General features: G+C 69.5%; 53 protein-coding genes and 1 riboswitch (2 of these 54 running past the window's edge). Of the genes, 36 read left to right on the forward strand and 17 right to left on the reverse strand.

Annotation, left to right across the window (positions count from 1 at the left end):
• The 7 genes from NNI01S_RS18460 to tsaD all read left to right on the forward strand — a co-directional run.
• On the forward strand, positions 1–31 hold the 3' end of the coding sequence (locus NNI01S_RS18460) for an NAD(P)H-hydrate dehydratase (RefSeq protein WP_063021361.1). It extends 1415 nt beyond the left edge of the window; the window shows 31 of its 1446 coding nt (coding positions 1416–1446); its start codon lies beyond the left edge, outside the window; the stop codon is at positions 29–31.
• Between the two features lie 403 nt (positions 32–434).
• The gene (gene alr, locus NNI01S_RS18465) at positions 435–1655 is read left to right on the forward strand and encodes an alanine racemase (RefSeq protein ID WP_084488962.1); all 1221 of its coding nucleotides are present in this window, start codon (positions 435–437) and stop codon (positions 1653–1655) included.
• Entirely contained in the window at positions 1652–2737 is a 1086-nt protein-coding gene (locus NNI01S_RS18470) for an alpha/beta fold hydrolase (protein WP_063021423.1), read from the forward strand. Before alr ends, NNI01S_RS18470 begins: the two co-directional genes overlap by 4 nt.
• A complete protein-coding gene (gene tsaE / locus NNI01S_RS18475) occupies positions 2730–3185 on the forward strand; it encodes a tRNA (adenosine(37)-N6)-threonylcarbamoyltransferase complex ATPase subunit type 1 TsaE (RefSeq protein WP_063021363.1) in 456 nt (151 codons plus the stop codon). The genes NNI01S_RS18470 and tsaE overlap by 8 nt, the downstream gene beginning before the upstream one ends.
• A gap of 55 nt (positions 3186–3240) precedes the next feature.
• Complete coding sequence (gene tsaB / locus NNI01S_RS18480; RefSeq protein ID WP_063021364.1) at positions 3241–3957, forward strand: tRNA (adenosine(37)-N6)-threonylcarbamoyltransferase complex dimerization subunit type 1 TsaB; 717 nt, start codon at positions 3241–3243, stop codon at positions 3955–3957.
• Complete coding sequence (rimI, locus tag NNI01S_RS18485; RefSeq protein ID WP_084488964.1) at positions 3954–4466, forward strand: ribosomal protein S18-alanine N-acetyltransferase; 513 nt, start codon at positions 3954–3956, stop codon at positions 4464–4466. Before tsaB ends, rimI begins: the two co-directional genes overlap by 4 nt.
• Complete coding sequence (gene tsaD, locus NNI01S_RS18490; protein ID WP_063021365.1) at positions 4463–5506, forward strand: tRNA (adenosine(37)-N6)-threonylcarbamoyltransferase complex transferase subunit TsaD; 1044 nt, start codon at positions 4463–4465, stop codon at positions 5504–5506. Before rimI ends, tsaD begins: the two co-directional genes overlap by 4 nt.
• Before the next feature lie 76 nt (positions 5507–5582).
• Here the strand turns inward: tsaD and NNI01S_RS18495 are convergent, their stop codons facing one another.
• Positions 5583–7121 (reverse strand): DUF7159 family protein, encoded by a 1539-nt coding sequence (locus NNI01S_RS18495; protein ID WP_063021366.1) that lies wholly within the window; start codon positions 7119–7121, stop codon positions 5583–5585.
• A gap of 585 nt (positions 7122–7706) precedes the next feature.
• Between NNI01S_RS18495 and groES the strand changes: the two genes are divergently transcribed.
• Positions 7707–8009 (forward strand): co-chaperone GroES, encoded by a 303-nt coding sequence (groES, locus tag NNI01S_RS18500; RefSeq protein WP_028479292.1) that lies wholly within the window; start codon positions 7707–7709, stop codon positions 8007–8009.
• A 223-nt stretch (positions 8010–8232) separates the two neighbouring features.
• Complete coding sequence (groL, locus tag NNI01S_RS18505) at positions 8233–9843, forward strand: chaperonin GroEL (protein WP_063021367.1); 1611 nt, start codon at positions 8233–8235, stop codon at positions 9841–9843.
• Positions 9844–10060: 217 nt separating this feature from the next.
• Here groL and NNI01S_RS18510 read toward each other — a convergent pair whose 3' ends face one another.
• The 3 genes from NNI01S_RS18510 to NNI01S_RS18520 all read right to left on the reverse strand — a co-directional run bounded on the left by NNI01S_RS18510 (position 10061) and on the right by NNI01S_RS18520 (position 11614).
• Positions 10061–10312 (reverse strand): RskA family anti-sigma factor, encoded by a 252-nt coding sequence (locus NNI01S_RS18510; RefSeq protein WP_063021368.1) that lies wholly within the window; start codon positions 10310–10312, stop codon positions 10061–10063.
• 1 nt (position 10313) lies between these two features.
• Complete coding sequence (locus NNI01S_RS18515; protein WP_063021369.1) at positions 10314–10889, reverse strand: sigma-70 family RNA polymerase sigma factor; 576 nt, start codon at positions 10887–10889, stop codon at positions 10314–10316.
• A 431-nt stretch (positions 10890–11320) separates the two neighbouring features.
• Positions 11321–11614, reverse strand: a complete 294-nt coding sequence (locus tag NNI01S_RS18520) for a WhiB family transcriptional regulator (protein WP_063021425.1) — start codon at positions 11612–11614, stop codon at positions 11321–11323.
• Positions 11615–12239: 625 nt separating this feature from the next.
• On the opposite strand from NNI01S_RS18520, the gene NNI01S_RS18525 reads away from it, so the two are divergent.
• From NNI01S_RS18525 to NNI01S_RS18535, 3 genes are all read left to right on the forward strand, one after another.
• The gene (locus NNI01S_RS18525) at positions 12240–13124 is read left to right on the forward strand and encodes a hypothetical protein (RefSeq protein WP_063021370.1); all 885 of its coding nucleotides are present in this window, start codon (positions 12240–12242) and stop codon (positions 13122–13124) included.
• Between the two features lie 130 nt (positions 13125–13254).
• Positions 13255–13833, forward strand: coding sequence for a sigma-70 family RNA polymerase sigma factor (locus tag NNI01S_RS18530; protein ID WP_039795737.1), 579 nt, complete (start codon positions 13255–13257; stop codon positions 13831–13833).
• Positions 13826–15010: an anti-sigma-D factor RsdA gene (locus NNI01S_RS18535; protein ID WP_063021371.1), complete on the forward strand. Its 1185-nt coding sequence runs from the start codon at positions 13826–13828 to the stop codon at positions 15008–15010. The genes NNI01S_RS18530 and NNI01S_RS18535 overlap by 8 nt, the downstream gene beginning before the upstream one ends.
• A 227-nt stretch (positions 15011–15237) precedes the next feature.
• On the opposite strand, the gene NNI01S_RS18540 is transcribed toward NNI01S_RS18535, so the two are convergent.
• Positions 15238–15651 carry a DUF5319 domain-containing protein gene (locus NNI01S_RS18540; RefSeq protein WP_039795739.1) on the reverse strand — a complete coding sequence of 138 codons (414 nt, stop codon included), beginning with the start codon at positions 15649–15651 and terminating at the stop codon, positions 15238–15240.
• Between the two features lie 224 nt (positions 15652–15875).
• Between NNI01S_RS18540 and guaB the strand changes: the two genes are divergently transcribed.
• Both guaB and NNI01S_RS18550 read left to right on the forward strand, forming a co-directional pair.
• Positions 15876–17420, forward strand: a complete 1545-nt coding sequence (gene guaB, locus NNI01S_RS18545) for an IMP dehydrogenase (RefSeq protein WP_084488966.1) — start codon at positions 15876–15878, stop codon at positions 17418–17420.
• Positions 17421–17710: 290 nt separating this feature from the next.
• Positions 17711–18874 carry a GuaB3 family IMP dehydrogenase-related protein gene (locus tag NNI01S_RS18550; protein ID WP_063021372.1) on the forward strand — a complete coding sequence of 388 codons (1164 nt, stop codon included), beginning with the start codon at positions 17711–17713 and terminating at the stop codon, positions 18872–18874.
• A gap of 334 nt (positions 18875–19208) precedes the next feature.
• On the opposite strand, the gene NNI01S_RS18555 is transcribed toward NNI01S_RS18550, so the two are convergent.
• Positions 19209–20009: an alpha/beta fold hydrolase gene (locus NNI01S_RS18555; protein WP_063021373.1), complete on the reverse strand. Its 801-nt coding sequence runs from the start codon at positions 20007–20009 to the stop codon at positions 19209–19211.
• A 118-nt stretch (positions 20010–20127) separates the two neighbouring features.
• Here NNI01S_RS18555 and guaA point away from each other — a divergent pair, with 118 nt between their 5' ends.
• Positions 20128–21702 (forward strand): glutamine-hydrolyzing GMP synthase, encoded by a 1575-nt coding sequence (gene guaA, locus NNI01S_RS18560; protein WP_063021374.1) that lies wholly within the window; start codon positions 20128–20130, stop codon positions 21700–21702.
• A 315-nt stretch (positions 21703–22017) separates the two neighbouring features.
• Here guaA and NNI01S_RS18565 read toward each other — a convergent pair whose 3' ends face one another.
• Positions 22018–22236 carry a hypothetical protein gene (locus NNI01S_RS18565; protein ID WP_063021375.1) on the reverse strand — a complete coding sequence of 73 codons (219 nt, stop codon included), beginning with the start codon at positions 22234–22236 and terminating at the stop codon, positions 22018–22020.
• Positions 22229–23893 (reverse strand): PspC domain-containing protein, encoded by a 1665-nt coding sequence (locus NNI01S_RS18570; protein ID WP_063021376.1) that lies wholly within the window; start codon positions 23891–23893, stop codon positions 22229–22231. Before NNI01S_RS18570 ends, NNI01S_RS18565 begins: the two co-directional genes overlap by 8 nt.
• A 308-nt stretch (positions 23894–24201) precedes the next feature.
• On the opposite strand from NNI01S_RS18570, the gene NNI01S_RS18575 reads away from it, so the two are divergent.
• Both NNI01S_RS18575 and NNI01S_RS18580 read left to right on the forward strand, forming a co-directional pair.
• On the forward strand, positions 24202–25431 hold the full coding sequence (locus NNI01S_RS18575) for an ATP-binding protein (protein WP_063021377.1): 1230 nt from the start codon (positions 24202–24204) through the stop codon (positions 25429–25431).
• 129 nt (positions 25432–25560) lie between these two features.
• The gene (locus tag NNI01S_RS18580; RefSeq protein ID WP_157114857.1) at positions 25561–26196 is read left to right on the forward strand and encodes a response regulator; all 636 of its coding nucleotides are present in this window, start codon (positions 25561–25563) and stop codon (positions 26194–26196) included.
• A 43-nt stretch (positions 26197–26239) separates the two neighbouring features.
• Here NNI01S_RS18580 and NNI01S_RS18585 read toward each other — a convergent pair whose 3' ends face one another.
• Positions 26240–27361, reverse strand: a complete 1122-nt coding sequence (locus NNI01S_RS18585) for a serine/threonine-protein kinase (protein WP_063021379.1) — start codon at positions 27359–27361, stop codon at positions 26240–26242.
• A 511-nt stretch (positions 27362–27872) separates the two neighbouring features.
• Here NNI01S_RS18585 and imuA' point away from each other — a divergent pair.
• A complete protein-coding gene (imuA', locus tag NNI01S_RS18590) occupies positions 27873–28661 on the forward strand; it encodes a DnaE2-dependent mutagenesis accessory factor ImuA' (protein WP_063021380.1) in 789 nt (262 codons plus the stop codon).
• Between the two features lie 76 nt (positions 28662–28737).
• A complete protein-coding gene (locus NNI01S_RS18595; protein WP_063021427.1) occupies positions 28738–30321 on the forward strand; it encodes a DNA polymerase Y family protein in 1584 nt (527 codons plus the stop codon).
• 169 nt (positions 30322–30490) lie between these two features.
• Here NNI01S_RS18595 and NNI01S_RS18600 read toward each other — a convergent pair whose 3' ends face one another.
• On the reverse strand, positions 30491–31189 hold the full coding sequence (locus NNI01S_RS18600) for a class I SAM-dependent DNA methyltransferase (protein ID WP_063021381.1): 699 nt from the start codon (positions 31187–31189) through the stop codon (positions 30491–30493).
• 195 nt (positions 31190–31384) lie between these two features.
• On the opposite strand from NNI01S_RS18600, the gene NNI01S_RS18605 reads away from it, so the two are divergent.
• Positions 31385–32140, forward strand: a complete 756-nt coding sequence (locus NNI01S_RS18605) for an alpha/beta fold hydrolase (protein WP_063021382.1) — start codon at positions 31385–31387, stop codon at positions 32138–32140.
• Between the two features lie 73 nt (positions 32141–32213).
• Here NNI01S_RS18605 and NNI01S_RS18610 read toward each other — a convergent pair whose 3' ends face one another.
• On the reverse strand, positions 32214–33173 hold the full coding sequence (locus NNI01S_RS18610) for an SDR family NAD(P)-dependent oxidoreductase (RefSeq protein ID WP_063021383.1): 960 nt from the start codon (positions 33171–33173) through the stop codon (positions 32214–32216).
• 207 nt (positions 33174–33380) lie between these two features.
• Between NNI01S_RS18610 and NNI01S_RS18615 the strand changes: the two genes are divergently transcribed.
• The 4 genes from NNI01S_RS18615 to NNI01S_RS18630 all read left to right on the forward strand — a co-directional run bounded on the left by NNI01S_RS18615 (position 33381) and on the right by NNI01S_RS18630 (position 38524).
• The gene (locus tag NNI01S_RS18615; RefSeq protein WP_063917554.1) at positions 33381–33836 is read left to right on the forward strand and encodes a hypothetical protein; all 456 of its coding nucleotides are present in this window, start codon (positions 33381–33383) and stop codon (positions 33834–33836) included.
• A 54-nt stretch (positions 33837–33890) separates the two neighbouring features.
• Positions 33891–37253, forward strand: a complete 3363-nt coding sequence (locus NNI01S_RS18620) for an error-prone DNA polymerase (RefSeq protein ID WP_063021384.1) — start codon at positions 33891–33893, stop codon at positions 37251–37253.
• A gap of 88 nt (positions 37254–37341) precedes the next feature.
• On the forward strand, positions 37342–38334 hold the full coding sequence (locus NNI01S_RS18625; protein WP_063021385.1) for a DUF4349 domain-containing protein: 993 nt from the start codon (positions 37342–37344) through the stop codon (positions 38332–38334).
• Positions 38291–38524, forward strand: a complete 234-nt coding sequence (locus tag NNI01S_RS18630; protein ID WP_063021429.1) for a DUF167 domain-containing protein — start codon at positions 38291–38293, stop codon at positions 38522–38524. Before NNI01S_RS18625 ends, NNI01S_RS18630 begins: the two co-directional genes overlap by 44 nt.
• Positions 38525–38533: 9 nt before the next feature.
• Here the strand turns inward: NNI01S_RS18630 and NNI01S_RS18635 are convergent, their stop codons facing one another.
• Entirely contained in the window at positions 38534–38998 is a 465-nt protein-coding gene (locus tag NNI01S_RS18635) for a tRNA (cytidine(34)-2'-O)-methyltransferase (protein WP_063021386.1), read from the reverse strand.
• Positions 38999–39309: 311 nt separating this feature from the next.
• On the opposite strand from NNI01S_RS18635, the gene NNI01S_RS18640 reads away from it, so the two are divergent.
• Positions 39310–39555, forward strand: a complete 246-nt coding sequence (locus NNI01S_RS18640; RefSeq protein WP_084488970.1) for a DUF3017 domain-containing protein — start codon at positions 39310–39312, stop codon at positions 39553–39555.
• A gap of 38 nt (positions 39556–39593) precedes the next feature.
• On the opposite strand, the gene NNI01S_RS18645 is transcribed toward NNI01S_RS18640, so the two are convergent.
• Positions 39594–40241 carry a nitroreductase family protein gene (locus NNI01S_RS18645; protein WP_063021388.1) on the reverse strand — a complete coding sequence of 216 codons (648 nt, stop codon included), beginning with the start codon at positions 40239–40241 and terminating at the stop codon, positions 39594–39596.
• 69 nt (positions 40242–40310) lie between these two features.
• Between NNI01S_RS18645 and NNI01S_RS18650 the strand changes: the two genes are divergently transcribed.
• Positions 40311–40688 (forward strand): winged helix-turn-helix transcriptional regulator, encoded by a 378-nt coding sequence (locus NNI01S_RS18650; protein ID WP_063021389.1) that lies wholly within the window; start codon positions 40311–40313, stop codon positions 40686–40688.
• 43 nt (positions 40689–40731) lie between these two features.
• Here the strand turns inward: NNI01S_RS18650 and metX are convergent, their stop codons facing one another.
• Both metX and NNI01S_RS18660 read right to left on the reverse strand, forming a co-directional pair.
• Positions 40732–41889, reverse strand: a complete 1158-nt coding sequence (gene metX, locus NNI01S_RS18655) for a homoserine O-acetyltransferase MetX (protein WP_063021390.1) — start codon at positions 41887–41889, stop codon at positions 40732–40734.
• A gap of 190 nt (positions 41890–42079) precedes the next feature.
• A riboswitch (SAM riboswitch) is annotated at positions 42080–42190 on the reverse strand.
• Between the two features lie 52 nt (positions 42191–42242).
• A complete protein-coding gene (locus NNI01S_RS18660) occupies positions 42243–42956 on the reverse strand; it encodes a TetR/AcrR family transcriptional regulator (protein WP_084488972.1) in 714 nt (237 codons plus the stop codon).
• 125 nt (positions 42957–43081) lie between these two features.
• Between NNI01S_RS18660 and NNI01S_RS18665 the strand changes: the two genes are divergently transcribed.
• From NNI01S_RS18665 to NNI01S_RS18675, 3 genes are all read left to right on the forward strand, one after another.
• Entirely contained in the window at positions 43082–44581 is a 1500-nt protein-coding gene (locus NNI01S_RS18665) for an MFS transporter (RefSeq protein WP_063021392.1), read from the forward strand.
• A 350-nt stretch (positions 44582–44931) separates the two neighbouring features.
• Positions 44932–46149: an NADP-dependent isocitrate dehydrogenase gene (locus NNI01S_RS18670; RefSeq protein WP_040864988.1), complete on the forward strand. Its 1218-nt coding sequence runs from the start codon at positions 44932–44934 to the stop codon at positions 46147–46149.
• A 198-nt stretch (positions 46150–46347) separates the two neighbouring features.
• Complete coding sequence (locus tag NNI01S_RS18675; protein ID WP_435825089.1) at positions 46348–47640, forward strand: MFS transporter; 1293 nt, start codon at positions 46348–46350, stop codon at positions 47638–47640.
• 44 nt (positions 47641–47684) lie between these two features.
• Here the strand turns inward: NNI01S_RS18675 and NNI01S_RS18680 are convergent, their stop codons facing one another.
• Positions 47685–48368, reverse strand: a complete 684-nt coding sequence (locus NNI01S_RS18680) for a TetR/AcrR family transcriptional regulator (protein ID WP_084488974.1) — start codon at positions 48366–48368, stop codon at positions 47685–47687.
• 362 nt (positions 48369–48730) lie between these two features.
• Here NNI01S_RS18680 and NNI01S_RS18685 point away from each other — a divergent pair, with 362 nt between their 5' ends.
• The 5 genes from NNI01S_RS18685 (at position 48731) to NNI01S_RS18710 (ending at position 53761) form a co-directional block, all read left to right on the forward strand.
• Positions 48731–49948: a lipid-transfer protein gene (locus tag NNI01S_RS18685; protein WP_063021393.1), complete on the forward strand. Its 1218-nt coding sequence runs from the start codon at positions 48731–48733 to the stop codon at positions 49946–49948.
• Positions 49949–49989: 41 nt separating this feature from the next.
• Positions 49990–50424, forward strand: a complete 435-nt coding sequence (locus NNI01S_RS18690; protein ID WP_063021394.1) for a type II toxin-antitoxin system Rv0910 family toxin — start codon at positions 49990–49992, stop codon at positions 50422–50424.
• A gap of 220 nt (positions 50425–50644) precedes the next feature.
• Complete coding sequence (locus NNI01S_RS18700; protein ID WP_063021396.1) at positions 50645–51520, forward strand: MaoC/PaaZ C-terminal domain-containing protein; 876 nt, start codon at positions 50645–50647, stop codon at positions 51518–51520.
• Positions 51521–51593: 73 nt separating this feature from the next.
• Positions 51594–52469 (forward strand): SDR family oxidoreductase, encoded by an 876-nt coding sequence (locus NNI01S_RS18705; RefSeq protein ID WP_063021397.1) that lies wholly within the window; start codon positions 51594–51596, stop codon positions 52467–52469.
• A gap of 26 nt (positions 52470–52495) precedes the next feature.
• Positions 52496–53761, forward strand: a complete 1266-nt coding sequence (locus NNI01S_RS18710; protein ID WP_063021398.1) for an acyl-CoA dehydrogenase family protein — start codon at positions 52496–52498, stop codon at positions 53759–53761.
• Between the two features lie 312 nt (positions 53762–54073).
• Here the strand turns inward: NNI01S_RS18710 and ephH are convergent, their stop codons facing one another.
• Positions 54074–54964, reverse strand: a complete 891-nt coding sequence (ephH, locus tag NNI01S_RS18715) for an epoxide hydrolase EphH (RefSeq protein WP_063021399.1) — start codon at positions 54962–54964, stop codon at positions 54074–54076.
• 62 nt (positions 54965–55026) lie between these two features.
• Here ephH and NNI01S_RS18720 point away from each other — a divergent pair, with 62 nt between their 5' ends.
• Together NNI01S_RS18720 and NNI01S_RS18725 are read left to right on the forward strand one after the other, a co-directional pair.
• A complete protein-coding gene (locus NNI01S_RS18720) occupies positions 55027–55803 on the forward strand; it encodes an exodeoxyribonuclease III (RefSeq protein WP_063021400.1) in 777 nt (258 codons plus the stop codon).
• Positions 55800–56221, forward strand: the 5' portion of a protein-coding gene (locus NNI01S_RS18725) for a guanyl-specific ribonuclease (protein WP_063021401.1). It continues 64 nt past the right edge of the window; only the first 422 of its 486 coding nucleotides appear in the window; it begins with the start codon at positions 55800–55802; the stop codon falls past the right edge of the window. Before NNI01S_RS18720 ends, NNI01S_RS18725 begins: the two co-directional genes overlap by 4 nt.

Raw genomic sequence — 56221 nt, forward strand, 5'->3', positions numbered from 1 at the left:
CGTACTCCGCGGCCTGGCGCACCCGTTCTGACCGGTCCGCCGCTCGCCGAGAGAACCGTGCCGAGCCCGAAGGCCGCACCCGTTGCCGTCGCGCATGTCGATGTGCAGCAGCGCGGTGCGGGCGGGCCGGCGTGCTGGCACGACTGGATCCGAAGTCGGCGGCCGTCCACCGCTCGTCTCGTCGAGCGGTACGCGAGCCGCTAGCCGTTCCCCGCGCTACGGCTGCCGTGCGGAAGTACGGCATGCCTGACCGGCCCGGCCGGTTCCGGCGAGCACGATGGCCGCCGCAAGGTGCCGGGCGCCACCGGCGTCGGCGTAATCGGCGCCGGTCGTGGCGCTCGGCACACCGGGCCCGATCCCAACCGATTGGAGCCGGAACCGGGCGCGCCAATAGACTCGACCGGAAATAACGCACCGACCGATTTCGAGAGCACATGGGTAACTCGCCGGATACGCCCACCATCCAGGCGGCACCGAACACAGGACCTGAACGCGAATCCAGCGCGGCCGACGGGTGCGGCCCGAGCAGGCGGAGAGGCGGCACAGCGCAAGTGGAAACGGTCATCGACCTGGACGCCATCGCGCACAACGTGCGGGTCCTGCGGGAACACGCGGGCGACGCGGCGGTGATGGCGGTAGTGAAGGCCGACGGCTACAACCACGGCGCGGTCGAGGTGAGCCGGGCCGCCCTCGCGGCGGGCGCGGCGGAACTGGGCGTCACGACCGTGAGCGAGGCCGTCCAGCTGCGCGCGGCCGGGATCACCGCGCCGATCCTGTGCTGGCTGCACAACACGGACACCGACTTCGCGGCCGCGGTGGCCGCCGACGTCGAAATCGGGATCTCCTCGCCGGCCCATCTGCGCGCGGTCGAGGCCGCGGTCCGGGGCACCGGCCGTCCGGCGACAGTCACGCTGAAGGTGGACACCGGCCTCAACCGCAACGGCGTGTCGCCGAGTGACTACCCGCGAGTCCTGACGGCGCTGCGCGCTCTGGTGGACGAGCAGGCGGTGCGCTTCCGGGCGATCTTCTCCCATCTCGCGCACGCCGACGAACCCGAGCACCCCAACAACGACGTGCAACGCGCCCGATTCCTGGACGCGATCGCCACGGCGAAGGAGCACGGCCTGGAGCCGGAGCTGGTGCACATCGCCAACTCCGCCGCCACCCTGACCCGCCCCGACCTGGCCTTCGACCTGGTCCGGCCGGGCATCGCGATGTACGGGCTGTCCCCGATCCCGGACGACGATTTCGGCCTGCGGCCCGCGATGACGTTCCAGGCCCGGGTCGCCCTGGTCAAACGCGTGGCCGCAGGCGAGGGCGTCTCCTACGGGCATCAGTGGATCGCGCCGAACGACACGACCGTCGCGCTGATCCCGGCGGGTTACGCGGATGGCGTGTTCCGCCCCTTGAGCGGACGATTCGACGTCTGGCTCGGCGGGGCGCTGCGCAGGAATGTGGGGCGGGTGTGCATGGACCAATTCGTCGTCGACCTCGGTGCCAACGCGGCGGGCGTCCAGGAAGGCGACACCGCGATTCTCTTCGGTGCGCGACCGCACGCCCAGGACTGGGCGGACCTGCTGGGCACCATTCACTACGAAGTGGTGTGTTCGCCGCGCGGCCGGGTCACCCGGCGCTATACCGGTGGCGACCGGTGAGCCGCTTCCGGGTGAGCCCGCTGCGCGACGGGCTCGCAACGATCGGTGTCGTCGGTGCGCTGGCGGGCGCCCATGCCCTGCGTCGCGCGGGTGCGCGCGTGCTGTGGCCCGCCCGGGGCGACGACTACCGCGACGAGAATTTCGCGCTGATCGATGCCGACCGGGCGGGGACGGTGCTGGCCGACGACGGCGTGCCCTTGGCCACGCGAACCTGCGGCCCCGACGACGCACCGGTGACCGTGATCTTCGTGCACGGTTTCTGCAACAGCATGGCGTCGTTCCATTTTCAGCGGCGTGACCTGGAAAAGCTGTGGGGCCCACAGGTTCGCATGGTGCTGTTCGACCTGCGCGGGCACGGCCGTTCGGGCGTGCCGAGCGCGGCCGGCTGTACCGTCGCGCAGCTCGGCCGCGACCTCGCCGCGGTACTGAACGCCACCGCCCCGGCCGGACCGGTGGTACTGGTGGGGCATTCGCTGGGCGGGATGGCGATCCTGGCCGCGGCCGCGCGCTATCCGGACCTGTTCGCCGCCAGAGTGATCGGGATCGCACTGCTGTCCACCGCGGCCGCAGAGGTCGCCTCGGCCGGTGTCGGGCAGCTCTTGCGCAATCCCGCGATCGACGGCTTCCGGCTGGCGGTGTACACCGCGCCCGCCCTGGTGCAGGCGGGCCGCGTCACCGCGCGGCAAGTGATCGCGCCGATCCTGCACGTCAGCTCGTTTCACGGCCCCGTCAGTCCGACCCTGTCGCGCTTCACGACACTGATGATCGACCAGACGCCGGTGGAGACCATCGTGAAGTTCCTCCAGGCCATCGAGCTGCACGACGAGTCGGCGGCCTTGCCCGCGCTGGCGGACACACCGGTGCTGGTGCTCGGCGGCGGGCACGACCTGGTGATCCCGTTCCGCAATTCGCGGGCGCTGGCCGCCGCCCTGCCGGGCAGCGAACTCATCCGGCTGGAGGGAGCCGCGCACATGCCGCACATGCAGTACCCGGACATCGTCAACGCCGCGCTGGATCGACTGCTCGTGCGCGCGGGCGCGATCGATCCGTCGGCAGACGCCTCGGAGGCAGCCCGTGGCTGATCCGGGGCATCGGGTGTTGCCGACCGTCGCCGACACCGAGGCGCTCGGCCGCGAGCTGGCGACGAATCTGCGCGCCGGGGATCTTGTGGTGCTGGACGGTCCGCTGGGCGCGGGCAAGACCGCGCTCACCCGTGGCATCGCCGCGGGACTCGGCGTGCAGGGGCGGGTCAGCTCGCCCACCTTCATCATCGCTCGCCAGCACCGCGCCGGGCAGCGCGAGGGCGGCGGCCCCGCGGTGCCCATGGTGCACGTGGACGCCTACCGGCTCGGCGGCGACCTGGACGAGCTGGACGCGCTGGATCTGGACACCGACCTGCATCAGGCGGTGGTCGTGGTGGAGTGGGGCCGCGGCGTGGTGGAGCACCTCGCGGAGCGGCACCTGCGCGTGGTGCTGTCGCGCGAGCCGGATTCGGATGTGCGCACCGCGATCTGGGAATGGGTGGGTTAGCTCTCAGGTAGCTCTGCGTCGGCGCCGCCTACCACCCGGTATCGTTGGCCCAATCATGCTTGTACTAGCCGTCGACACCGCGACACCCGCCGTCACAGCGGGACTGGTGGACCTGGAGCAGGGCGCCGGCGCGGCGAGTCCCGTCCGGGTACGCACTGTCGCCTCCCGGGTGCGGGTCGACCCCCGCGCGCACGCCGAGGTGCTCACTCCGCAGATCCTCGAATGCCTCACCGAGGCAGGTCGTTCCAGGACCGACATCGACGCGATCGTGGTCGGCGTCGGCCCGGGCCCGTTCACCGGCCTGCGCGTCGGCATGGCCACCGCGGCCGCCTTCGGTGACGCGCTCGGTATCCCGGTGTACGGCGCGTGCAGCCTCGACGCGATCGCCGCCGACGCGGCCGTCGACCCGGCGGTGCCGCCCCCGGTCGAGTTGTCGCCCGAAGCCGAGCTGCTCGTGGTGACCGACGCGCGGCGGCGCGAGGTGTACTGGGCGCGGTATCGGGCGGGCGCCCGCGTGGCGGGACCAGAGGTGTGCAAGCCCTCGGACCTCGACGCAGGCCAGGCAACGGCGATCGCCGGATCCGCTTCGCACGTCGACTTCTTCGATCTTCCGGTTCTGCCCGCCGAGACGCCATCGCCCGCGGGCCTGGTGCGCGTCGCCGCCGAGTGCCTGCTGTCGCGCAGCGTGCCGGAGCCGCTGGTTCCGCTGTACTTGCGCAGGCCGGACGCGGTCGAGAACGCCTACCGCCGACTCGACCGGATGGGAGCATGAGGACCGTGGCGATCCGGATCGCGCCCATGGTGGCCGCCGACATCACGCGCTGCGTGGAACTGGAGCAGCTGCTGTTCCCGGAGGACGACCCATGGGCCGCCGTGGCATTCCAATCCGAGCTGGCCGGTCGGCACAACCGCTACATCACCGCACACGACGACGACGGGCGAATGGTGGGCTACGCGGGAATCGCCCTGCTTGGTGACGCCGAACACCCCGAAGCGGAAGTGCACACCATCGGCGTCGACCCGGGCCGTCATCGCGCGGGCGTCGGCACCCTCCTGCTGGAGGCGCTGCTCGCCGAGGCGGACCGGCGCGGTGGACCGGTGTTCCTCGAGGTCCGCACCGACAACGCCCCGGCGATCGCGCTGTACGCCAAGCACGGCTTCCACATCATCGGATTGCGCAAGAACTACTACCACCCCAGCGGCGCGGACGCGTACACGATGCGCAGGCCCGCGCTGACCAGCGAGGACCGGTGGCGCACGCCGGACGAGGTGCTGTCGTGATCATCATGGGCATCGAAAGCTCCTGCGACGAGACCGGAGTCGGCATCGTCCGCAGGAATCCGGACGGCACCTGTGAGCTGCTCGCCGACGAGGTCGCCTCCAGCGTCGAACAGCACGCGCGCTTCGGCGGCGTCGTCCCCGAGATCGCCTCGCGCGCGCATCTCGAGGCGATCGTGCCCGCCATGCGCCGCGCGCTGTCGGCCGCGGGCATCGCGAAACCGGACGCGCTGGCGGTGACCATCGGACCCGGCCTGGCCGGAGCGCTGCTGGTCGGTGTCGCCGCGGCGAAAGCCTATGCGGCGGCGTGGGATGTACCGTTCTACGCGCTGAATCATCTCGGCGGGCACGTCGCGGTGGACACCCTGGAACACGGACCGATGCCGCCGTGCGTCGCATTGCTGGTATCCGGCGGCCATACTCACCTGCTGCACGTCACGGATCTGTCCGAGCCGATCGTCGAACTGGGCAGCACCGTCGACGACGCGGCGGGCGAGGCGTTCGACAAGGTGGCACGTCTGCTCGGGTTGGGGTTCCCCGGCGGTCCCGCGCTGGATGCCGCCGCGGGGACCGGTGATCCGCGCGCCATCGCCTTCCCCCGCGGCATGACCGGTCCGCGCGACCCGCGTTACGACTTCTCCTTCTCGGGCCTCAAGACGGCGGTGGCCCGCTACGTGGAGGCGGCCCAGCGCGACGGCGTCGCGGCGGAGGATCTGCCCATCCCCGATATCGCCGCCTCGTTCCAGGAATCCGTCGCCGATGTGCTCACCATGAAGGCGGTTCGCGCGGCTCAGGACGTCGGCGTCGGCACGCTGGTGCTCGGAGGCGGCGCGACGGCCAACTCGCGGATCCGCTCGATGGCCGAGGAGCGTTGCGCGGCGGCCGGTTTGACCCTTCGGGTGCCCAAGCCCCGGCTGTGCACGGACAACGGAGTGATGATCGCCGCGCTCGGCGCCCATGTCATCGCGGGTGGCGCGGCTCCCTCGCCGTTGACGGTCGCCACCGACCCCGGACTGCCGGTGTCGGTCAGCATGGTCCGCTGACCGGCTCGGATCGGGGAACGGCAGAGCGCGAACCAGCGATTTCCGGTGCGATCACGTAGAACAGCGTGCGGCCGGATCAGTTCGGCGCGAGCAGCCCCGGATGCGACGCGGACCCCGAATTCCCCCGCATCGGCAGCGGCAGGATCGCTCCCGCGGGAACCTGAGTGGGCGCGGGACTCGTGCCGGGCGCCGTGGCGCTGGGCGCCGCGGACGGCGATGACCGGTTCGACTGCGGCTCGGGCGAACCGCCCAATGTCGCATTCGGGTTCCCGAACATCGGACCGAACAGCTCGGGGAACGGGATCGGCGGAAGGTTGGGGTCCGGGCGCAGCGTGGGCTGCGTGGGCGTGATCACCTGCGTGCCCGCCGGCCAGCCGGTCGTGCTGTGCGGGCCGTGTTCCGTTGTCGTCTGCGCGCCGCCGGTGCTCTCCGCCGTGCGACCGTTCGGTGTGGTGGCCGCCGGGGTCGGGGGCGGTGCGGAGGTCGGGATCGGCAGCTGGGACGCGCTGCTCGTCGTCCCGGCAGGGGAGACCTCGTCGTCCGAGGTGGGCGCGAACGTCTTGACCCCGTATCCGACGATCAGCCCGACCACCACGATCGCACCGGCGAGGGTGCCGAACACCTTGGTGACCGTCCCCGCGGGCGCGTCGCCGCCGAGCGCGCCCACCGGGAAGACCGAGGGTTGCACGGAATCGGCCACCAGCGCCGCGCCTTTCGCGGTCACCGCCTCGGGGTCAGGCACGGTGAACACCGGCATGTCCAGCGCGGCGGTGAGCGTGTCGAGCACCGCGGGGATGTTGGCCCCGCCGCCGATGACCGCGACCGCCTGCGGTTGCCGCGGCGCTCGGGCGAACGCTGCGGTGACGAATCGCGCCAGGTCGCGCAGCAGGTCGGCGATCAACTCTTCGAAATCGGCCCTGGTCAGTTTCAGCGGACGGCCGGCGACGTGGTCGATGGTGACCGCGGGCGCGATGGACAGATGCTCCTTCGCCGCGCGGCCGCGGTTGGTGAGCATGCCCCGGTTCGGGCGGGTGCCGCGCCGGGCGAAGTGCATGTCCACCAGATGGTGGTAGATCAGCTCGTCGATCGCGTTGCCGCTGACGGTCGCGGTGCGATCGGATCGGAGCAGGGAGCCGTCGGCCCGGTCGGCGACGGTGACACTGAGCCCGGAGGCGCCGAGGTCGATGATGGCGACCGTCTCGTAGCGGTCCAGCAGACCGGTGTGGCGCAGGTAGGTCAGCGCGGCGGTGCCCTCCGGAATCAGCCGCAGCTCACGCTGTTTGCCGGTGGCCGAGCGGATGATCTGCGCCTGCTCCTTGGTGCGGTAGGCGACCGCGACGCTGGTGGGCGGATGTCCGGTGATCGGCTCGAAGTCGCGTGGCCCGCCCGCGAACCGCCCGCCGGCCGGGCGGATGATCTCGCGCGGGTGCTGCGTGGTGGGCAGCTGGGTGGTCATCAGCTCGATCGAGGAGGCCACCAGGTCACCGAGATCGGAGTGGGCCGCGTCGGCCGAGACGACGCGATAGTCGAAGCTCTGCATGCCGTTCGGCGCGGTGGAGACCAACGCCGAGCACACGACCTCGGCCCCGGCCGAGATGCCGAGGGACGTTCGCATGTTCACCTCCCTTCGAGCGGATGGTCATGGTGTCGCCGACCATCTCGAATGGACTGCCGGACCGCCGTGTGGATGACGCGCGACCCGGACCGGGAAACGAACCGGCCCCTCGTCCGGGTGGGTCGCGGGGACCGGCCATGGATCACGTGTGTTTGCTCTCTGGTGAAGCTGGTGGTGCAACGATCGTGCTGCGGCGCTGCGAGTTTCGGCGACGCTGTGGTACCCCTCCGCCGCCGCGCCGCCGCCCGATGAGCGACGAACCCGGCAGCCGGACCGCAGCCGTCGTCAATAGTGTCACAATCCGTTATCCGAACGTTACTGTTTTCCCGAACTTATCGCCAAGCCCGGAGCGTCGCCGGGCGCGCCGCGCAAAGTTGGCACCGCCCAGCCTTGAGCGCTGGCACTCTCATGTATAGAGTGCTAGTCGGCACTGTGTGTAGTGCTTGTGCCAGCAGCTTGACCACTGGGCAGGGGTCCCGGCACCCGCGACGACGGGGCTATGCGCAGGGTCAGCATCGTGACCAACCGACGAGTTCGGAACAACGGTTCCGGACGACCGAATCCCCTGAAAGTGGAGGGCTCAACGTGGCGAGCGTGAACATCAAGCCGCTCGAGGACAAGATCCTCGTCCAGGCCAACGAGGCCGAGACGACGACGGCCTCCGGCCTGGTCATCCCCGACACGGCGAAGGAAAAGCCGCAAGAGGGCACCGTTGTCGCCGTCGGTCCCGGCCGGTGGGACGACGAGGGCGAGAAGCGCATCCCGCTGGATGTCCAGGAGGGTGACACCGTCATCTACAGCAAGTACGGCGGCACCGAGATCAAGTACCAGGGCGAGGAATACCTCATCCTGTCGGCGCGCGACGTGCTGGCCGTCGTCACCAAGTAGCCGATCGGGCACGCATGCGTTCCGCCCCGGTGTCTCGTGACCCGGGGCGGAACGCGTTCGGCGCCGATTCCGGCACTGAATCACGCGGTGCGAGCGACGGGCCCGTAGGCGGCAGCCTGTAACCAAGAAGGGCCCCGGGAGCACCGCTCATCGGACAGAGCGGTGCGAGCGACGGGCCGGTGGGCGGTCCGGAGCGCCGCAATCCACTACAGGAGCGAATTCCATGGCAAAGCAGATCGAGTTCGACGAGAAGGCTCGCCGGGCTCTGGAACGCGGCGTCGACAAGCTCGCCGACGCGGTGAAGGTCACTCTCGGCCCGCGCGGACGGCACGTCGTGCTGGCGAAGTCCTTCGGCGGTCCGACCGTCACCAACGACGGTGTGACCATCGCGCGCGACATCGAGCTCGAGGACCCGTTCGAGAACCTCGGCGCGCAGCTGGTCAAGAGCGTCGCCACGAAGACCAACGATGTCGCGGGCGACGGCACAACCACCGCCACCGTGCTGGCCCAGGCGCTGGTCCGCGCCGGGCTGAAGAACGTTGCCGCGGGCGCCAATCCGATCGCGGTGGGCTCCGGCATCGCCAAGGCCGCCGACGCGGTCTCCGAGGCGCTGCTCGCGCTGGCCACCCCGGTCTCCGGTGAGCAGGCCATCGCGCAGGTCGCGACGGTGTCCTCGCGCGACGAGGAGATCGGCGAGATGGTCGGCAAAGCGCTGACCACCGTCGGCAAGGACGGCGTGGTCACCGTCGAGGAGTCCTCGACGCTGCAGACCGAGCTCGTCGTCACCGAGGGCGTGCAGTTCGACAAGGGTTACCTGTCGCCGTACTTCGTCACCGATCCCGACAGCCAGCAGGCCGTCCTGGAGGACGTATTCGTCCTGCTGCACCGCGAGAAGATCAGCTCGCTGCCGGACTTCCTGCCGCTGCTGGAGAAGATCGCCGAGAGCGGCAAGCCCGTCCTGATCATCGCCGAGGACGTGGAGGGCGAGGCCCTGTCCACCTTGGTGGTCAACGCGATCCGCAAGACGATCAAGGCCGTCGCGGTCAAGGCGCCGTTCTTCGGCGACCGCCGCAAGGCGTTCCTCGATGACCTGGCCGTGGTCACCGGCGGCACCGTGGTGAACCCCGACCTGGGCATCACCCTGCGCGAGGCGGGCCTGGACGCGCTCGGCAAGGCGCGGCGCGTCGTCGTCACCAAGGACGACACCACGATCATCGACGGCGACGGTTCCGCGGCGGACGTGGAGGCGCGCGTCGCGCAGCTGCGCCGCGAGATCGAGTCCACCGATTCGGACTGGGACCGCGAGAAGCTGGAAGAACGGCTGGCCAAGCTGGCCGGCGGTGTCGCGGTGATCCGGGTCGGCGCGGCCACCGAGACCGCGCTCAAGGAGCGCAAGTACCGCGTCGAGGACGCGGTGAGCGCCGCCAAGGCCGCCGTGGAAGAGGGCATCGTCCCCGGCGGCGGCACCGCGCTGGTGCAGGCTGCGGGCAAGCTCGTCGAGCTGCGCGACTCGCTGTCCGGTGACGAAGCCGTCGGCGTCGAGGTGGTCCGCACCGCGCTGCAGGCGCCGCTGTACTGGATCGCCACCAACGCGGGCCTGGACGGCGCGGTGGTGGTCAGCAAGGTGGCCGAAGGCAAGGACGGCTTCAACGCCGCCACCCTCACCTACGGCGACCTGCTCACCGACGGCGTCGTCGACCCGGTGAAGGTGACCCGGTCGGCCGTCGTCAACGCGGCGTCGGTCGCGCGCATGGTGCTCACCACCGAGAGCGCCGTGGTCGACAAGCCCGCCGAGGAGCAGAACGAGCACGGCCACCACGGCCACGCGCACTGAGCCGGGCGTCGGGCAACACCACCGGCAAGGCCCCCGAACCGTATGGTTCGGGGGCCTTGCCCGTTACGGTGGCAAGCCGCAGCCATTATTGCCGGTCAGGCCGAGGAGGATCCGAACTCGACATGCCTGCTGTCGCTGGTCCGGAAGGGGGCGCGGGCCGATCCGGGCCGTTCGGCCCGAACACGCTGAGCGGGAAAGCCTGGCGGGAATGCCGGATTCAGCTGGCGACCGGCGGCTGTTCGGCGGCGATGGCCGCGAGTAGACGAGCACGCAGCGACGGCGGCGGAGTGGCCGCCGTGGCTGCGGCGAGCGCGGAGAGCGCTTCTTTCGTGTCTCTGACTTCCTCGATGAACTCCGCGCGTAGCACGGGGTCCTCGCTGTCGAGCAGTTCCAGCACTTCCTGATGGTCTTCGTCGTCGATCGATCCGAGCGCGACGGTGTGCGCGAGATCGATCTGGCGTTCGTTCATCTCACGTCACCCCCAAACTTTTCTTCAGTCGTGTCAATCCGTCCCGAATCCGGGACTTAACCGTAGGTAACCCTACGTCGAGGTAGGTGGCTACCTCCGCATAGGTGCGCCCACCGTAGTAGGCGAGCGAGATGGCTTCACGCTGGGTTTCGGTGAGGGTCGCGAGACCGGCCAGGACGGCCTGTTGTTCGAACCTGCGCTCGACCTCTTCGGTGACCTCGTCGAATTCGTTGCCGAGCACCCGGATGCCGTACGCGACCTCGCGCTGGGTGTGGGCTTGCTCGGCGCGGACCCGATCGACGGCACGCCGGTGGGCGAGCGTCATCAACCAGGTGACCGCGGAACCCTTCGCCGGGTCGAAAGCCGAGGCCATCCGCCAGATCTGCAGATAGACCTCTTGCGTGGTCTCCTCCGCGTAGCCCGGATCGTGCAGGACGCGCAACACGAGACCGAAGACGCGCGCGCACGTCCGGTCGTACAGTTCGGCGAATGCTTCCTGGTCGGCTCGGCCGCATCGAAGCAAAAGCGCGGCGAGCTCGATACTTTCGGCTGCGCGTGCCGTAACCGCAGAATCCACCGTGGGTGGGAAGGCTTCTCTTCGGAACGAGTCGCCCTCTGCGGCCGACGGCCGCGTTGTCACAACGCTCCATTCTGTGTCATCGGTCACTACCGTAGCGCGCCGCTATGACCTCCCTTCCGCTGGGGTGGCCGCGAGTCCGTCACACCTCGGCGCCGCGTGGCGAAAGGCGTCGAGACGACCGACATCTCGGAGGGAACACGCCGTGACACGCCGGGCGCTATCGCATGTGCCGTGGAAACGGCGGACGCCCGGTTTGCGGCCTTCACTCGGCGGCCGGCCGATCGAGGGTGACGATCGGAACCCACGCGCCGACCTCGGCGAGGAACCGATCACCGTGTCGCGTGAGCGGCCCGGCCGAAGCGTGTTGCAGTGGCCCGTTGTTTGCTAGGAATTCGACGCCCGGTGGCGTGCGGATGGGAGAGATTGATTCAGACGGCCATGCGGCGGCGGTTGCGGCGCGCGTGCATCTCGCGCTCGGTCTCCGACATCCCGCCCCAGATGCCATAGGGTTCGCTGACTTTCAGCGCGTGGGCGCGGCACTGCATGAGCACCGGGCAGCTGCGGCAGATCTCTTTGGCGCGCATCTCGCGCGCAGTGCGGGCTCGGCCACGTTCGCCATCGGGGTGGAAGAACACCGCGGAATCCTGCCCGCGGCACGATCCTCGCATCTGCCAATCCCAGACATCGGCGTTGGGTCCCGGGAGGTGGGTCGGCATGGGCATGGTGAACTCCTCGTGGTGCGAGCTCGTCAGCATTGTCGAGCAGTTGTTCTGCAACAGTTGTGGGCCACGACGCCGGTCGGCGGGGGTGCCCGGGGGGCTCGCCCTTCGCGGTCGCTGCAATTTCGCGCGGCGCCGTCTGTGGCGATGAGCTACGTTAGGTCCAGCCGCGAAATTCCGTCAATAGTTCGGCGCAGCACTTTTCCAAATCTCGCGCTGCGAAATTTAACCTCCGAACTGTTTACTTTTCGCGTCGGTTCCGGCGATACTGTTCGGTTGGCCGGAGGTCCGTGGCTTCCGCACGGGCTGGGCTTGTTCGAGTTTCCGCAGGTAGAAGCGATTCTGGGCCGCACTTCCGCGGTGACGCCGACGTCGCGCGCACGACCGTGGCCGTCGCGGGACCCGACGGCGTTCCCGGTGCATGGTTCCGAAGATGGCGGAAACGGGGCGGGCAGGTTAATTACGCGAAACGCGCATGAATTCCCGGCGCGGCCGCTCGGGGATTGCCGGGCCTAGATTTACCTAATGGAAACATCGGCTCGGCGGCGGAAAACCGAGTGGTTGCCGGTCTGCCGTGGATCACCTTTCGTCGTCCCGGCCCGTGCGCCGCACAGGATAGAGTGCGCCCGTGTTCGCGCCCGCTCCGCTCGGAGATCCTCACGTCGCGGTCCTCGCCGAGGCCGCCTTCGGCGCCGATCCGGGTCGTGCCGCCGCCGATCTGCCGTCCACCTCGGACGCGCTCGCCGGGTGGTATCGAGCGGTGGTCCTCGGCGGCCAGGGCCGTTATGCCGCGGCGCGGGCCGAATTGCGAAGGGTATGCAATCACAGCTCCGACCCCGTCCTCCTCTCACTGGCGGGAAGTACGGAGGGTTCTTTTCTGCGCCAGCTCGGCTGGCACGAGCGTGCGGCCGCATTCGACGGCCGGGCCGCCGCCCTGATCCTCGATGCCGAGGCCGAGACAGAAGCCGCCGCGGGCGGTTCTGCGGAGAACGCGGGGGGTTACCGTCCCAGCCGCGCCGACGCGATCTGCGACGCCCTCACCGGACTCGCCGCCGATGCGCTCGGGACCGGGCGGTTGGCGCTGGCCGACCGGCTGCTACGGCGCAGCGCCGCGGCGGCTCGGCAATACGGGGCCGGCTGGCGCCCCGCGATCCGCCTGGGCTGGGTGTCCGCGGAAACCGCCTTGGCGGCAGGGCATTTCGAGTCGGCGGCCGAGCACGCGGCGGAGGCGCTGGAACTCGCCGAGCGATCCCCGTCGCTGCGGCACCAGGTCAAGTCCCGCCTGCTGGTCGCCGCGGCCGACGTGGCGCGCGGCGCGCCCGGGACATCCGGCGTGTCGGCCGAGGAGGTCGCCGAGCAGTGTCGCGAGTACGGCCTGCTCCCGTTGCGCTGGGCCTGTGCCATGCTCCGCGCCGGATCGGGGGCGGAGCGCGCCGCGGTGGAGGCGGCGGAGTGCGCCGCCGCCATCGTTCGCGCCGGGGGCGCGTTGCGCCCGCTGGGTGGCCGGCAGTGATCACGGAGTGCACCGTGTTGCCCAGCTTCGGCCAACGGGTCGCTATTGTTAGATCCGTTCCGCCCCTTCGGTGGAAGCACTGGTCGTCACCGGACCGTGCCACTTTGTAACGCCAGGAATATCTCTGACGATGACGCACACGGGCGAAGAGTTGGACCTCGCCGTCGCTGCCGCTGCGCAGGGCGACAGATCCGCTTTAGCTCAGGTACTGGAGATGATCCGCCCGCTGGTGGTGCGCTACTGCCGCGCGCGGATCGGAGCCGCGGAGCGTGGGCAGCTCTCCGCGGACGACGTTGCGCAGGAGGTTTGCCTGGCTGTGATGACAGCCTTGCCCAGGTATCAAGACCAGGGCAGGCCCTTCATGGCCTTCGTTTACGGAATCGCTTCGCACAAGGTCGCCGACGCGCATCGCAACGCCGCCCGTAACAAGGCGGAGGCGATGGCCGAAGTACCAGATGTCATATCCACCGACCAGGGACCGGAACAACGAGCTCTCGAATCCGAGACGAGCAGACAGATGAATCGTCTGCTCGCGACGCTTCCCGAGAAGCATCGAGAGATCTTGATCCTGCGCTTGGTCATGGGTTTGTCAGCGGAAGAAACCGCAGTCGCCGTGGGCAGTACGGCGGGTGCGGTACGGGTCGCCCAACACAGGGCACTCGCGAAACTCAAGTCACAAGTGGCGAGGGCAGGTGAAATGTATGGCTAGGGATGGCGAGCGCGGTCGGGGTGACTGGAAGGCGCGGCTTGGATCGCGAAACAGCGGTCCCTACGCCGAGGCGTCCGGTGACACCGGCCCGGTCGACATCGCCGCGGTACGCCGCGACGATGCTCTGATCGATGCCATCGCCAGCGATGGTCCGGTGCACACCGACAGCGCCGAGGAGTATCAGCTCGCGACGTTGCTCGCGGATTGGCGAGCGGAATTGATCGCGCCTCCGATGCCGGCCGAACCGGACCTGGATGCGATCGTGGCCGCGGTGAACCAGGAGATCGGCGCGCGGCAGGTTCGCATCGGAGCGCACAACGGCGGGCGACTGAGGCTGGTCCGCCCGATCATGGGCGCCGCGGCCGCGCTGGCCCTGGTCATCGGCGGCATGACGGCGTTCTCGTACAACGCGGAGCCGGGCGATCCGCTGTGGCGGGTCAAGGAGGTCGTGTTCAGCGAACAGGCCCAGACCACGGTGGTGCAGCGTGCGGGCGACGATCTGAACGAGGCGTCGACACTGGTCACGCAGAACCCGGAGCAGGCCAAGGTGCGCCTGGAGCGCGCCAAGGAGAACGCCGCGCAGGTCAGCGATCCGGACAAGCGCGCCGACCTGATGGCCGAGTGGGAGCGGTTGCTCGCGGAGCTGCGCAAGGTGGACCGCGGACTGGCCGACCAGCTCGAGGCGACGGTGCCCAAGACCACCGATCCGCGCGCCACCCCGGGCACCAGTGCGACCACGAAGCCCAATTCGTCGACCGGTGGGTCCTCGACGATCGTGCAGCAGCCGGGTGCGTCGACCAAGCCGTCGACCACGGTCGATGCCACTGCTCCGAACGGGGGCGGAACACCGAGCGATGGCGGAACCCCGAACGGCGGAACTTCGAACGGCGGTGCGCCGACCACAGTGCCGCCGGTGACCACGGCCCCGCCGGCGACCACCCAGCCGCCGGCGACCGTGGAACCGACGGCTCCGCAGGAGCCACCGGTCACGGAGGTCAAGCCGCCGCCCACAGGCGGACCCACGGGAGACACCGGTAATCCGACGGCGCCGCAGCAGCAGCCACCCACCGCTCCGACGCAGGGCAACACCGGGACCAACAGCAACAACAATCAGCCCCCTACCTTCAGCGTGCCGGTCATCCCCAATCCGGGCTCGTTCGTGCCACCCGGTCGCTGACAGAAGAAGTACCGGATACGGCAAGAACCGATCGCCAGCCAGGCGGTCGGCTTTTTGTCTTTGTGGAGCCGGTCTTCCCGGCGAGAACTGTCGGACCGGGATTCGTCGGCGCGCTCAGGAGCGCCGCCATTCGCTTGTCGAAGTGATCTGTGTGCGTCGAAAATCACAGTGGCAAGCGTCGAGTCGCGCGCCTCGCGAGGCCCGCGTGCGTCTCGGTCGGACCGGTTTCAGCCGTCGAATCCGTCGAACCCGTCGCCGTGGAAGGCCTCGTTCATCGAGGCGTCGGCGTACCCCCGGCAGTAGTCCCAGGTGACGTACGCTTCCGGCGTCGGGTCGTAGGCGGGCTCGTGCGGGCGGACCGTGCCGTCGACCAGCAGCTGCAGCAAGTTGGCGCGCAACATGTCCCAGTCGTGGTAGTGGTCCTGCCTGCAGTCTTCGCAGCTGACCACGAGCCCGCGGATACCGCGGTGGGCCAGCAGCGCCTCGTACACCGCGAGGTCGGCGAGATCCTCCTCGACCGCAAGGCGCTCGTGGGGATCCAGCGGTTCACCGGGCTCGATGGCGTCGAGCGCGGCGGACGGGTCGGAGGGGTCTCCGGCGAACGGATCCGGCGGCAAGCCAGGTGGTAGATGGTCACGCACATCCCCACGGTACGCAGAACAGGGTGGTCTGCGCCAGCTATGCGGCCTGCCAGTTTCGGTGGTGGGCTCACTTCGTCGGCGAGTTCACCGGACAGATACCATGGAGCACAGGCTACGGCGGGTCCCGACCGCACCGCCGCCGCACCCAGTCCATCCCATCAGCCGTCACGGCGCCGGTTACCCCGGCGCCGGTCGCTATCGACGTCCAGGAGGGGTCGATCCGAATGAGTAATCCCGTACCGGGCGAACGAATCGCAGTCCGCCCTCCTACGGGTGGCGACGATCCGAACAAGATCGCCATGCTCGGCCTCACATTCGACGATGTGCTGTTGCTGCCTGCCGCCTCGGATCTCATCCCCAGCTCTGTGGAGACCTCCAGCCGGCTGACGCGGGAGATCCGCCTGCGCACCCCGCTGGTCAGTTCGGCCATGGACACGGTGACCGAGGCGCGGATGGCGATCGCCATGGCCCGCTCGGGCGGTATGGGCGTGTTGCATCGCAACCTCTCGGCCGCCGACCAGGCTTCCCAGGTGGAGACGGTCAAGCGGTCCGAGGCGGGCATGGTCACCGACCCGGTGACCTGCCGTCCGACCGACACCCTCGCCGAAGTCGACGCCATGTGCGCCAGGTTCCGCATCTCCGGTCTCCCGGTGGTGGATGAGACCGGTGCGCTTGTGGGCATCATCACCAACCGCGATATGCGGTTCGAGGTGGACCAGAACCGCCGCGTCGCCGATGTGATGACCAAGGCTCCGCTGATCACCGCGCAGGAGGGCGTGACCGCCGAGGCCGCGCTCGGGTTGCTGCGCAGGCACAAGGTGGAGAAGCTGCCGATCGTCGACGGCAACGGCCGCTTGCGCGGCCTGATCACCGTCAAGGACTTCGTCAAGACCGATCAGTACCCGAACGCCACCAAGGACCGGGACGGCCGGCTGCTGGTCGGCGCCGCGGTCGGCGTCGGCGCGGACGCCTGGTCGCGTGCCATGACGCTGGCCGACGCGGGTGTCGACGTGCTCGTGGTGGACACCGCGCACGGTCATCAGGCGCAGGTGCTGCAGATGGTGACCAAGGTCAAGTCCGAAGTCGGCGACCGCATCCAGGTGGTCGGCGGCAACGTGGCCACCCGCCAGGGCGCGGCCGCCCTGGTCGAAGCGGGCGCGGACGCGGTCAAGGTGGGCGTCGGTCCCGGGTCCATCTGCACCACCCGCGTCGTGGCGGGCGTCGGCGCACCGCAGATCACCGCGATCCTGGAGGCGGTCGCCGCGTGCAAGCCCGCGGGCGTGCCGGTGATCGCCGACGGCGGCATCCAATACTCCGGTGATGTCGCCAAGGCCATCGCCGCGGGCGCCTCGACGGTGATGCTCGGCTCGCTGCTCGCGGGCACCGCGGAGTCGCCGGGCGAGTTGATCCTGGTCGGCGGCAAGCAGTTCAAGAGCTACCGCGGGATGGGTTCGCTGGGCGCCATGCAGGGCCGCGGCCAGGCGAAGTCGTTCTCCAAGGACCGCTACTTCCAGGACGACGTGCTGGCCGAGGACAAGCTGGTGCCCGAGGGCATCGAGGGCAGGGTGCCGTTCCGCGGCCCGGTCAACCAGGTGATCCACCAGTTGGTCGGCGGCCTGCGCGCCGCCATGGGCTACACCGGTTCGCAGTCGATCGCGCATCTGCAGGAAGCGCAGTTCGTGCAGATCACCGCGGCGGGCCTGAAGGAGAGCCATCCGCACGACATCACCATGACTGTCGAGGCCCCTAACTACACCGGACGGGCTTAGCCCCACTAGGTTCGTGTACAGGACCAACCGGTCCGTGCATGATGGAGCTCGCCCACCGGCTGTGGCGGTGAGCGACCTGCGGCGAGTTGGCGGTCTCGTGCTGCCCACCTGCCCCCACAAGTAGCCACTGGAGGCGCGAGTCATACGAGCGCCGTTCGCGGCCCGGCTCGGGTCCCAGCGGTCGAAGCGCATGCGCCGCAGGCGCGAGTCTCGACCGCTGGAACGCGAGCCATAAGGGGCCGCGAACACGCAGCGCCGCAGGCGCTGCAAATCAGACAAGGAGATTTCGCGTGCGCGACATGGTGGAGATCGGCATGGGCCGGACCGCCCGGCGTACCTACGAGCTGGACGACGTCGACATCGTCCCCTCGCGCCGGACCCGCTCGTCGAAGCAGGTCTCGCTGTCCTGGCAGCTGGACGCCTACCGCTTCGAGATCCCGTTCCTCGCGCATCCCACCGACGCGCTGGTGTCGCCGGAGTTCGCCATCGAGCTCGGCCGCCTCGGCGGTCTCGGCGTGATCAACGGCGAGGGCCTGTGGGCGCGGCACGCGGATGTGGGCACGAAGATCGATCAGCTGCTCGAGCTCGTCGGCAAGGGCGGTTACGAGCGTGCCGTGGCGTTGCTGCAGGAGCTGCACGCCGCGCCGATGCAGCCGGATCTGCTCGCCGCAGCGGTCGCGCAGGTCCGCGCCGCCGGTGTCACCGTCGCGGTCCGGGTGAGCCCGCAGAACGCGCGCACGCTCACCCCCGCGCTGCTGCAGGCGGGCATCGACCTGCTCGTGGTGCACGGCACGATCATTTCCGCCGAGCATGTCGGCGACGGTGAGCCGCTGAACCTCAAAACCTTCATCGCCGAGCTGGACGTGCCCGTGGTCGCGGGCGGCGTGAGCGATCACCGCACCGCGCTGCACCTGATGCGCACCGGTGCGGCGGGCGTCATCGTCGGCTACGGCTCCTACCCCGGCGCGACCACCACCGGCGAGGTGCTGGGCATCGGCGTCCCGATGGCCACCGCGATCGCCGACGCCGCGGCCGCGCGCCGCGACTACCTGGACGAGACCGGCGGCCGCTACGTGCACGTCATCGCGGACGGCGACATCGCCACCTCGGGGCAGCTGGCCAAGGCGATCGCATGTGGCGCCGACGCCGCCATGCTCGGAGTGCCGCTGGCCGTGGCCGCGGAGGCGCCTGGCCGTGGCTGGTACTGGCCGTCGGCGGCCGCGCATCCGTCGGTGCCGCGTGGGTCGATGCTGCACGTCGACGATCCGTGGGATCTCGGTGGCGAGCCGGTCGGCGACCCTGTGCGCCCGAGCCTGGAGCGCGTGCTCTTCGGCCCGTCCGACGATCCGTTCGGCTCGTTGAATCTCGTCGGCGGGCTTCGCCGTTCGATGGCCAAGGCCGGTTACTCGGATCTGAAGGAATTCCAGAAGGTCGGCCTGAGCGTGCGCGCTTGAGCTCTGTCTGATTTGCAGCGCCTGCGGCGCTGCGTGTTCGCGGCCCTTTTATGGCTCGCGTTCCAGCGGTCGAGACTCGCGCCTGCGGCGCATGCGCTTCGACCGCTGGAACGCGAGCCGGGCCGCGAACGGCGCTCGTAAGACTCGCTTCTCTGGTGGTCGCCGAGTGGCTCGGAGGGCGCCCAGGGCTGGTCGCCGCTGCGTTCCGCCGCACGCGGATCGGCATGCGTTCGTGCACCGTGAAGCTTGCGGCAGGGTTTCGTGCTACCGATCTCGAGCATGCTTCGTTCGGGATCGGGGTGCCATGGTTTCGATGACTCATCCGTGAGTGATTTCATCGCACGCGGGTGGGCTTTGTTCTGGCGCGCAGGAATTGCTGGATCGCGTGGTTCACCGGCTCGGGGTGGGTCATCGTGACGGCCAGTCGTGCTTCGGCGATTTCGATGAAGGTGGCGCCGGACAGCCCGTAAGCCAGTTCCTGGGCGCGCTCGCGGTCCATGCCGCTGTGCGTGGGGTGGATCACCAAGGCGGGACAGGCGATTTCGCGCAGGCGATCCAGCACCGAATCCCGGCTGAGCAGGCAGCCCGCAGCCACCTCGATGCCGCGGCGGTCGCGCACCAGCCAGCGCTGGGTCCAGATCGAGCGGTACCACTCGTCGTCGCCGATCAGCCAGGAGGCCAGCTGGTGCACGGCTCGTTCGCGGGAGCCGTCGTCGTACCACTCGTCGAGGAATTTCCGAGTGGCGGTGGATTGCTCCGGGGTCGGGCCGTGCGCTTCGGTGCTGATCAGGATGAGCGCGGAGACGCGTTCGGGCGCGATCAACGCCGTGCGCAGCGCCGTGAAGCCGCCTTGCGCGGTGCCGCCGACCACGGCCTGCTCGGCGCCGAGATGATCGAGGACGGTCAGCGCGTCGCGGGCCGCGGTCCAATAGGTGAAGGGTAGGCCCTCGTCCCGAGTGCGGCCGTGGCCGCGGGCATCCCAGGAGACGATCCGGAACTCCGGTGCGAGCGCGGCCATTTGGGCGGCGAACATGGTGCGGTCCATGAAGAACTCGTGCGCCAGCAGTACCACCGGGCCGTCCCCGCCGCTGTCCTCGTAGTGGATGTCGGCATCGATCGCGCGGGCGAAGGGCACGAGCAGAAGGATAACCAGCGAGCCGGGCCGCGGGTGACGATTCGGGCGGTCGGCTCGCCTGCCGCGCCGGCCACTGTGCCGATGATTCGCTCGATTCGCCGCTCACTAAACTGGGTGGGTGGCACAAACCCAGAGACCGGTCCTCGTCGTCGACTTCGGAGCACAGTACGCCCAGCTGATCGCGCGGCGGGTGCGCGAGTCGAGCGTGTTCTCGGAAGTGGTCCCGCACACCACGACGGTGGAGGAGATCGCCGAGAAGCAGCCGCTCGCTGTGATCCTCTCCGGCGGCCCGGCCAGCGTCTACGCCGAAGGCGCGCCGCAGCTGGACCCCCGGTTGTTCGAGCTCGGGCTGCCGGTCTTCGGCATCTGCTACGGCTTCCAGGCGATGGCCCAGGCGCTGGGCGGCACGGTCGCGCACACCGGCACCCGCGAGTACGGGCGCACCGAACTCAACATCGACGGCGGTTTGCTGCACGGCGGCCTGCCCACCATTCAGCCGGTGTGGATGAGCCACGGCGACGCGGTCACCGATGCCCCGGAGGGCTTCGAGGTCACCGGCACCACCGCGGGCGCACCGGTCGCCGCCTTCGAGGATCGCGCGCGCAGGCTGGCCGGTGTGCAGTATCACCCGGAGGTGCTGCACTCGCCGCACGGACAGCAGGTGCTGAGCAGGTTTCTGCACGAACTCGCGGGCATCCCCTCCAGTTGGACGCCGGCGAACATCGCCGATTCGCTCGTCGCCTCGGTGCGTGAGCAGATCGGGGACGGGCACGCGATCTGCGGACTGTCCGGTGGGGTGGACAGCGCCGTCGCCGCCGCTCTGGTGCAGCGTGCCATCGGCGACCGGCTCACCTGCGTGTTCGTCGACCACGGCCTGCTTCGGGCGGGGGAGCGCGAGCAGGTGCAGCAGGATTTCGTCGCCGCGACCGGCGCCAAGCTGGTGACCGTCGACGCGGTGGACAAGTTCCTCGGCGAATTGAAGGGCGTGACCGATCCCGAGGAGAAGCGCAAGATCATCGGGCGGGAGTTCATCCGTTCCTTCGAGGACGCGGTGGGCGAGGTGGTGCTCGAGCACGGCGAGGCCGACGGCGCGACGCCGAAGGTCGAGTACCTGGTGCAGGGCACGCTCTACCCGGACGTCGTGGAGTCCGGCGGCGGCAGCGGCACCGCGAACATCAAGAGCCATCACAATGTCGGCGGCCTGCCCGACGACCTGGAGTTCGACCTGGTGGAACCGCTGCGGTTGCTGTTCAAGGACGAGGTCCGCGCGGTCGGTCGTGAGCTCGGGCTGCCCGAGGAAATCGTTGCCCGCCAACCGTTCCCGGGGCCGGGTCTCGCCATCCGGATCGTCGGCGAGGTCACCGCGGATCGGTTGGAGACGCTGCGCCAAGCCGACGCGATCGCCCGCGAGGAGCTGACCGCTGCCGGTCTGGACGGGCAGATCTGGCAGTGCCCGGTCGTGCTGCTCGCGGAGGTGCGCAGCGTCGGTGTCCAGGGCGACGGCCGCACCTACGGTCATCCGATCGTGCTGCGCCCGGTCTCCAGTGAAGACGCCATGACCGCGGACTGGACCCGGTTGCCCTACGAGGTGCTCGAACGCATCTCGACTCGCATCACCAACGAGGTGGCGGAGGTCAACCGCGTGGTCTTGGACGTGACCAGCAAGCCGCCGGGCACCATCGAGTGGGAGTGACCCTCCGGCTGCGCGCCGGGCGGTAGCCGCTCGTCGTCGTCATCGAGCCGGATGACGAGGTCAGCGAGGGCGGTGGAAGGCGCTGTGCAGGATCAGGTGGCCCAGGAGCGCGCCGGCCGGGGCACCAGGACGGGTATCCGGCGGTGTGCTGCGAGCTGTGGGAAGCGTCTGGTCGGTGGGTTTGTCGGAGTTCATTCGGTTCTCCTGTCGTACGACGGCGAGGGGGAGTGTGGTCCGGCTCGCCTGGTGTGCCGGGGACGCTTCAGGGATGAAAAGAGGAACGGCCCGTCGTCGGTGACGGGCCGTTCGGCGTGATCAGGATCGTTTGCGCGGGGAGATCACCAGCGCTATGCCGATGACGATCGCGGCGAGCACGATGACCCAACCGATCGGGATCATGCTGGTCGCGGGCCAGGACGCCGGGCCGACGAATGCCCAGACGCTGATCGCGAGGGACAGCAGTCCCGCGATGAGCAGCGATGCGGCCGGGCCGCCCCGGGAGTCGGTCGTCTCCTTCTTCTCGGTATCAGCCATGCTGCACCTCCACGTTTCCGGCGCGGACGTCGACGTTCAGCTCGAGGACCGGTGCGCCGGGAGTATTCGGACCGCTGATGCCGTTGACACAGCGGGCTTCGGCCATGGTGGCCGCGCAGTGGGTGCGGACGGTCATGTCCGCGGGCAGCAGGACGCGAGCTTCGCCCATCCGGACGTCGAGGTCGACGGTGCGCGGCTCGGTCAGTTTCACCGATCGCAGGTCCAGCGTGCCGGAACCCATGGTCACCTGGTAGTTCGAGGCCAGGTCGGCGACGGAAGCGGGCGCCCACGTGTGATCGCCCATCGCACTCTGCTCGAACTGGATCGGGCCCACCGCGGAGGCGAACAGCACGAACCCGGCCAGGGGCGCGGTGAGCACCAGCAAGCCGTAGCCGCGCCGCAGGAATGCGCCGAGCACCAGACCGAGGCCGATCACGGCGAGCGCCGCCGCCGCGATCCGGCCGGGTGTCATCCACTCCGCGCCCGAGGCCGCCGCCGCACCCGCGCCCGCCGCCGCGAGAACGGCCAGGCCGATCACCACCGGGGTCAGGCGCGAGCGGGGACGCTTCGGCGGCGGGGCGACGACAGTGTGGGCGGGCGTCGGCTCCGGGAGATCCCAGGCGAGCGGAGCGACGCCGAGGGGATCCCAGGAGGGTGGGGTGGAACCGCCGATTATCGCGGGATGAGCAGCCGGCGGGCGGTGCTGGTTCGCGGCGGACATGGGCGCCGGAAGGTCTTTACCGAGGACGACCGGACCCTCGGATGACGTACTCGCGACCGGTTCGTGTCCGTCGGCCGGATCGGACCCGGCTCGGCCGACCGGACCGGAGGGGTCGGCCGGCCCGCTGCTGGTAGCTGCCGGCCCGTGATCGACCGTGGTAGGCGAATCGGCGTGGCCGCTGCCGGTTTCCCTTTCTTCGGCGGACGGCCTCGTGCCCGGCCCGGCAGGGGGCATGGCTGCGTCCGGAACCGCGGTCGCCTCGTCGGCGGCGGGCTTGTGCAGCGGGACCGTCGTCGCGACGCCGTCCGCGGCGGGCGCAGGCGTCTCCGGAACATAGGCATCCGGGAGCTTCGTGTACGGGGTGTACACCGATGTCGGCGGCATGTACATCTCCCCGACGGTCCGGGGCGCGCCCGGCGGGAAGACCGCGCCGGGGTAGCCGGTGGCGGTGATCCCGCCCTCGGGGACGAATCCGCCGAACGCCTCGGTGGTTCCGGGCGGCGGGTTGGGAGTGCGCAAATGCAGCATCCACCAGCCCGCCAGCATCAGTGCGAGGCTGATCAGGCCGGATCCGCCGAGACCGACACCGACCGGACCCATCGTGCTGACCGCGATGGCCAGCGCCACGATCAGCACGATCGTCTTGGTCTGCGACTGCGAGCTGTGGCCCTTGCCGACCAGCGACTCGGCCGCGGACGCCTGATCGCCCGCCGCGCTCAGCAGCAGCCAGGCCAGCAGGTAGAGCACCATGCCCGCGCCGCCGAAGATCGTCGAGACGACGAACGCGACGCGCACCAGCACCGGGTCGATCTCGTAGCGGCGCGCGAACCCCGCCGCGACGCCCGCGATCGGCCCCTGTCGCGGCAATCGGACCGGCCGGGTCTGCCATATCTGCTGGACCTGGTCGCCGAAGCTCGTTTTCGTCATGTTTCCCATGGTGTGCCGCGCCACGGAATCTGCGCATCGGGGGGAACCCTGAAAAACGGCCTGAACACTTTGGACCGATCCACCGATGTAGCAATCACTCAGCTATGCCTGTGCTCGGCGGGCTCGATCGCTTCCGCCCTGGTCGGGGCGGGTTCGGCCCGCAAGATCAGGGTGAATCCGGATGGCTGGCAGCTCTGTTGTCGTGCAGTATCGAAGACATGTACCCGTCTGTTCCCGCGTTCGACACTCGGGGGTTCGACGCTGCCCGCGGGCCGGGCCCCGCGCCCGCGACGGTTCCTGTGCCGCCCCAGGCGCGGATGGTCCGCCGGTCCGGCGGCCGGATCGTCGGCGGTGTGGCGGGCGGTCTGGCCGACCATCTGGACGTCGACGTGTTCAAGGTGCGGATGGCGTTCGTGCTGCTGTCCGCGCTGGCCGGGGCGGGCATCGTCGCCTACGGGCTGCTGTGGATCTTCTCGCCGGGCGGGTCGGACCAGGCGAAACCCTCCGGGGCGGAGCGGCGGCAGGCGATCGGGCTCGCCATGCTCGGGCTCGGGCTCGCGGTCGCCGTGTCGTGGGTGTTCAGTGGGACGGCGGCGAAGGTGATCGCGCCGATCATCGTGGTCGCGGTCGGTGCGGCGCTGGTGTGGCGGGAGTACGACGTCGACGGGCCCCGTTCACTGCTCGGGTTGCCCGCGCGGCCTTCGGTGGTCACCTGGTCGCGCATCGTCGCCGGTGCGACGCTCATCGTGGCCGGTCTCGGGGTGGTGGTGCTGGCGCGGATCGATCTGAGCTCGCTCGGATCGGCGCTGCTCGCGGTCGCGGTCACGCTGGTCGGCGCCGGGCTGCTGACGGTTCCGCTGTGGCTGCGCATGATGCGCGCGCTGAACGCCGAGCGCGCCGCGCGCATCCGCAACGAGGAACGCGAGGAGATCGCCTCGCATCTGCACGATTCCGTGCTCCAGACGCTCGCGCTCATCCAGCGCCAGGCCGACGACCCGCAGGAGGTGCTGCGACTGGCCCGCAGCCAGGAGCGGGAGCTGCGGAAATGGCTGTTCGAGGATGCCGGTCCCGCGCAGTCGAGCTTGGCCGCGGCCCTGCGGACCATCGCGGGCGAGGTGGAAGACCAGCACGGCGTGAAGGTGGCGCCGGTGACGGTGGGCGACGTATCGATGGACGTCGACGGCTCCGGGTCGGGCCTGCCGAAAGAGCACTTCACGGCGGTGCTCGGGGCGAGCAGGGAAGCGCTGGTCAACGCCGCCAAACACGCGGGCGTCCCGGAGATCGACCTGTTCGCCGAGGTGGAGCCGCATCAGGTGAGCGTCTTCGTCCGTGACCGCGGCTCCGGCTTCGACCTCGCGTCCGTGCCGGAAGACCGCCGCGGCCTGGCCAAGTCCATTCGCGGCCGGATCGAGCGCCGCGGGGGCCAGGTGGACATCCTGTCGACCCCGGGCCGCGGCACCGAGGTTCGGATCATCATGCCGCGCAGCGATTCCGGCTGCCCCACCGCGGACGAAGAGCCCGCTCCCGCCGCGGGTGCCGCCCGCTAGGGTGCGGACCCCTTCGATTCCGCGCAGCCGTCACCGCGTGCGCGCGGACGTGACGTCGGTGCGGAGCGTGTGGGGGCCGAGTGTGGTACGGGTTGGGGGTCATGGGTCGGTTAGGAGAAGTAGGTGACCGTGCGGGTCTTTCTCGTCGATGATCACGCCGTTTTTCGGTCGGGTGTGCGTGCTGAATTGAGCCGGGAGGCGGACATGGAGGTGGTCGGGGAGGCCGGCGGGGTAGCGGACGCGGTGGCCGGTATCAACGCCGAGCGCCCGGACGTCGTCCTGCTCGACGTGCACATGCCCGACGGTGGCGGGGTGGCGGTGCTGGCAGGCATCGAGCCGGGACCGGTGTGCCTGGCGCTGAGCGTGTCCGACGCGGCCGAGGACGTGATCGCGGTGATCCGGGCCGGGGCCAGAGGGTATGTGACCAAGACGATTTCGGGGGCCGAGCTGGCCGACGGCATCCGCAGGGTGGCGGGCGGCGACGCGGTCTTCAGCCCGCGGCTGGCCGGCTTCGTGCTGGACTCCTTCACCGGGAGGTCCCCGGTGCCCGAGCCCCCGCTGGATCCCGAACTCGACTCCCTGACGCCGCGCGAGCTGGAGGTGCTGCGCCTGCTCGCCCGCGGCTACACCTATCGCGAGATCGCCGAAACGCTGTTCATCTCCGTGAAAACCGTGGAGACGCATGCCTCCAACGTGCTGCGCAAGACCCAGCAGTCCAACCGCAACGCCCTGACCCGCTGGGCCCACCGCCGCCGCATCGACTGACCGCCGCGCGGGCCGCTCACCCAACCGCTGGTGCGCGCGGACGTCAGAGGACGGCGACGATGATCGCGATGATGATGATCAGGCCGATCAGGAGGCCTACGGCGATGGCCAAGGGGGCGTTGGTCGGCTGCGGGTTCCTGGCGCGCTGCGGCGCTGGGGCCGCGGTGGCGCCCGCGTGGTTGCGGTGCGGACGGGGAAGCGGCGCGGAGTGGGGGCTGCGGATGCCGGACGCCGAATTGCGGGCGGCCCAGGACGGGATGGTTCCGTCCTCGGTGCGGACGGGCGCCCCGAGAATGTACGGTCCGGTGCCGGGACCGAAAGCGGCGGTGAGGATTTCGTCGCGCGCCTCGGCCATGGTCGGGCGGCGCTGCGGTGCGGGCTCCATCATGTGCAGCAGCGCCTGGGTGAGCGCGCCGCTGCGGGTCGGCGGGATGATCTGCGCCATGGCGGCGCGGTGCACGATGACGTCGCTGTCCTCGTCGAAGCCGTACGGCGGCTGCCCTTCGATCGCGGTGTAGAGCGTGGCGCCCAGGGAGAACACGTCGCTGGCCTTGGTCGGCTGGGCCCCGCGCGCCACCTCGGGCGGCAGGTAGGAGGGGGTGCCGGTGATCACGCCGTCCGGTTCGTCGAACAGATCGCCCGCACCGCGGGAGATGCCGAAGTCGCTGAGTTTGGCCATACCCACTCCGGGGCCGCGGTCGGCGACGAGGATGTTGCCCGGCTTGATATCCCGGTGCACGATGCCGACCGCGTGCGCGGCGGCCAGCGCGTCGGCGACTTGGGCGCCGATCTGCGCGACCTCGACCGGCGGCAGCGTGTCGACCAGCGCGAGCGCCTTCGCGACGCTGCGTGAGGGCAGATGCTCCATCACCAGCCAGGGCTCTCCTGCTTCGAGCACCACGTCGTAGACGGCGATCGCGTGGTCGTGCGAGAGCTTCGCGGCGACCCGGCCCTCGTGCATGATCTGGTTGCGGACGGCGGTCGCTTCTTCCTCGCCCAGCCCGGCTGTGGTGAGCACCTGCTTGATCGCGACGTCCCGGTCGAGCAGCCGGTCGTGCGCCAGCCATACCGCGCCCATACCGCCGCCTCCCAGCTTCGACTGGAGGCGGTAGCGGCCTGCGACGAGATATTGGGGGCCGACAGTGGGACGAGCGCGTTCGGTCACGGGTGCAGGGTAGCGGAAAATGAGGCTAGCTGGCCTGATTCGTGTTCGCGCATAGGCGAGACGGGAGGCGCGGCGGTGCGCGCCGGGGCCGTCTGATGACGCCGGTTCGGATGTGTGCCCCACACCATACCGTCGAACGGGTACCGGGGGCTGTGGCCGGACATACGCCGGATCCGTCCCCATCGAGTGGTTGCCGGAGGGCTTCGCTGCGGGGGCAGCGGTTGAGATCGCGGTTTGCCGACCGGATCGCTTTCGCCGTCGGATTGGACGGTGGTCCGCCGGAGGGGGCCACACGCGCGTCGAGCCGTACGCGCGCCCGGCCAGGGCGAAAACCCGGCCCGACGCAGACACGAGCCCGGAACCCTTGACGAAACCCAGGGGTCGGTTTCTACTGGGTCCGTATCGAACGTATATTCGATACGAATCGATAGCTGGATCGGTGCTGACGCTCGAATCGAGGGTCGCTCCGCATGCTTCGCCTCGGGTCCATCGTGGGAAGTAGGTGGTTGGGATGGGTTCGGATGCGATATCGCAGGGAGGGGTGAATCGGGGCGCGCTGTCGCGCGGTGGGGGGCGGGGTGACGCCCCCTCCCTGGCTGAACTGCGCAGACGCATGGCCGCGGTGCCAGGGCGCGGGGAATCCGCGGCGCAGCGGGCTCCGCTCGGCGTCGGAGCCCGAGGGGCGGCGCTGCCCGTGCCCGCCGCACTCGCGCCGCTGTTGCCCGATGGTGGCCTGGTCAAGGGTTCCGTCGTGGCGTACACGGGCGCGAGTTCGCTGCTGGCCGGTCTGCTCGCCGCGGTGACCGAGGGCGGCGGGCATGCCGCGGTGGTCGGCATGCCCCGGCTCGGTCTGCTCGCCGCGGTGGAGATGGGTGCGCAGCTGCGGCGGCTGGCCGTAATCGCCGATCCCGGCCCCGACCCGGTAGAGGTGGCCGCGGTATTGCTCGACGGGCTCGATCTGGTCGTGCTCGGCCTCGGCGGCGGCGCCGTCGCTCCCGCGCGCAGCCGGGTGATCGCGGCCCGCGCCCGCAACAAGGGCGCCACCCTCGTGGTCGCCGACGGTCGCTGGCCCGGCGCGTCCCTCCGGCTCGACGCCAGGGTCTCGGGTTACACCGGGCTCGGCCGCGGGCGCGGGCGCTTGCGTTCGCTCGGCTTGACGGTCGAGGTGCGTGGCAAGGCGGGCCCGCCGCGGCGCGGACGGCTGGATCTGTGCCCGAATGCCGGGCGCGTGGAATGGGTGCTGCGCGAAAAAGCAGCTCGCACAGTCGAAGCCATCGACACCCAGGAGGCGGTGTCGTGAGCGCGCCTGCTTTCTCCGGTGACTCGATTCCCCCCTGCCGCCGGGAACCGTGGATGGAAGGCCGTGCGGCGCCGTGATCCGGCCTGGGTCGAAGCGGGTGCTGGCCCTGTGGTGCCCGGACTGGCCAGCGGTCGCCGCGGCGGCGGTGGCGGGACTGCCCGCGACGCGGCCGGTGGCGGTGTTGTTCGCCAACCGGGTGGTGGCCTGTTCGGCGATCGCGCGAGCCGAAGGGGTGCGTCGCGGCTTGAAACGCCGAGAAGCGCAGGCGCGGTGTCCCGAGTTGTTTCTCGCGCAACAGGATCAGGATCGCGACGCGCGACTGTTCGAGCCGGTGGTGGCGGCGGTGGCCGCGACGGTGCCGGGAGTCGAGGTGCTACGCCCCGGCTTGCTCGTGCTCGCCGCGCGCGGTGCGGCGCGGTTCTTCGGGTCCGAGGAGGCGGCGGCCGAGCGTCTGGTCGACGCGGTGGCCGTGGCCGGTGCGGAGGCGCAGATCGGGATCGCCGACGAGCTGTCCACGGCGGTGATCGCCGCCCGGCGCGCCGCGATCGTGCCCGCGGGGGCGGGAGCGCGCTTTCTCGCGCCGCTGCCGGTCGGGGAGCTCGCGGTCGAGCCGAGCCTGGCCGCCCCGGAACGCGCCGATCTGGTCGATCTGCTGCACCGCTTGGGTTTGCGCCGGATCGGGGATTTCGCCGCGCTCTCCGCGGCGGAGGTCACCTCCAGGTTCGGGACCGACGCCGTGCTCGCGCATCGCTGTGCCAGGGCCGAGCCGGAGCGTCCGCCGTCCGCGCGGCAGCCGCCGCCGGATCTGGTGGTGGAGTACCGCTGTGATCCGCCGATCGAGCGGGTCGATGCGGCCGCCTTCGCCGGACGCCTGCTCGCCACCCGGCTGCACAGCGCGCTAGCGGATGCCGGGCTGGCCTGCACCAGGCTTTCGGTGCACGCGGAAACAGCGGCGGGGGAGGACCTTTCGCGGATCTGGCGCTGCGCCGAGCCGCTCACCCCGGAGGGTACGGCCGATCGGGTGCGCTGGCAGCTCGACGGCTGGCTCACCCGGCGCGACGGTGCGCGACCCACCGCGCCGATCATCGTGCTGCGGCTGGAACCCGTCGAGGTGGTCACGGCGGGCGCGCTGCAACTCGGGTTGTGGGGTGGAGACGGCGAAGAGGACGAGCGTGCCCGGCGCGCGCTGATCCGGGTGCAGGGGCTGCTCGGCGGGGAATCGGTGCGCGTCGGCGTGCTGAGCGGCGGACGCGGACCCGCCGACCGCATCACCATGGTCACATTGGGTGACGAACTCGTCCCCGTGGCCGACCCCGCACAACCCTGGCCGGGACGCCTGCCCGAGCCCGCCCCCGCCGTGATCCTGCTGAACCGTCCGCCGGTGCGGCTGGAAACCGCCGACGGCGCGCTCGTCAAAGTCACCGACCGTGCCCTGTTCGACGCCGACCCGGCACTGCTGCGCTGGGGGAGCAAACAGTGGCGGCTGACCGGCTGGGCGGGCCCCTGGCCGATGGACGAACGCTGGTGGGCACCCGATTCGGACGACACGGAGTTCACCGCCCGCGCACAGGTCCAACTCGATGACGCTCCAGCGGCAGGCAAAGTGCTGCTGCTGGTCTATCACGACGAAACTTGGCGCGCCGAAGGACTTTACGACTGATGACCCGCGGTACGCCACGGCAGAACAGCGTGATCAATCGGCACCGGCTCTGTTCGACTGGAAAGATCAGGTGCTGCCGCCGTCGCCGCGCCCCGGTCCGGCGGCTCTTCTGCACGAGCGGCACGAGTACCTCGCGATCCTCCGCCGGGACACCGGCATGGAAGCGGATTCACTCCGGGCGCGACCACACTGTCGCCAGCGTGAACGGATGCCCGCGCAGGGCGGCCCATTTCGGCTTGCGGGCCAGCCAGGCGTCGTCCACCAGGGCCTCGGCTACTTCGGTGAGCACCCAGCCTGCGGCCAAGCCGGCCGACAGGTGGTCGCTGATCAAGTGCAAGTGGGTGCTGATCGCCACCGGTTCACCCGACGGATCGGTGTAGTGCGTCGGCATTCCGGAGACCATGATGAACTGCGGGTGGTAGCTGACCAGGACGCATCGCGCGCCCGGTGCGGCCAGGCGCCCTGCTTCCGCGTAGAACGGCGTCAGCTCCGGTAGGTGCTCATCGATCAGCGAGGCGATCACCAAGTCGTAGGCGCCGTCGGGCAGGCCGGTGTCCCGCACGTCCGCGCGGGTCAGCGTGGTGTGGGCGCCGCGTTCGGCGGCCAGCGCCAGCATCCCCTGGCTCACGTCGACCCCATCGATGTGCGTTATCCCGCGCTCCCGCAGCCACGTTCCGGTCCGGCCGGTGCCGCAGCCGAGGTCGGCCGCGCGCCGCACTCGGCCGAGGTCGAGGCGCAACCGCCCGAGCAGAGCGAGATCCATCTCGTCCAGGACCGTCTGCTCGTAGGTGGGCGCCCAGCCGTCGTACCCCGTGGCCACGTCGACGGTGCGGTAGTCGCGGCGGTCGAAATCGGCGAAGGAGGGCATGCCGCGAGTATTGTTCCGAGTTCGCGCCCGCGCCAGGCATTTACCGTGCTGCTCGAAAAGCGGACGTGGACAACCCAGTTCGCGACGTATCGATGCCCGGTCTCGGTAAGTGCCGCTGGAACTGCGCTTTTACGGTGGGTGATCAGCGCTACACCGTGCGGAGTCGGTGCATGACTGCCGGTATCCTCGTTGGTCGTGGATCTGAGGCTTGGCCAGGTGACATTCGGAGACGTGCGGATCGCCTACCGGGATTCGGGGGTTGGCGCGGTCAGCGACATCCCCGTGATGCTGGTGCACGGTATGGGCGGCGACGGGCATACGTGGGACCGGTTCGCGCGCGTTCTCGTGCGGTCCGGGCGCCGGGTGATCATCCCCGATCTCCGCGGACACGGCCATAGCTCACACACCGATTCCTACCTCTTCGACGACTTCGGCGACGATCTGCTCCGCCTGTGCGACCAGCTGGAGCTGCCCGCGGTGGACCTGGTCGGGCATTCGCTCGGCGGTTACGCGGTCTCGCGCGTGGCGCAGGACCGGCCGGAACTGGTGCGCAGGCTGGTCATGGAGGAGTGCCCGCTGCCCCTGCAGTCCGGCGCCGAGGAAGTCCACCTGACCCGCCGTTTTCCCACCGTGCCCGAACTGTGGCACGCCACATCGAGCCTGGTCCGGCATCCGCGCGCGGTGCTCGCGTTCGACCGATCCATGACGAAGACGGCGCTCGAACAGTTCCGCAAGCCGAACCCCGAATGGTGGGACCGGCTCTCCGACATCACCGCGCCCACCCTCGTGTTGTGCGGCGGCCCGGGCGGCATGGTCGACCCGGAGAAGCTCACCGTCCTGCAAGCCGGCCTCGCTGACTGCACGGTGACCACCTTCACCTGCGGCCACAGCATCCACCGCGACCGCTACTGGGAATTCGCCGCCGCCGTCCGTCCGTTCCTGGCGGGCTGACCACGTCGCGCCCCCGCAGTCGCGCGACGAAAGCGCCGTCTGCACGGGGACGGCGGGCGTGATTCCGCGGGGTTCACCAATGGGTGCCGGGCACCCAGCGGGCGGCGCGCCGTAATGCGGTACCCGTGACGCGGCGTGCGGTCGACCGGGTGCGGGGTGCGGGGAGCGCAGCGGCTGGTTCGACTGGTTCGTAAGGCGGTTTCGGTTCGCCCTTGGCCGCGGGGGAGTCGGGTAGGGCGCGGTAGTAGCGGTGCAGGACGCGGTCGCGGATCTTCGGGGTGAGCAGCGCGCCGTACTCGGCGATGGTGCCCAGCGGCACGTCGATGCGTTTGGGCCGTTCGGTCAGCGCGCGCACGATGGTCGCGGCCGCCCACTCGGGTGACTCGGCGGGGCCTTGTTCCCCGCTCGGGGTGATCATCGGGGTACGCACCAGCGGCATGTGGATGGTGGTGAACGTGACGCCGTCGGCCATGGTCTCGACGGCCGCCACCTCGGTGAACTTGTCCAGCGCCGCCTTGCTGGCCAGATAGGCCGAGAATCGCGGCATGGCCATCTGCACGCCCGCGCTGCTGATGTTGACGATGTGCCCGAACTTGCGTTCCCGCATCTGCGGCAGCAGGGCCAGCGTCAGCCGCAGCGCGCCGAAGTAGTTGACGGCCATGGTGCGTTCGAAGTCGTGCAGCCGGTCGGTGGAGCGGTGGATGGCACGGCGGATCGAGCGGCCCGCGTTGTTCACCAGCATGTCCACGTGGCCGTGTTCGTCCAGGATGGTCTCGACCACGTGGTCGACCGATTCGGAATCGGTGACGTCGCAGGAATATCCGTAGGCCGAGCCGCCCGCCGCCCGGATCTCGTCGACGACGGCGGCGAGTTCCTCGCCCCGGCGCGCGAGCAGGAAGACGGTGGCGCCCTTGCCCGCGACCGCCGCCGCCGATGCCCGGCCGATGCCGGAGGATGCTCCGGTGATGAGGACGTGCCGTCCGGTGAGATCGCGGTTGTGGCGCCGGGTGGGCTCAGCGGATGCGTCGGTCATCGCTGCTCCTTTGCAGGTCTGGTGGCCATGAACTTACTCCGAAGTAAGTTCGGTGCCAAGTGGCCTCGATCACACCCGGGACGCTCCACCCTCCGGCGGAGCGTCGTGCCGGCGTGTTCGAGAACCGCACGGGCATGGGGTTTTCGGGGCCGCGAAACGCGTCGAACAACTCTCGAAACGTTCGAACATATGTGCGATACTCGGCGCATGTCGGACGATCGGATGGCGGAGGTGTTTGCCGCGGTGCGGCTCGGTGGCGTCGACCCCGCGGCGGGGCGACGGGCGTTGGAAAAGCTCTGGGACGAACTCGGCGAACACGGCGGAGCGTTGCAGCGCTGCGTGGTCGCCCATCATCTCGCCGATCTCCAAAAGGAGCCCGCCGAGGCGCTGCGCTGGGATCAGCGCGCGTTGGCCGCGGTATTCGGGCCCGGCGTGCCGCTGGACGAAGGCCTGCGCGGCTTCTTGCCCTCGCTCTATCTCAACCTGGCCGACAGTCATCGCCGGGTCGGCGAATTCGAAGTGGCCAGGATGCAGCTGGCGATCGCCCGCGGGCATCTCGACGTCCTCGCCTCCGACGCCTACGGCGCGCTGATCCGCACTCGGCTGAAGGGCATCGAGGCCGCGCTGGCGGCCGGTTCCGTCGAACGCCTCTCGGTGGCCTGACCTGCCTGTACATCGCCACACTTCGAATGTATGTTCGAGGCGAGGAGGTGAGTTGTGGGCTGGGGCAACGGTCCGCCCCGCTGGGCGGAGATGGAGCGGGTGCTGTCCGGGCGGCCCGGGCGGACGAACCCCGACGCGATGTATCCGGGCGACGGCGGCGACAGCCCGGCGTGGTCGCGTAAGCGCGGCGAATACCACGCCGAGCCGGTGCGGCGCGCAGAAGAGCCGCCGGTGCCATACGCGGAGCTGCACGCGCATTCGGCCTACAGCTTCCTGGACGGCGCCAGCCCGCCGGAGGAACTGGTCGAGGAGGCGGTGCGGCTCGGCCTGACGGCGATCGCGCTCACCGACCACGACGGCTTCTACGGCACCGTCCGCTTCGCCGAGGCGGCCAAGGAATGGGGGATGCCCACCGTCTTCGGAGCCGAACTGTCCCTCGGCGCGGCACCCGAACCGCACGTCCCCGGCGCCGCGCGCGGGCACGCCGTCGCCCCCGACTCGGCGCCCCGCACCGGCGCGCCGGACCCGGCAGGACCGCATCTGCTGGTGCTGGCGCGCGGTCAGGAGGGCTATCGCAGGCTCTCCCGCGAGATCGCCGCCGCGCACATGGCCGCCGGAGAGAAAGGCATTCTGCGCTACGACCTGGACACGCTCACCGCGGCGGCCGAGGGGCACTGGCAGATCCTGACCGGGTGCCGGAAGGGACACCTGCGCCAGGCGCTCGAACGCGACTTGCGCGCCGGCAGCACCCGCCTCGAACAGGCGGAATCGGCGCTGCGTGAGCTGACCGACCGCTTCGGCGCCGATCGGGTGAGCGTGGAACTCACTCAGCACGGCATCCCGGAGGACGACGAGCGCAACGCGCGCCTCATCGCCTTGGCCGATCGCGTCGGCCTGCCCGTGCTCGCCACCACCGGAGCGCATTTCGCCGCACCGAGCCGGCGTCGCCGAGCCATGGCGCTCGCGGCGATCCGGGCCAGACGGAGCCTGGACGAGATAGCGGGCTGGCTGGCCCCGGTGGGCGGCGCTCATCTGCGGTCCGGGGCGGAGATGGCGCGGTTGTTCGCCGACTGCCCGCAAGCGGTGGCGAACGCGGCGGCCCTGGCCCGCGAATGCGCCTTCGACCTGAAGCTGATCGCCCCGCACCTGCCGCCCTTCGACGTGCCCGCCGGGCACGACGAACAGTCCTGGCTGCGCGAGCTCACCATGGCAGGCGCCGCGGCGCGCTACGGGACCCCGGAGCAGAACCCGGAGGCCTACCGGCAGATCGAGCACGAACTCGCGGTGATCGACAAGCTGGAGTTCCCCGGCTACTTCCTGGTGGTGCACGACATCGTCAGCTTCTGCAAGGACAACGACATCCTGTGCCAGGGTCGCGGTTCAGCGGCCAACTCGGCGGTCTGCTACGCCATCGGCATCACCAATGTCGACCCGGTTCGCAACCAATTGCTGTTCGAGCGTTTTCTCTCCCCGGAGCGCGACGGTCCGCCCGACATCGACGTCGACATCGAATCCGACCGCCGGGAAGAGGCCATCCAGCACGTCTACCGCAAGTACGGCCGCGAATACGCCGCGCAGGTGGCCAACGTGATCACCTACCGCGGCAAGTCGGCGGTCCGGGATGCCGCACGGGCGCTGGGGTTTTCCCCCGGCCAGCAGGACGCGTGGAGCAAGCAGGTGAGCCGCTGGACGGGCGTCGGCGCCGAGACGAACACCGACATCCCCGCCGAGGTGCTGGAACTGGCCGCCGATATCGAGGGCCTGCCGAGGCATCTGGGCATCCATTCCGGCGGCATGGTGATCTGCGACCGGCCGATCGCCGACGTCTGCCCGGTGGAATGGGCGCGCATGCCCGGCCGCAGCGTCCTGCAGTGGGACAAGGACGATTGCGCAGCCATCGATCTGGTGAAGTTCGACCTGCTCGGCCTCGGCATGCTCTCCGCGCTGCACTACATGATCGACCTGGTGCGCGAGCACAAAGGGCAGACCGTCGAACTGCACGCGCTGGACCTGGCCGAGCCCGAAGTCTACGAGATGCTCTCGCGCGCGGACTCGGTCGGCGTCTTCCAGGTCGAGTCGCGCGCGCAGATGGCCACCCTGCCCCGGCTGCGCCCGCGCAGCTTCTACGACCTGGTGGTCGAGGTGGCGCTGATCCGTCCAGGCCCGATCCAGGGCGGGTCGGTGCATCCCTACATCCGCAGGCGCAACGGCGTGGAGGACGTCGTCTACGACCATCCGGCGCTGAAGAATTCGCTGGAGCGCACGCTCGGCGTGCCGCTGTTTCAGGAGCAGCTCATGCAGATGGCCGTCGACGTGGCCGGATTCACCGCCGTCGAGGCCGATCAGCTGCGCCGGGCCATGGGTTCCAAGCGGTCTCCGGAGCGCATGGAGCGTCTCAAGGCCCGGCTCTACCGGGGCATGCGCGAGCGGCACGGGATCACCGGCGAAGTCGCCGACCGGATCTACGAGAAGCTCTACGCCTTCGCGAATTTCGGCTTCCCGGAGAGTCATTCGCAGAGTTTCGCCGCGATCGTGTACTACTCGGCCTGGTTCAAACTGCATCATCCCGCCGCCTTCTGCGCGGGTCTGCTGCGCGCCCAGCCGATGGGGTTCTACTCGCCGCAGTCGCTGGTCGCCGACGCGCGCAGGCACGCGGTCGCGGTGCACGGTCCGGACGTCAATGCCAGCCGGGCCGAGCCAACGCTCGAGGCGAAGGGCACCGAGGTGCGCCTGGGTCTCGCCGCGATCCGCCAGATCGGCGACGACCTCGCCGAACGCATTGTCGCCGCCAGGGGCGAGCGGCCCTACACGTCCTTCCTCGACCTGACCGGCCGGGTGGAACTCACTGTCGCGCAGGCGGAATCGCTCGCCACGGCGGGCGCGCTCGGCAGCCTCGGCATCACCCGCCGCGAAGCGCTCTGGGCGGCGGGCGCCGCCGCGGGCGAGCGCCCGGACCGGTTGCCCGGTACCGGCGCGGCCACCACCGCACCCGCTCTGCCCGGGATGAGCGATCTCGAGCTGGCGGCCGCCGACGTGTGGGCCACCGGCGTCTCGCCGGGCAGCTATCCGACGGAGTTCCTGCGCCCGCAGCTGGACGCGCTCGGCGTCGTACCGGCCTCCGGCCTGCTCACGGTGCCCGACGGCTCCCGGGTACTGGTGGGCGGCGCGGTGACCCACCGGCAGCGTCCCGCCACCGCGGAAGGCGTCACCTTCCTCAATCTGGAAGACGAGACCGGCATGGTGAACATCGTCTGTTCGCTGGGGCTGTGGCGGCGTTACCGGCGCCTCGCCCAGGGCGCGGCCGCCCTGCTCATTCGCGGCCGGGTGCAGAATGCCGAGGGTGTGGTCAGCGTGGTCGCCGAACATCTGCAGCGCATGGATCTGCGGATGACGTCCAAATCGCGCGACTTCCGTTGAGCCGGTTGCTTTAAGGAAGTGTTAGAAGCGCTCTAGGAAACCGTTATGCGGGGCCGTCCGCGCAGCGTAAACGGCTACTGTGCCAGGCATGAGGAAGCTTGCTGTGCTGTGTGTCGGCGTGCTGGGGTTGGTTCTGCTCGCCGGGTGCGGTGACGATCGCGCGACACCCGCTCGGGACCGGTCTTCGACGGTGATGACCGGGCCCGCCGCCCCCGCGATCGTGCCGCCGGGGGCGCACGAGCTGGCGCCCCCGAAGCGGGACAACTCCGGCGGCGAACCGGTGACCACGCGCAAGGAGGTGGTCACCGGCAGCATCGAGATCACCGCCGACGCGCCGGTCGCCGCGGCGGGCACGGTCCTCGACCAGGTGCGCGCCGCGGGTGGCCGGGTCGACAGCCGCACCGAGCAGCCGGGCACCGATGACACCGAACCCACTGCCACGCTCGTCGTCCGCCTGCCCGCGGACAAGACAGACGCGTTCATCTCGGGCCTCGGCGGGGTCGGGCAGGTCACCCGGATCACCACCAACCGCGACGACGTCACCATGCAGTGGGAGGACCTGGACGCGCGGATCAAGGCCCTGCAAGCCTCGGTGGACCGGTTGCGCGCGCTCATCGCGGGCGCCACCAGCACCTCCGACCTGCTCGCCGCCGAGCAGGCGCTGTCGGGCCGCCAAGGTGAACTCGACAGCCTCACCGCGCAGAAGCGGCGCCTCGACGACCAGGTCGCCTTATCCACGCTGACCATCGAGATCACCACCGATCACAAGGGGTCCGGCGACGACCCGGACAATTTCTGGGACGGCATCGTCGCCGGCTGGAACTCCCTGGTGGACTGGCTGCAGGACGCGGTCGTGTTCAGCGGCAAGGCGATTCCGTGGCTCGGCTTCCTCGCGGTGGTGGCCGCTGTGTTGTGGGGTGCCGTACGGCTGGTGCGGCGTCGGAAGCCCGTGCCGCGCAGGGAAGAATCGGCGCCGGCTCCCGCCGAGCCCGCGAGCAGCGCCGCGGAAGGTGCGAAGACCAGCGCAGGAGGCGAGAATGCCGACGGTGGTAAGGGCGACGATCAAGCCGAACAGCCGTAAGGGCCCACTGGTGGAAACCCTCGACGACGGTAGTCTGCACCTGTACGTGCGGGCTCCCGCCGTCGAGGGGAAAGCCAACAGGGCGGCCATCGAATTGCTCGCCGAGCACTACGGAGTTCCCAGGTCCGCCGTCCGGCTGGTCGCGGGCGCGACCTCGCGCTTCAAGCGCTTCGAGATCGACCTGCCCTGACGGCGACGCCTACACGCCGCCGGGAAAGCCCAGTTGGCGCCATGCTTCGTAGACGGTGACCGCGGCCGCGTTGGAGAGGTTCATCGAACGGCGGCCGGGCAGCATCGGGATGCGCAGCCGGTCGGTGACGTGCGGGTCCGCCAGCACCTCCGCGGGCAGGCCGGTGGGTTCGGTGCCGAACAGCAGCACGTCGTTCTCCCGGTAGGCCACGTCCGTGAACCTGGTGGTGGCCTGCGTGGTGAACGCGAAAACCCGCTCCGGCCGCAACGTCTCCCACGCCGCCGCCAGATTCGCGTGCACCGTCACCGCCGCCAGATCATGGTAATCCAACCCGGCCCGGCGCAACTTCGGCTCCGACAGATCGAATCCCAACGGCTCGATCAGATGCAGATGACACCCGGTCCCCGCGACCAACCGGATCGCGTTGCCGGTATTCGGCGGAATGCACGGCTCGTGGAACATCAGATGAAACACGAGTGTTAGTCAATCAGGCGGTCGCCGGGAGCGGGTCTCGGGGAGATCGAGGCAGCGCTCCGGTCGGCCGCGCGCTACCGACGCCGAAGTCTCTCGGCCAGCCACCTGAGCGCCCCGCCGAGTGGCACACCGCTGAGGCGTCTACCCGCGTTTCGCCGCAGCAATGTGCCACTCGTTACCACGGGAGACGGGGAGGTCCTCCGGCGGACCGGGGGCGAGGAGTCTGCAAGAATTGGGGGGTGACCGATGCCGACACGCCTGTTGCCGGGCGACGCAGTCCGGGGACGGAGTTCTTGCGTTCCCATCTGCCGATGGTGGTTGTGACGCTGGTCATCCTGGTGGCGGTGGTGTTCGTCGCGTCCGATCGGTGGCGGCGGGGGGCGTTCTTCTTCGGTGGGGCGACGTTGCTGGCGGCGGCGTTCCGGCTGTGCCTGCCGACGGCTCGGGTGGGGTTGCTCGCGGTGCGCAGCAAGCCGTTCGACGTCGGCGCGCTGACCCTGCTCGGCTCGAGCATCTTGTTCCTCGCGGCCACGATCAACACACTCGGCGTCGGCTGAGGGCTGGGCGACCCGGCGTCGGCCGGGCCGCCCTCGCGTCAGCGGGCAGCGGGGTATCGCTCGGCGAAAACCGTTTGCTCGCGCGGACGGCGTCCGGGATGGGGCGGGGCGATGTCGCTGTAGCCGATGGTGACCAGCACCGCGATGGCGAGATCTTCGCGGTCGCCGATGCCGATGGCTTTTTTCACCAGCTCGGGATCCCAGCCGTTCATCGGCGCCGAGGCCAGGCCGAGTCCGGTGGCGGCGAGCATCGCGTAGGTGGCGGCGATCATGGCGTTCTTGACGGCGTTCTCCCGCAGCAGCCCGTGCCGCTCCAGCGTCAGGTACTCGGCGCGTGCGTCGAACAAGGCGGTGAACTCGGCGTTCCACGCGCCGTTGCGGCCGGCCAGTTCGGCGATATCGGCGTTGGCCGCTCGCCAAGCGGCGGCATCGGCGACGAAGACCAGCACCACCGGCGCTTCCTGCGGCTGCGGCTGGCCGAACGCCGCCTCGGACAGCGCGGCGCGGCCGGATTCACTCGTCACCACCACGATCGATCGGTCCTGCATATTCCACGCGCTCGGCGCTTGCATCGCCAGTTCGAGCAACTCCTCGATCAGCTCGGGCGCCACCGGGTCGGAGGAATAGTGCCGCACCGTGCGACGTCCACGGATCGCGTCGGCCACCGAAAGTGTCTGTATTTCCATATTTCTAACTATCGGAGAGTCACACTCCAATGGGAAGTAGGCACTAATTTGTGCGCTACACTCCGATGGGTGTCCACCTACGTCGAAAGTTCCGGCCTGCCCGCCGACGTGTACTCCGCGAAGTGCCCGACACGGGAGATTCTCGACCACATCGCTGGCAAGTGGACGGTGCTCATCATCGACGCGCTCGCCGACGGCACCCTGCGCTACACCGATCTGCGCCACCGCATCGACGGCATCTCCCAGAAGATGCTGACGCAGACGTTGCGGCAACTCGAGAACGATGGATTCGTCAGCCGCACAGTGCATCCCACTATCCCGCCACGGGTGGACTACACCCTCACCGAACTCGGCCACAGCCTGCGCACGCCGATCGCCGCACTGCGGGAGTGGATCGAAACCAATATCAACCGAATCGAAGCCGCGCGGCGAGGCACGGCGCTCTGATCGTCACCAGACACTGTTCAGCACTGACAGGCGGCCGAACCGTTCAGTGTTCGGGCCGCACCACGGCCCGGGCGAGCCGCATGGTCTCGGTCAGCAGTTTCGATACCGCCGCCGCCTCGGTGAGGAATCCGTCGTGCCCGTCGCGTGAATGCACCACGTCCAGTCCGTCGCAGCCGGGCAGCAGATCGGCGAGTTCCTGTTGGGTCCGCAGCGGGTACAGCCGGTCGGAGTCGACGCCGCCGACCACGCACGGCACCGGCGTCGCCGCGAGCGCCGCCTCGATGCCGCCCCGGCCGCGCCCGACGTCGTGGCGGTTCATCGCCTCGGTCAGCAGCACGTAGGTGGCGGGATCGAAGCGCTTACAGAGCTTTTCGGCCTGATGGTCCAGGTAGCTCTGCACGGCGTAGCGGCCGCCGTTCCATGGGTCCTCGTCGTCCTGGGGCTTGTTCTCGAACCGGTGATCCAGCTCGAATTCGGTGCGGTAGGTCAGGTGCGCGATCCGGCGGGCCAGGGCCATGCCCGTGGTCGGGGCGCGGCCGGTGCCGTGATAGTCGCCGCCCTGCCAGTCCGGATCGGCCTTGATCGCCGCGATCTGAGTGGTCTGGGTGCCGATCTGGTCGGCGGTGGCGCGGGCGCCGACCGCCAGCACGAGCGCCGCGGCGACGCGTTCCGGCTCGCCCACCATCCACTCGAGCACCCGCATGCCGCCCATCGACCCGCCGACGACGGCGGCCAGCCGCTCGATGCCGAGCAGGTCGAGCAGAACGGCCTCGGCGGTCACCTGATCGCGGATGGAGATCTCCGGAAACCTTGCGCCCCAAGGTTTTCCGTCCGGGGCGGGACTGGAGGGCCCGGTGCTGCCCATGCAGCCGCCGAGCACGTTCGTCGCGATCACGCACCATTCGTCGGTGTCCAGCGGCGCGCCGGGCCCGACCATGCCGTCCCACCAGCCGGGCATCGGGTGCACGTCATCGGGCTTGCCGACGACGTGCGAGTCGCCGGTCAGCGCGTGTTCGACCAGCACGACGTTGTCCAGTCCGGGCGAGAGCTCACCCCAGCGCTGTACCGCCAAGTGGACGTCCGGGATCACCGCGCCGTTCTCCAGCCGCACATCGCCGATGGCGATGGTGCCGAGCCGCCCATCCGGGGGCGGCAGGGCGGCGCCGGAGGTCCGGGTGCTCTCTTCGGTACCCACGGTCACGTCGCTGCCGTCGCGAAACCGGCGCGCGCATCCGGAATGCCCACAGTGCGGAAAGACCACTGCGCGGGGTCCTGCTCGGCCCCGGGCGCGGTGAATTCACTCATGGTTTGCTCCCAAGAAGGTGTTCGCCGGTACAGCAGGGGTTAGCGGTGTGTGGGTGACGAACAACAACACATGTCGGCGACCTCCTGTTACGCGCTTGCTCCCGGCTCTCGGGAGCCAGGTCATCACCCGGAGCACCCCACCGCGGCTGGAGGGTTGCCGACCAGCGAGCCGGGGCTTGGCGCTGGTACTCATGACCTGCCCGGCATCATAACCGGCGGTCGGTCAGCGCCCGAAATCCTCCATCGAACTCACTGGTCCGCGGCGTTCGGCACCCCGCAGCAGGCGCGGACGAACTCGTCGTAGGTCTCGGTGAACGCGGCGCGTCCCGCCCTGGCCGCGGTCGCCAAGTCGTCGTCGAGGAATATTTCGCCGGAGCACTCCATGCCGATGTGGCCGATCAGTTGCCACGTACCGACGATGAGCCGCACCGGGCGCGCGTCCGGTGTGGTGCCGAGGCGCTCGGCGACCACCGCCGCGATCGCGGTGTTCTTCGCGTCGGCGCTTTCCATGCTGCGCGCGCTGACCGAAGGACTGCTGCGCAGGATCCGCTGAATCTTCTGGTACTGCCGGAACGACAGTGGATCCGCCTCACCCGCCTCGGTGGCTCGATCGACCACGTGCAGGAAGGCCGCGCGCAGCGCGCCGAGCTCGTCGCCCGTGCGGGGCAGTTCGCGCAGCGTTTCGGCGATGGTGCGGCCGAAATCCTGGACCGGGGCCAGGATGATGTCCTCTTTGCTGTCGAAATAGCGGTTGATCGTGCGCGGCGAGACGTCCGCCGCGTTGGCGATCTGCTCGATCGTGGTCGCGTCGAAGCCCTGTGTGTCGCACAGGTCGAGGGCTGCGGCGATGATCCGCAGCCTGGTCTGTTCCTTCTTGCGTTCGCGCAGGCCTTGGGTCGCCGGGCCGCCGTCGGCGCGGCCGGCCGCTGCGCTCGCGCCCATCGGCGCCGATGACTCGAGCATGTGCCCATGCTAACGCAACCTGCTGTTTTCCTGTCCTTAACGGTCAAATGTCGTAGTACGACATTTTTCACTTGACGACAAATGTCGCTCAATGACAGGATGGCTCGGACGACGAAGACGAGGAGATGACCGTGACGGAAACGGAAACGGCGGTGCACGCGCCGCGGAAAGCGGGCAGTTCGGCGCGCTGGCTCGCGCTGGCAGTGATCGCATTGGCCCAGCTCATGGTGGTGCTGGACGCCACCATCGTGACCATCTCGCTGCCGTTCGCGCAGCGGGATCTCGACATCAGCGACGGCAACCGGCAATGGATGCTCACCGCCTACACGCTGATCTTCGGCGGCTTGCTGCTACTGGGCGGCAGGTTGGCCGACTACCTCGGCCGCCGCCGGATCTTCATCGTCGGCCTGATCGGTTTCGCGGGCGCCTCGGCGCTGGCCGGTCTCGCGCAGACCGGCGCGGAACTGTTCGCCGGGCGCGCGCTGCAAGGCGCGTTCGCCGCGCTGCTGGCCCCGGCCGCGCTCTCGCTGCTGTCGGTGACCTTCACCGAGCCCGGCGAGCGGGCCACCGCGTTCGGCGTGTTCGCGGGCATCTCCGCGGGTGGCGCGGCGCTCGGCCTGATCGCGGGCGGCGCGCTCACCGAGTACGCGTCGTGGCGCTGGTGCCTGCTGGTCAACACGCCGATCGCGCTGATCGCCCTGTTCGGGGCGCTGGCCTGGGTGGCCAAGGACGTGCCCGCGCCGCGCAGCGGGGGATACGACGTCCCCGGTGCCGTCACCGTGACGCTCGGCCTGATCGCCATCGTGTACGGCTTCAGCCGCGCCGCCGACGACGGCTGGCTGGCAGGCAGCACCCTGGCGCTGCTCGTCGCCGGGCTGGTCCTGCTCGTCGCCTTCGTCGCGATCGAACGGCGCTCGTCGAACCCGCTGCTGCCGCTGCACATCCCCGGTGAGATCAACCGGGGCGGCGCGTTCCTCGCCGCGCTGCTCATCCCGATCGCGATGTTCGCGATGTTCCTGTTCCTGAGCTACTACTTCCAGATCACGCTGGGCTACTCCGCGTTGAAGGCGGGCTTCGCGTTCCTTCCGTTCCCGGCGGGTATCGCGATCTCGGCGGGCGTCACCAGTGCCCTGCTGCCGAAGCTCGGCCCGCGTCCGCTGATGCTGGCCGGCGCCGTGCTGGGGGTCATCGGCCTGCTGCTGCTGGCCCAGCTCGGCTACGGCGACAGCTTCCTGGCCGGAGTGCTGCCCGCTCAGGTGCTCATCGCCCTCGGTATGGGTCCGCTGTTCGTCGGGATGCAGACGGTCGCGCTGCATCAGGTGGAGGAAGAGGACTCCGGCGTCGCCTCCGCGCTGTTGAACGCGGCGCAGCAGGTCGGCGGTGCGGTCGGGACGGCGCTGCTGACCACGATCTCGGTGCAGGTCGCCAAGTCCTTCGCGCAGGACAACCCGGGCATCGACAATCTGGCGGCGCGGGCGGCGATCCACAGCTACGACGTCGCCTTCTATGCGGGCGCCGGGTTCTTCCTCGCCGCCATCCCGATCATCGCCCTGATGATCCGGGACCGGCCGGAGAATCTCATCGAGGGTTCCGAGGAAGGAACCCGTATCCCGGTCGCGGTCTGAGCCATCGCCCGAGAGGTCCGCGCAACGTCACGGCGTTGCGCGGACCTCATCGTGTGCCGGACGGTTGCCGGGCACGGAAGGAAGGCGGATCATGGCGGCGACAGCGGTTGCGCGGACGCCCCGAGAGTCGTCGTTGGCCTACCAATCGGTAACAAAGGTCGCGCAGCTCACTCCGGGGGCTGCCCGTGCGGTGAGGACTCGGGCAGCAGTACGCTTGTCTTGTTTGCACCACACGTCTCGCCGACAACGCGGGACATATACGTTGTCTGTTGGAACAGCTGGGGTCCGCTCACAAGCGTGTTCGCCTGGCCGTGCAATGAGGGCACCATCCTAGGAGGACACGAAGATCCATGTCCAAGATCAAGGTTGAAGGCACCGTCGTAGAACTCGACGGCGACGAGATGACCCGGATCATCTGGCAGTTCATCAAGGACAAGCTGATCCACCCCTACCTCGATGTGAACCTGGAGTATTACGACCTGGGCATCGAGTACCGCGACAAGACAGACGACCAGGTCACCGTCGACGCCGCCGAGGCCATCAAGCGGCACGGTGTCGGTGTGAAGTGCGCCACCATCACCCCGGACGAGGCGCGGGTCAAGGAATTCGGCCTCAAGAAGATGTGGCGTTCGCCCAACGGCACCATTCGCAACATTCTGGGCGGCACCATCTTCCGTGCCCCGATCATCATCTCGAACGTTCCGCGCCTCGTTCCCGGCTGGACCAAGCCGATCATCATCGGCCGCCACGCGTTCGGCGACCAGTACCGCGCCACCGACTTCAAGGTGTTCCAGGGCGGCACCGTCACCTTGACCTTCACCCCGGACGACGGCAGCGAGCCGATCGTGCACGAGGTCGTGAAGATGCCCGAGGACGGCGGCGTCGTCATGGGCATGTACAACTTCCGCAAGTCCATCGAAGATTTCGCGCGGGCGTCGTTCAACTACGGCCTGCAGCAGAACTACCCGGTGTACATGTCGACGAAGAACACCATCCTCAAGGCCTACGACGGCATGTTCAAGGACACCTTCCAGGACATCTTCGACGCCGAGTTCAAAAGCCAGTTCGACGCCGCGGGCCTGACCTACGAGCACCGTCTCATCGACGACATGGTCGCCTCCTCCATGAAGTGGGAGGGCGGCTACGTCTGGGCGTGCAAGAACTACGACGGCGACGTGCAGTCCGACACCGTGGCCCAGGGCTTCGGTTCGCTCGGCCTGATGACGTCGGTGCTGCTCACCCCGGACGGGCAGACCTGTGAGGCCGAGGCCGCGCACGGCACCGTCACCCGGCACTACCGTCAGCACCAGCAGGGCAAGCCCACCTCGACCAACCCGATCGCGTCCATCTTCGCCTGGACCCGCGGGCTCGAGCACCGCGGCAAGCTGGACAACACCCCCGAGGTGATCGGCTTCGCGCAGACCCTGGAGGACGTCGTCATCAAGACCGTCGAGGGCGGCCAGATGACCAAGGACCTCGCGCTGCTCGTCGGCGGTGACCAGGGCTACCTGAGTACCGAGGAGTTCCTCGGCGCGCTGGACGCCAACCTGGCGCGCGCACTGCGCTGACCACGGGGCCGAGCCGTGTCGCTCGGCCGACTCCGGCGCTGGGCACTCCGCTCGCCCAGCGCCGGGCCGAAGATCGGGCACCCGCCCCACCGCTCGGTGGAACGGGTGCCCGGACTGTTTCGTAGGGGCGTCGGCGGGTGACCGGCTCGCCGAGTATTCGTCCGTATCGCGCCGATCCAGGCTCGACCCGTGGCGTTCATGGTCCGCGCGGTGGGCGAACTCACGTTCGCCCGGGAAGCGAATGCGGGCCGGGGCCGGTTACATGAACACGTGACCAGCCCCGTGATCGCCAGTACCGCCGCTCCGCCCGGACGCACCGATTGGCACGTACCGGCCATGCTGGCGCTGGCCCTCGGCGGATTCGGAATCGGAACGACCGAATTCGTCACCATGGGTTTGCTGCCCGATATCGCGTCCGCCGTGCACGTCTCCGAGCCGACGGCGGGGCACGCGGTGTCGGCTTACGCGCTCGGTGTGGTGATCGGCGCGCCCCTGATCGCGGCGCTGTGCGCGCGGGTGCCGCGCAAGCGGCTGCTTGTCGCGCTCATGGTGGCGTTCACGGTGGGAAACGCGGCGACCGTGCTGGCGCCCACGTTCGGGACGCTGGTCCTGGCGCGATTCGTCTCCGGATTGCCGCATGGTGCCTACTTCGGTGTCGCCTCGCTGGCCGCCGCCACTCTCGCCCCGGTCGGACAGCGGGCCAAGGCGGTTGCTGGAGTTATGCTGGGGTTGAGCGCCGCCAATGTCGTCGGCGTTCCCGCAGCTACCTGGCTCGGCCAGCATCTCGGCTGGCGCGACGCGTTCGTGGTGGTCGCGCTGATCGGGGCGAGCACCGTGGCCGCGCTGCTGCGCTTCGTTCCGGAACTCACCGGCGTCACGGTGACCAATCCGATGACCGAACTCGGCGCGCTGCGCCGTCCGCAGGTGCTGTTGACGCTGCTGGTGGGCGCCGTCGGATTCGGCGGCATGTTCGCGGTCTACACCTACATCGCGACCACGCTCACCGATGTCGCCGGTCTGCGCGCCGGGGCGGTCCCGGTGGTGTTGGCGCTGTTCGGCGTGGGCATGGTGATCGGGAACATCGCGGGCGGCGTGCTCGCCGATCGCGGCGTGGACCGTGCCATCTCGGTGTCGATGGTCGCGATGACCGTCATCCTCGGCGGCTTCGTCGCCGCCGCGCACAACCCGTACACCGCCGCCTTCGGCGCGCTGCTGGTCGGCGCGTCCGGCGCCGCGCTGGCGCCCGGACTGCAAACCCGCTTGATGGACGTGGCGGCCGACGCCCAGACCCTCGCCGCCGCCCTCAACCACGCCGCTCTGAACATCGCCAACGCCGCGGGCGCCTGGCTCGGCGGTCTGGTCATCGCCGCGGGCCTGGGTTACACGGCCCCCGCCGTGGTCGGCGCAACCTTGGCCGCGATCGGCGTCTTGTTGTTCGCGGCGACCGTCTGGACCGCGCGCGAATCGAGCCCGGCCGAGCGCACGGAGTGAGCGACGGGGTAGCGCCTCGGCTGCCTGCGGCCCTCAGCGCGTGACTATCGGCCGTGCCCGTCGGAATCCGGGCTCGCCGGGCCGGGGGAGGACTGGTCGGAGCGGGCGACCAGAGCGCGGCCGGCGATCTCGTGCAGGTGTACCGAGGCGCGCCGCCACCTGCGCCGGGCGCGCTCGTCGTCGGGATCGATGAAATTCGAGATCAGGATGCCGCGCAGCGCGTCCATGGCTGTGTAGATGAAGTCGCGCGCCTCCTTGCGGCGTACATCGTCCGGGACGAATCGGGCGACCGCCAGCAAGACGGCGTTGTTGACGAACGGCTCGACCTTCTCCATCGCCGCGGCGAGCACCGGGTCGGTCCGTCCCGCCACCCATAGTTCGACGGTCGCGATGAACAGCGGGCCTTGATGCAGGTCCCACAGGAACTCCAGTGCCGCCGTCACCGGATCGTCGCCGGTTTCGACCCGCGACATCTCGCGCATGGCGGTTTCGGCGCGCAGCTGCGCGAGATGGCTGATCGCGGCCACCACCAGATCGGTCTTCGAGCCGAAGTGATGCACCTGCGCCCCACGGGTCACCCCGGCGCGTTCGGCTACCCGCGGCGTGGTGGTGCCGGAGTATCCGTACTCGACCAGGCAGTCCACCGTCGCGTCCAGTAGGCGGGTGCGCATCTCGGTGCTGCGTTGCTCCTGCGTTCGGCGCTGCTTGCCGACTGCGCTCCTGGTCATCGCTCGATCGTACACTTACATACACTTCTGTATGTTCTGTGCGGCCAAGGGGATCTCAGGGGGCTCGGGAATCGTTCTGGACGGCCCTGGGTGTGGGTTTCGTGAATCCAACAGGCACCGCTTCGGTCTTCGGTAACCGTCTCCCTGAAATGCCTCCCTATGCGCAGGGGCCTCGCTTCTCGGGAGCGGCGGCCGAAGAACATGCATGTCTCACTGTATGTACCAGGCAAGACGCAATCTGCTGGTCGACCTACTCGTAGACCGGGTGAACTGAGGGCCTCTTGTCCTATTTACATACAACCTTGTATGTTTGTTTTACTCGTTCGGCCGCCGCGCGGCGTACGCAAGATGTGAGGAGTTCGATGGCGAACAAGGTCTACGTCGTCGGTGTCGGCATGACGAAGTTCGAGAAGCCGGGCCGCCGCACGGTCGAGGAAGCCGACGGCACCACCCGTGCCTGGGACTACCCGGACATGGCCAGGGAATCGGGCAGCAAGGCGCTCGCGGACGCGGGCATCGCCTACGACCTGGTGGAGCAGGCCTACGTCGGCTATGTCTACGGCGAATCCACCTCGGGCCAGCGCGCCGTCTACGAACTCGGCATGACCGGCATCCCGGTGATCAATGTGAACAACAACTGCTCCACCGGCTCGACGGCGCTGTACCTGGCTGCGCAGGCGATCCGGGGCGGTCTGGCGGACTGCACGCTGGCGCTGGGCTTCGAAAAGATGCAGCCCGGCTCGCTCGGGTCCACGTGGGACGACCGCGAGCAGCCCATGGCCAAGCACGTCATGGCGCTGGCCGAGATCTCCGAGGTGCTTTTCCCGGTGGCGCCGTGGATGTTCGGCGCGGCGGGGCGCGAGCACATGAAGCAGTACGGCACCACCGCCGAGCACTTTGCCAAGATCGGCTACAAGAACCACAAGCACTCGGTGAACAACCCGTACTCGCAGTTCCAGGACGAGTACACGCTCGAAGACATCCTCGCCTCGCGAATGATCTACGACCCGCTCACCAAACTGCAGTGCTCGCCGACCTCCGACGGGTCCGGTGCGGTGATCCTGGCGAGCGAGGCCTTCGTCGACGCCCACGATCTCGCCGGGCAGGCAGTGGAGATCGTCGGCCAGGCGATGACCACCGACTTCGCCTCGACCTTCGACGAGACCGCCAAGAACCTGATCGGCTACGACATGAATGTCCAGGCCGCGCGGAAGGTGTACCAGCAGTCGGGGCTCGGCCCGGAGGACTTCCAGGTCATCGAGCTGCACGACTGCTTCTCGGCCAACGAACTGCTGCTCTACGAAGCGCTCGGACTGTGCGGCGAGGGCGAGGCCGGTCAGCTGGTCGACGACGGTCGGACCACCTACGGCGGCAAATGGGTGGTCAACCCCTCCGGCGGCCCGATCTCGAAGGGGCACCCGCTCGGCGCGACGGGTCTCGCCCAGTGCTCGGAGCTGACCTGGCAGCTGCGCGGCGCCGCGGACAAGCGGCAGGTGCAAGGCGTCACCGCCGCCCTGCAACACAACATCGGCCTCGGCGGCGCGGCTGTCGTCACCGCCTACCAGCGCGCCGATCGCTGAACGCGGCCCGGCCGCGGACGAACTCGACGAGGAATCGACACATGGGACACATCGAAGCCACCAAAGACGTCAACGCTGCCCCGGAGGCGCTGTGGGCGGTCGTCGCAGACCCGCAGACCTGGGACAAGTGGTTCACCATCCACGAACGCTTCATGGAGGAGCCGCCCGCCGTGCTGAGCGAGGGCGCCAAGCTGGTCGCCAAGATCGTGATGCTCGGCATGGCGAACAAGCTGGAATGGACCATCATCTCGGTGGACGCGCCGCACAAACTGACCCTCGGCGGCGCAGGCATGGCGGGCGTGAAGACCGAGTTCACCTTCGACATCCGGCCCAACGGGGAGGGAAGCACCATTGTGGTGTCCGGCGACTTCGAGGGCGCGCTGATCAAGGGCGCGCTCGGCAAAGCGGTGGAGAAGGACGGCATCAAGCAGCTGGACCGATCCCTCGAACAACTCGACGCCCTGGCTACGGCATGAGCGGTCAGGCCAGGAGGCGGCAGCGAAGCGTGACCACGCAGGGCCCCGCTCAGGCCGAGAGCGGACAGAGCATGAGCGGTCAGGCCAGGAGGCGGCAGCGAAGCGTGATCACGCAGGGCCCCGCTCAGGCCGAGAGCGGACAGAGCATGAGCGGTCAGGCCAGGAGGCGGCAGCGAAGCGTGACCACGCAGGGCCCCGCTCAGGCCGGTAAGGACCCGGCATGAGTCCGGAGACGACCGCCCGGGTCGTCGAGTTCGACGACAGCGGCTTGGGGAGCTGGTCCGACGAGGAACGATTCGAGGTCACCGCCGAGCGCGTCGCGGAATACGCGGCCGCGACCAACGATCCGATCCCCGCGCATCTGGCCGGCACGGTGGCCGGGCCGGTCTTCGCCATCGTCCCGGTCTTCGAGGCCATGATGATGCCCGTCATCGATGTCGCGCCGATGGACATCTTCGGCCGGGTGGTACACGGGGAGCAGGACTTCCACTTCCACCGCGCGATCCGGCCCGGCGACCGGCTGGTGTCGCGGGCCAAGGCGATCGGCTACACCAGCCGTCCCAACGGGACGACGATCACCATCCGCATCGAATGCCGCACCGAGGCGGGCGAACCGGTCAACGACCAGTACCTGACCGCCTTCTTCCGCAACATCGACGCGGGCGGCACAGTCGGCGAGGCCGCTCCGGCGCACAAATTCGACGAGCGGCTGCGCGAGCGGGATCCGCTCGCCGTGGTCGCGCAGCACGTCGACCTCGACCAGACCTTCCGCTACGCACCGGCGTCCGGCGATCCGGTACCGCTGCACCTGGACGAGCAGGTCGCCGAGGACGCCGGTCTGCCCGGCATCATCGCGCACGGGTTGTGCACCATGGCGTTCGCGTCCTGGGCGGTGCTCACCGAAGTCGCGGCGTCGGATGTGCACCGGCTCAGGCGATTCGCGGTGCGCTTCGCCAAACTCGTCTTCCCCGGTGACGATCTGGAGACCCGCATCTGGAAGGCGGACTCCGCCGACGGCGTCACTCGATACGCCTTCGAGACCGTGCGCGGCGGCGATGTCGTACTCAGCGACGGACTGGCCGAGATCGCCGACTGACCATCGCGCGGCGGCAAGGACACCGGCCGCGTTCGTTTCATCGCCGAATCGGCGCGAATTCAGGAGACAACATATGGGCGCACTGGCCGGACGGGTCGCCGTCATCACCGGCGCGGGTCGCGGCATCGGCCGCGAGCACGCGCTGCTGTTCGCGCAGGAAGGGGCCGCGGTGGTCGTCAACGACCTGGGCGGCAGCAACGCGGGCGAGGGGACCGACACCGGGCCCGCCCAGGAAGTGGTGCGCGAGATCGTCGCCACGGGCGGCAAGGCGGTGGCCAACACCGACGACGTCGCCACCTGGGACGGCGCGCAGAAGCTGGTCGACCAAGCGGTCGCCGAATTCGGCGGGCTCGACGTCGTGGTCAACAACGCGGGCATTCTGCGCGACGCCTTCCTCGCGGGCATGTCCGAGGCGCAATGGGACGCGGTGATCGCCGTGCACCTCAAAGGCCACGCCGCGGTGCTGCACCATGCCGCCGCGTACTGGAAGCAGCAGTCGAAGGCGGGCAACCAGCCCAAGGCCGCGGTGATCAACACCGCCTCGGCGTCGGGCACCACGCTGCCCAACGCGGGGCAGGCCAATTACGGCGCGGCCAAGGCCGGGATCGCCGCGTTGACCCTGGTGGCCGCCGAAGAGCTGGCGCGCTACGGCGTGCGGGTCAACGCGATCGCGCCGATCGCGCGCACCCGGCTCACCCTGGCCACTCCCGGTATGGGGGAGATGCTGGCGGCGGAGGCGGAATCGTCCGAGGGTGGTTTCGACGCGTTCGCCCCGGCGAATATCGCACCGCTGGTCGCCTACCTGGCCGCCGAGATGTGCCCCATCACCGGGAAGGTGTTCGCGGTGCAGGGCGGCGCGATCTCCGAGCTGGCCGGTTGGCACGATGTGAAGACCATCGAGACCGAGGGTCCCTGGCTGATCGACGACATCGCCGCCCGGCTGCCCTGATCTCGGGGAATGTGAGGAGAACGACGATGTTCGAATGGTCCGAGACCGATGTGCTGATCCGCGATGCCGTCCGCGGGTTCATCGACAAGGAGATCCGTCCCAACCTGGACGCGCTCGACAGCGGCGAACTGCCGCCCTATCCCGTCATCCGGAAATTGTTCCGCGAGTTCGGTATCGACGCGCTGGGTGGTGAGGCCGTGCAGAAGATGCTGGCCAAGCAGGAGGCGCGGGAGGCCGCCGCGGCGGCGGGGGAGCCGAAGCAGGAGAGGCCGGAGAAGAAGGCCTCCGGCGCGAGCCCGTTCGCCGGACAGGAATCGCTGATGGCGGTGCTCATCGGCGAGTTGTCCGGGGTGTGCATGGGCCTGGTCTCGGCGATGGGCGTGAGCATCGGCCTCGGCGCCACCACGATCATGTCGCGGGGCACCCTGGCGCAGAAGCGCCGCTGGCTGGAGGACATCGTCACCATGCGCAAGGTGGCGTCCTGGGCGATCACCGAACCGGACTCCGGTTCCGACGCGTTCGGCGGCATGAAGACCTACGTCAAGCGCGACGGAGAGGATTATCTGCTCAACGGCCAGAAGACCTTCATCACCAACGGCCCGTACGCCGACGTGATGATCGTCTACGCGAAGCTCGACGACGGTGCGGGCGGTGACAAGCGCGACCGCAAGGTGCTCGCCTTCGTGCTGGACAAAGGCATGCCCGGTCTCACCCAGGGCAAGCCGTTCAAGAAGATGGGCCTGCATTCCTCGCCGACCGGTGAGCTGTTCTTCGACAACGTGCGCGTCGGCCGGGACCGGCTGCTCGGCGAGACCGAGGAGCACAAGGGCGGCGACGGCAGGGAGAGCGCGCGGTCGAGCTTCACCGCCGAGCGCGTCGGCGTGGCCTTCATGGCGCTGGGCATCATCAACGAGTGTCATCGGCTGTGCGTGGAGTACGCCAAGAGCCGCAAGCTCTGGGGCCAGGAGATCGGGCGGTTCCAGCTGGTCCAGTTGAAGCTGGCGAAGATGGAGATCGCGCGGATCAACGTGCAGAACATGGTGTTCAACACGCTCGAGCGCGGCCGGGCGGGCAAACCCCCGACGCTGGCCGAGGCCTCCGCGATGAAGCTGTACGCCTCCGAGGCCGCTACCGAGGTGGCCATGGAAGCGGTCCAGCTCTTCGGCGGCAACGGCTACATGACCGAGTACCGCGTCGAGCAACTCGCCCGGGACGCCAAGTCGCTGATGATCTATGCGGGCAGCAACGAGATCCAGGTGACCCACATCGCGAAAGGACTACTGGCGACCTAGATTCCGCGTCGCCCCGGCTTCTACCGGACCCGAAGCGATCACCTGGCAGGCGCCTCGGCCTTCAGCGGCCTGCCGACGTCGGTCCTGGACCGTCCATGCCGGCCTAGCGTGCCCGTGCCCGTGCCCGTGCCCGTGCCCGTGCCCGCGGTCGAGTTCGAGGCGGCATCCGGTCGACCGCGTGCACTCGGTCGCGAATTCACACACCAACGCGCCCAGCTCGACCTCGACGACGAGTTTCGAGCGAAGCGAGACCGAGCATGCGCCGTTCGCGGCCCGGCTCGCGAACACCCAGCGCCGCAGGCGCTGGAAAAACTACACAGCCCGCAACCGTGTGCGGCTGGCGTACACATGCTCGGCGATGAGGGTGGCGATGCGGTCGGGCGCTTCCAGCATGGGTACGTGGCCGACGCCGTTGACCAGGATGCGGTCGGCGGATTCGGGCAGTTCCTTCAGGTAGCGGCGGGCATAGACGCGGTTGGGGATGACCCGGTCGTATTCCGAGAGCAGCAGCCGCACCGGCGTGCGCAGGGTGGACAGGTCCTCCTGGGCCGGCGCTCGCATCGCGCCGAGGATCATCGGCACCATCACCGGGCAGTGCAGTGCGGCGGCGAGGGCGGCGGCCGCGTCGCGCCGGGGCACTGCGGAGGCGTGCTTGCTCAGCGCGAGCAGCGCGATCCGCTGGGCGAGCGGGTTGCCGATCGCGAATCCGCCCAGGCGCTTGCCGATTTCCACGATCGGCACCAGGGAGAGGAACTTCAGGTTGACCCGCCACTGGGTCAGCGAGGGCGCGTGCCAGCCGCCCGCGGGCGCGATGAGCGTCAATGTGCGGGCACGGCCGCGGCGGGCGAGTTCGACGCCGACCAGGCCGCCGAGTGAGTTGCCCGCGATATGGCAGGTGCGCCAGCCCAATTCGTCGAGCTGCGCGCAGATCCGGTCGGCCAGCGTCGAGACGTTCACCGCCGGGCCCTCGGCGGGCGCGCCGCCCCAGTGGCCCGCGAACGCGGGCGCGAATACCTCGCAGTGCGTCGACAGCCGCGCCGCGGTCTGCTCCCAGCAGTGCGGCGACATCATGAATCCGTGCAGCAACAGCAGGGGATCGCCGGAACCCACGTGCAATGCCTTGATCGGCTGGGGCTGTTTCGCCCGGGTGGAGCCGCGCGCGGTGGCGGAGGAGGACTGGGAGGTGTAGGACGACATCGTCATCACCCCTTCCTGGACGGCAGTGTCCGGGGGAATTCATCTGACCAGCATTGTACGGTCGTGAGGTGCCGTATATCTCGACAGTGAACGTGAACGGTGTCCGCGCGGCCGCGGGCAAGGGGCTGCTGGCCTGGCTCGCGGCCACCGAGGCCGATGTCGTGTGCGTGCAGGAGACCCGCGCCACCGACGAGCAGGTCAGGGCCGCGCTGGCGCCCGCGCTCGACGCGGGATGGCAGCTGTCACACGCCGAGCCGGAGTCCAAGGGGCGCGCCGGTGTCGGCATCCTGTCCCGGCGGGCGCCGAGCGCGGTGCGAGTCGGCTTCGGCAGCGGTGAGTTCGCGGCCGCCGGACGCTATCTCGAGGCCGACTTCGACGATGTTACCGTGGCGAGCGTCTACGTGCACTCCGGTGACGCGGGCACGGTGCGCCAAGACGAGAAGTATCGCTTCATGGCCGAACTCGGCGCGTACCTCGCGGCGCGGACCGGGGATTTCGTGGTCGCCGGGGACTGGAACATCGCGCACACCGAGCGTGATCTGAAGAACTGGAAAGGCAACCTGAAGTCGGCCGGGTTCCTGCCGCAGGAGCGGGCGTGGATCGATGAGCTGCTCGCCGCCGGATACGTCGACGTGGTACGCAGGCTGCATCCCGAGGTCGACGGTCCGTACAGCTGGTGGTCCTACCGGGGCCGCGCCTTCGACAACGACAGCGGCTGGCGCATCGACTATCACCTGGCCCGAGGCGATCTGGCCGCCCGCGCCAAAGCCGCGGTGGTGGAGCGGGCCGCCGCCTATGACCAGCGCTGGTCCGATCACGCGCCCGTCACGGTGCAGTACCGATGAACCGGGCGCGATTGGTCAAGCGCGGTCTCGGCCTCCTGGGCGCGGTCGCTCTGGTGCTGCTCGCCGCGGTGCTCGCGCTGTACGACGGCGGCGACACCACCACGGCCGCGCCGACGAGTCGCGCGACGACCGTCGTGGTCACCCCGACTGCCGCCGCCCCGCGCGGTGGGGACGCCGCGTCGCCGGTCACGCAGGCGGCCGGCGTCCCGGAGCGCGCGTATGTCACCCTCCGGGAGATCGACGCGGGCCGGTGGCCGGATTCGGCGAACGCCCCGGGCACCAAAGGGGGCGAGCGCTGGCAGAACCGCGGCCGCGACCTGCCCGCCACCGACGGCTCCGGTAAGCCGATCACCTATCAGGAATGGGACGTCAATCCCAAGCAGCCCGGCCGATCCCGCGACGCCGAACGCATCGTCAC

Origin of the sequence: Nocardia niwae NBRC 108934 = DSM 45340 (assembly GCF_001613465.1) — a bacterium.
In the GTDB taxonomy this organism is placed as follows: domain Bacteria; phylum Actinomycetota; class Actinomycetes; order Mycobacteriales; family Mycobacteriaceae; genus Nocardia; species Nocardia niwae.

Excerpts from the sequence above, each read along its gene's own strand:
- alr (WP_084488962.1), top strand. The coding sequence starts at position 435 with ATGGGTAACTCGCCGGATACGCCCACCATCCAGGCGGCACCGAACACA.
- tsaB (WP_063021364.1), top strand. The coding sequence starts at position 3,241 with ATGCTTGTACTAGCCGTCGACACCGCGACACCCGCCGTCACAGCGGGA.
- rimI (WP_084488964.1), top strand. The coding sequence starts at position 3,954 with ATGAGGACCGTGGCGATCCGGATCGCGCCCATGGTGGCCGCCGACATC.
- NNI01S_RS18495 (WP_063021366.1), bottom strand. The coding sequence starts at position 7,121 with ATGCGAACGTCCCTCGGCATCTCGGCCGGGGCCGAGGTCGTGTGCTCG.
- groL (WP_063021367.1), top strand. The coding sequence starts at position 8,233 with ATGGCAAAGCAGATCGAGTTCGACGAGAAGGCTCGCCGGGCTCTGGAA.
- NNI01S_RS18510 (WP_063021368.1), bottom strand. The coding sequence starts at position 10,312 with ATGAACGAACGCCAGATCGATCTCGCGCACACCGTCGCGCTCGGATCG.
- NNI01S_RS18520 (WP_063021425.1), bottom strand. The coding sequence starts at position 11,614 with ATGCCCATGCCGACCCACCTCCCGGGACCCAACGCCGATGTCTGGGAT.
- NNI01S_RS18530 (WP_039795737.1), top strand. The coding sequence starts at position 13,255 with ATGACGCACACGGGCGAAGAGTTGGACCTCGCCGTCGCTGCCGCTGCG.
- NNI01S_RS18535 (WP_063021371.1), top strand. The coding sequence starts at position 13,826 with ATGGCTAGGGATGGCGAGCGCGGTCGGGGTGACTGGAAGGCGCGGCTT.
- guaB (WP_084488966.1), top strand. The coding sequence starts at position 15,876 with ATGAGTAATCCCGTACCGGGCGAACGAATCGCAGTCCGCCCTCCTACG.
- NNI01S_RS18565 (WP_063021375.1), bottom strand. The coding sequence starts at position 22,236 with ATGGCTGATACCGAGAAGAAGGAGACGACCGACTCCCGGGGCGGCCCG.
- NNI01S_RS18570 (WP_063021376.1), bottom strand. The coding sequence starts at position 23,893 with ATGGGAAACATGACGAAAACGAGCTTCGGCGACCAGGTCCAGCAGATA.
- NNI01S_RS18575 (WP_063021377.1), top strand. The coding sequence starts at position 24,202 with ATGGTCCGCCGGTCCGGCGGCCGGATCGTCGGCGGTGTGGCGGGCGGT.
- imuA' (WP_063021380.1), top strand. The coding sequence starts at position 27,873 with ATGGGTTCGGATGCGATATCGCAGGGAGGGGTGAATCGGGGCGCGCTG.
- NNI01S_RS18600 (WP_063021381.1), bottom strand. The coding sequence starts at position 31,189 with ATGCCCTCCTTCGCCGATTTCGACCGCCGCGACTACCGCACCGTCGAC.
- NNI01S_RS18610 (WP_063021383.1), bottom strand. The coding sequence starts at position 33,173 with ATGACCGACGCATCCGCTGAGCCCACCCGGCGCCACAACCGCGATCTC.
- NNI01S_RS18615 (WP_063917554.1), top strand. The coding sequence starts at position 33,381 with ATGTCGGACGATCGGATGGCGGAGGTGTTTGCCGCGGTGCGGCTCGGT.
- NNI01S_RS18625 (WP_063021385.1), top strand. The coding sequence starts at position 37,342 with ATGAGGAAGCTTGCTGTGCTGTGTGTCGGCGTGCTGGGGTTGGTTCTG.
- NNI01S_RS18630 (WP_063021429.1), top strand. The coding sequence starts at position 38,291 with ATGCCGACGGTGGTAAGGGCGACGATCAAGCCGAACAGCCGTAAGGGC.
- NNI01S_RS18640 (WP_084488970.1), top strand. The coding sequence starts at position 39,310 with ATGGTGGTTGTGACGCTGGTCATCCTGGTGGCGGTGGTGTTCGTCGCG.
- NNI01S_RS18645 (WP_063021388.1), bottom strand. The coding sequence starts at position 40,241 with ATGGAAATACAGACACTTTCGGTGGCCGACGCGATCCGTGGACGTCGC.
- NNI01S_RS18660 (WP_084488972.1), bottom strand. The coding sequence starts at position 42,956 with ATGCTCGAGTCATCGGCGCCGATGGGCGCGAGCGCAGCGGCCGGCCGC.
- NNI01S_RS18665 (WP_063021392.1), top strand. The coding sequence starts at position 43,082 with ATGACCGTGACGGAAACGGAAACGGCGGTGCACGCGCCGCGGAAAGCG.
- NNI01S_RS18670 (WP_040864988.1), top strand. The coding sequence starts at position 44,932 with ATGTCCAAGATCAAGGTTGAAGGCACCGTCGTAGAACTCGACGGCGAC.
- NNI01S_RS18675 (WP_435825089.1), top strand. The coding sequence starts at position 46,348 with ATGGTCCGCGCGGTGGGCGAACTCACGTTCGCCCGGGAAGCGAATGCG.
- NNI01S_RS18680 (WP_084488974.1), bottom strand. The coding sequence starts at position 48,368 with ATGACCAGGAGCGCAGTCGGCAAGCAGCGCCGAACGCAGGAGCAACGC.
- NNI01S_RS18685 (WP_063021393.1), top strand. The coding sequence starts at position 48,731 with ATGGCGAACAAGGTCTACGTCGTCGGTGTCGGCATGACGAAGTTCGAG.
- NNI01S_RS18690 (WP_063021394.1), top strand. The coding sequence starts at position 49,990 with ATGGGACACATCGAAGCCACCAAAGACGTCAACGCTGCCCCGGAGGCG.
- NNI01S_RS18700 (WP_063021396.1), top strand. The coding sequence starts at position 50,645 with ATGAGTCCGGAGACGACCGCCCGGGTCGTCGAGTTCGACGACAGCGGC.
- NNI01S_RS18705 (WP_063021397.1), top strand. The coding sequence starts at position 51,594 with ATGGGCGCACTGGCCGGACGGGTCGCCGTCATCACCGGCGCGGGTCGC.
- NNI01S_RS18710 (WP_063021398.1), top strand. The coding sequence starts at position 52,496 with ATGTTCGAATGGTCCGAGACCGATGTGCTGATCCGCGATGCCGTCCGC.
- ephH (WP_063021399.1), bottom strand. The coding sequence starts at position 54,964 with ATGACGATGTCGTCCTACACCTCCCAGTCCTCCTCCGCCACCGCGCGC.